This window comes from Morganella sp. BCCO 40_0007 (genome assembly GCF_032989665.1).
Taxonomy (GTDB): Bacteria; Pseudomonadota; Gammaproteobacteria; order Enterobacterales; family Enterobacteriaceae; genus Morganella; species Morganella sibonii.
The window spans coordinates 1-57,671 of record NZ_JAVBIN010000015.1; the positions used below are offsets into that span (position 1 = coordinate 1).

The following is a 57,671-nucleotide window of genomic DNA, read 5'->3' on the forward strand; positions in this document are numbered from 1 at the left end:
TCCATAGCTCAGTTGGTTAGAGCACCACCTTGACATGGTGGGGGTCGGTGGTTCGAGTCCACTTGGACGCACCATTTCTCAGCAGTTCCGTTTTATCTCCCTCTTCAGTTCATTTAATTTTAATCCGTTACCCTCCTCTGTTTTTACTGTACTTCTGCGTATCAATACGGCTGATTTCTTGCGTTAACGCAAAAATGTTAATTTATTTCTGATTTTATGATTCAAATCACACTAATAACCCTCTATAATGCCTGCATGGTTGTTGAATGGATTCAGCTTACTGATTTACAAGCGCTGAAACAGAGAGACGCAATAAAAAACACGCTATACTGAATCTGTTTTTTTACAAAAACGACTAATTTTAATAACCGGGGATACCGACAATTGCCTATTCTTACCGTATGGTGTGAAATCAGGCGATTGTTCACTATTTACTCTCAATAACTGTAGATGGGCTGTCATGAAAAAGACGAAAATTGTTTGTACTATCGGACCTAAAACCGAATCAGAAGAGAAACTCGAAGCACTGTTAGACGCAGGCATGAACGTTATGCGTCTGAACTTCTCCCACGGCGATTACGAAGAACATGGTCAGCGCATCAAAAATCTGCGTGCTGTCTGTGCACGTACCGGCAAGAAAGCAGCCATTTTACTGGATACCAAAGGTCCGGAAATCCGTACCATCAAACTGGAAGGCGGCAATGATGCTCCGCTGGTTGCGGGTCAGACCTTTACTTTCACCACAGATAAATCTGTCATCGGTAACACTGAGCGTGTTGCTGTCACCTACGCAGGTTTCGCGCAGGATCTGAAACCGGGCAATATCGTTCTGGTCGATGACGGCCTGATCGGCATGCGTGTGAAAGAAACCACCGCAACAGAAGTTATCTGTGAAGTTCTGAACAACGGTGACCTCGGTGAAAACAAAGGGGTTAACCTGCCGAATGTGTCTATCGGCCTGCCGGCACTGGCAGAAAAAGATAAACAGGATCTGATTTTCGGTTGTCAGCAGAATGTTGATTTCGTTGCGGCTTCCTTTATCCGTAAACGTTCCGATGTTGACGAAATCCGTGCTCACCTGAAAGCCAACGGCGGCGAACATATCCAGATCATCTCCAAGATTGAAAACCAGGAAGGGATGAACAACTTCGATGAAATCCTCGAAGCTTCCGACGGTATCATGGTTGCCCGTGGTGACCTGGGTGTTGAAATCCCGGTTGAAGAAGTGATTTTCGCACAGAAACTGATGATCGAAAAATGTAATACCGCCCGCAAAGTGGTCATTACCGCAACACAGATGCTCGATTCCATGATCAAAAACCCGCGCCCTACCCGTGCGGAAGCCGGTGACGTTGCCAACGCCATCCTCGACGGTACCGATGCGGTCATGCTGTCCGGTGAAAGTGCGAAAGGAAAATATCCGGTTGAAGCCGTCACTATCATGGCTACCATCTGTGAGCGTACTGATCGTGTGATGCACAGCCGTCTCGGCGATTTACCGGCCGGTAAAAAGCTGCGTGTTACTGAAGCAGTTTGCCGCGGCGCGGTGGAAATGTCAGAAAACCTGGATGCTCCGTTGATTGTTGTGGCAACCGCAGGCGGTAAATCCGCGAAGTCTGTCCGCAAATACTTCCCGAAAGCCCCTATTCTGGCACTGACCACCAACGAAACCACTGCCCGCCAGTTACTGCTGGTAAAAGGCGTGACCACCAAACTGGTCAGCGAAATCTTATCAACCGATGATTTCTACCGTATCGGCCGTGAAGCCGCGCTGGAAAGCGGTCTGGCCACCAACGGCGAGATTGTGGTAATGGTATCCGGCGCATTGGTTCCGAGCGGCACCACCAATACCTCATCGGTACAATTACTGTAATATTTTTCAGCATTATCTGAATTAATAAGAGCACCCGCTGCACGGGTGCTTTTTTTATTCTAAACTGTAAGAGAACATGAAATGAAGCAACCGGCCGCAGAATAATTGCCGCTTTCTGAATACGGGATGATACCGCGCTGTCTTATCAGGCCCTGTATCAGATTATTTGGTTGAGAATTACGCAATTGCCGTTTTTTTTTGATTTATTTTGCGGTTTCAGGAAAATTATCTTTGTAAACGCTGAATTTCTATTCTCTTTCCCTATTGAAATGTGTAATATCATTACTGCTACTTGGTGATTAACTTTAATCTAGAGGGTATTAAAATGGGTCGTTCTAAGATTGTATTAGGTGCTGTAGTTTTAGCTTCTGCATTATTAGCAGGTTGTTCTTCTAACGCTAAATTTGACCAACTGGACAACGACGTTAAGACGCTGAATGCCAAAGTTGATCAACTGAGCAACGATGTTAACGCCATCCGTGCTGATGTTCAGCAGGCTAAAGATGAAGCAGCACGCGCTAACCAGCGCTTAGACAACCAGGTTCGTTCTTACAAAAAATAATTTGTAATCACTGCCTGAAGAACAGATGGCGTAGCATAAATTATGCTACGCCATTTTTTATGTCTGTCATTTATGCTCATATACAAATGGCAGACATAAAAAAACCGCCTCACAAACGGAAGCGGTTTTGTCTGTCACAGAGATATCACGGGTGATTACTCCGCACTTGTTTCCTCACGGACAATCGGACCCGGCTGGGTTAACTGACCCGGCGCAAAATCAGCCGGTTTCAGACCCAGCGCTTTCACTTCCGCTTCTTCGTCCATTTCCACCGGTGCAAAGTTGGTTTTCTCTGCCGGTACCGCTTCCTGCTTATACTGCGCATCACGGCTGACATTGACCGGCATACCGGAACGACGCGCAATCGCCTGCTCAGCAATGGCACTGTTGGTGTCCGGAGACTGAATAAAGCTGGTCAGTCCGGCTGAACGGGTAATCGGCATGGTCTGCGGATCGTCGTTCTTATTACGGGACAGCGGCTGATGCACTTCCACATAACGCTGACCATCCGGCTCAACAGTATATTTCACCGGCTCATTAACGATCTGAACCCGGGTCCCTTTCGGAATGGTTTTAAACAGCGCTTCAATATCATCCGGACGCAGGCGGATACAGCCGGAGCTGACACGCATACCGATACCAAAGTCCGCGTTAGTACCGTGGATCAGGTATTCACCGCGGCCGTGTGCCAGACGCAGTGCAAACAGCCCCATCGGGTTTTCCGGTCCGGCCGGAACAACTGCCGGTAAGGTGATCCCCTGTGCGGCATAAGCTTTGCGGATATTTGTGGTCGGTGTCCAGGTCGGATCTTTGATCAGCTGGGAAACTGAGGTGGTCATGATCGGTGTGTCACGCCCCAGCTGGCCGATACCAATCGGATAGACCCGCACGGTGTTAGTGCCTTTCGGATAATAGAACAGGCGCAGTTCCGCCAGGTTAATCACAATGCCCTGATGCGGCGTATCCGGCAGGATCAGCTGTGACGGGATAATCAGTTCACTGCCCGGCTTAGGCAGATACGGATCTGTCCCCGGGTTGGCTTCCAGCATCGCCAGCAGGCCGATACCGTATTCTGCCGCAATCGCTTCCAGCGAGCGTCCGTCATCCGGAACAACATAGGTGATGTTTTCACCGATGACCCGGCTCTTATCCGCAGGGAGTTGATATTCAGTTGCCCGGGCTGTCAGCACAGTTACCGCTAACAACAGCCCGCCCAGCAACGGGAGAATTCGTTTCATTCCAGATCCTCAGCTGATGGTATAAAAAAATACGTGGCCGTCTGCCGGCCACGCCAGGTAATATATTATTAGCAGAGTAAGTAAAAGGGAACGATGTTTTATCTCATTTGCTGCGTGTTTTGTATGATTGTTCTGACCATGGCGTTCAGTCCCTGAGTACGGGAGGGGGTCAGATGGACAGAAAGTGCCAGCTCCGAGAAGATGTGTGCGATATCCAGTTCACGGATTTCTGCCGGCAATTTTCCCTGATACAGCGCGATAACCAGTGCCACCAGGCCTTTAACGATAGCAGCGTCGCTGTCACCGGCGAACCAGACGCGCCCTTCCTCATCCTGCTGCATGATGATCCAGACCTGACTCTGACAGCCCGATATTTTATACTGCGGTTGCCGTTGTGCTTCTGTCAGTGCCGGTAACTTTTCTCCCAGCTCAATCAGATACAGATAACGTTCTTCCCAGTCATGGCAACGGGAGAAGTTGCGCAGTAATTTTGCCTGATCCGGCAACGAAATTTTCATCAGAATCCTTAACCCAGCAGTTTTGCGGTACGTTTCAGTGCGTCCGTCAGTATATCAATGTCTGCTTCCGTGGTGTAGAGCGCCAGTGAGGCACGGCACATGGCACTGACACCATAGTGTGCCAGCAGCGGTTGTGCGCAGTGATGCCCTGTGCGGACAGCCACACCGTAACGATCCAGAAATGCACCGGTATCAAAGGCATGATGCTTACCGAGGTTAAAGGCGATCACCCCTTCCCGCTGTGCATTGCCGTACAGAATAATACCGGGAACCTCTGCCAGACGGGTCAGTGCATACTGCATGAGTGTGTGCTCATACGCGGCTATCTCCGCCATACCGGCAGCATTCAGATAATCCAGCGCGGCCCCCAGGCCGATAATCCCCTGAATATTCGGCGTACCCGCTTCGAAACGCCACGGGACATCCGCATATGTAATGCCGTCTGTCAGGCTGACATCCGCGATCATCGCACCGCCGCCTTCGCGCGGCGGCATCATATCCAGCAGGGATTTACGTCCCCACAAAATACCAATGCCGGTCGGTCCGTACAGTTTATGGCCGGAGAAGGCATAAAAATCGCAATCCAGCGCCTGCACATCCACCGGCTGATGCATCGCGCCCTGGGCGCCGTCCACCAGCACCGCCAGTTCCCCCCCGGCGGCACGGCTCAGTTCACGCGCCTGCGCAATAATCGCCTTCACCGGATTCACCGTACCAAGGACATTAGAGAGATGCGTAAAACTCAGCAGCCGGGTGCGGTTATCGATCAGTTCCGGCAGTTTGCTCAGGATCAGAGTACCGTCATCCGCCATCGGCAGCACACGGATCTCAATCCCCGCACTCTCCGCCAGCATATACCAGGGCACAATATTGGCGTGATGCTCCATCTCCGTAATAATGATGTTGTCACCATCATTACAGAATGCACGGCCAAAGCTGTCCGCCACCAGATTGACAGCTTCTGTGGTACCTTTGACAAAGATAATTTCTTCCGTCTGCGGCGCGTTGATAAACGCCGCCGCTTTCTGACGCACCGCTTCCGTGGCGGCCGTTGCCTCTGCACTTAAGGTGTGAATGCCGCGGTGAACCGCGGCATAATGGTGAGCGGTAAAATCACTCACCGCATCAATCACCTGTTGTGGTTTCTGGGCACTGGCAGCGCTGTCAAGATAGACCAGCGGTTTGCCGTTCACCTCCCCGGCCAGCACCGGGAAATCGGCCCGTAATTGCTGCACAGGATAACTCATGGCTGTTTGTCCCCCTGATCCAGCGACTGACGGATACGCGCCATCACCACATTATTAAGAGACTCATCACTGACCGCATCGGTCAGTTCTGCCGCAAATGCGAGGATGATCATCTGCTTCGCAGCTTTTTCGGCGATCCCGCGGGTACGCAGATAAAACAGCTGCTCCTCATCAATACGACCGACTGTCGCACCGTGGCTGCATTTCACATCATCCGCATAGATTTCCAGCTGCGGTTTGGTATCGATTTCCGCTTTCCGGCCCAGCAGCAGGTTATTGTTGGTCATCTGACCGTCGGTTTTCAGCGCATGCGGTGCCACTTTAATCATGCCGTTAAACACCGCCCGGCTGTTGTCCATCACAATCGTTTTATGGCGCTGGCGGCTTTCGCAATATCCTTTGTTATGCTCCAGATACGTACGGGTATCAGCGATTTCGCCATGTTTCGGCAGCACCAGACTGTTCATGGCCAGCACAATACCTTCGCCGTTAAGCTGCGTGCTGGTGTGATGCCGTGTCAGTTTGCCGCCGAGCAGAAAACTGGTGCTTTCGACACGGGCATGTGCGGCGATGACCAAATCATTATGGGCGAAATGGTACGCCTGCGGATTTTCAAACCCCAGTTTCAGATGACGGAAATCACTGTTTTCACCAATAGCGGCAGTCATCCGTGCGCCGGTGAAATGCGCTGATTGCTCATCCGGGCTGATAAAGTGCTCAATCACAGATACTGACGCATTCGCACCGATATCCAGGTGATAACGGCTGTGATTCATATTCAGCGCATCATTATGTGCCGTTGAGATATTGACGATATATAGGGGTTTTTCCGCCTGAGCCCCCGCTTTTACGCGGATCATCAGCGGCGACTGCGCCAGGCTTTCGGTCAGATGCAGGAAAATCTCCCCGTTAACCGGCTCAGGAAATTCACTGCGATTATCTGCCACCGTCAATTCAAACACACCTGTATCCGTATCACTCCACTGCGGCGCAAAAACGCCGTCCGCCAGCACGATACGGTATGCATTCAGTGAAGTCAGCACCGCATCCGGTAACGCATTCAGTGTGCCGGTCTGCTGCTGATAATCAGCCGCCAGAAGTGCATCCAGAGAGGTATAGTGCCAGTCTTCCTGATGAAATGCCGGGAAGCCGGTTTTTTGTGCCTGCTGCCAGTGCTGTGCCGCATGTCCGGACAGCGGGCGCTGTGCGACAAGCTGACCGATCCGGCCCATCGCGGCCAGATTGCGCTCACTGACCTCACGGCGTTTCAGCGCACGTTCACTGTTGGTCAATAAGCCAGCCATATCCCTGCTCCTCCAGTTTTTTCGCCAGTGAGAAATCACCGGATTTAATAATTTTGCCCTGATACAGCACGTGAACAAAATCCGGCTTTACATAATCCAGGATGCGCTGGTAGTGGGTAACAATAATAAAAGCGCGATCCGGGCTGCGTAACTGGTTTACCCCGTTCGCCACGGTTTTCAGGGCATCGATATCCAGCCCGGAATCCGTTTCATCCAGAATGCAGAGTGACGGCTCAAGAGCGGCCATTTGCAGGATATCGTTACGTTTTTTCTCACCGCCGGAGAACCCGACGTTCACGGCACGCGTCAGCAGATCCTGCGGCATATTCAGCAGTTCAATTTTATCTTCGATAAAATCGGCGAAATCAAAGCGATCCAGCGCCCCTTCACCGCGGTATTCGCGCACCGCATTCACTGCGGTTTGCAGGAAAAACTGGTTACTCACACCCGGAATTTCCACCGGATACTGAAAAGCAAGGAAAATCCCTTCACCGGCACGGTCTTCCGGTGCCAGATCCAGCAGGTCTTTACCTTTAAATGTGACTGATCCGCTGTCAATTTCATACTCTTCCCGACCGGCCAGTGTGGCAGACAGGGTACTTTTACCGGAACCGTTCGGCCCCATAATGGCGTGGATTTCCCCCGGTTTCACATCCAGTGATAACCCTTTGAGGATTTCGTTACCTTCCACGCTGACATGCAAATCTTTTACGCTTAACATAATGTACTACTCCGTCCTGCCGGTTATCCCGCAGGCGCTGATTCTGATGTATTAACCCACACTGTGTTCCAGGCTTATCGCCAGCAGTTTTTGCGCTTCAACGGCAAATTCCAGCGGCAATTCAGAGAACACATCTTTACAAAAACCATTAACAATCATTGAGATGGCATCATCTTCGCTGATCCCGCGCTGCAAGCAGTAAAACAGCTGATCTTCGCCGATACGCGAGGTGGTAGCCTCATGTTCCAGCTGCGCGCTGTTATTCATCACTTCCACATACGGGAACGTGTGTGCGCCGCACTCTGTGCCGATAAGCATCGAGTCACACTGGGTAAAGTTACGGGCGTTTTCCGCTCCCGGCAGTACCTTCACCAGCCCGCGGTAGCTGTTCTGACTTTTCCCGGCGGAAATCCCTTTCGAAATAATAGTGGATTTGGTATTACGGCCGATGTGGATCATCTTGGTGCCGGTGTCCGCCTGCTGTGTGCCGTTGGTCAGGGCAACAGAGAAAAATTCGCCGACTGAATTATCCCCTTTGAGGATCACACTCGGGTATTTCCAGGTAATCGCCGAGCCGGTTTCAGACTGCGTCCACGACATTTTGGAATTTTCGCCCTCACACAGTGCCCGCTTAGTGACGAAGTTGAGTATCCCGCCTTCGGTATCACCACCGGAGAACCAGTTTTGAACGGTGGAATATTTGACTTCCGCATCTTTATGGATAATTACTTCCACAACAGCGGCATGCAGCTGATAGGTATCACGCACCGGTGCGGAGCAGCCTTCGATATAACTGACGTAGCTGCCTTCATCGGCGATCAGAATCGTGCGTTCAAACTGGCCGGTTTTGGCGGCGTTGATACGGAAATAGGTGGATAATTCCATCGGGCACCGAACCCCTTTCGGGATATAGACAAATGTGCCGTCAGAAGCCACCGCCGCATTGAGTGCCGCAAAAAAGTTATCGTGGCTTGAAACCACGGTACCAAGGTATTTCTGCACCAGTTCAGGATAATCATGAATCGCTTCCCCGAACGAGCAGAAAATCACGCCGTGTTTCTTCAGTTCATCACGGTAAGTCGTGGAAACGGAAACGGAGTCAAAAATCGCATCCACCGCCACCGCCTGCCCTTCACGAACCGGCACACCGAGTTTTTCAAATGCTTCTTCCACTTCACTGGTCAGGAAGCTGTCTGCCGGGCTTTGTACCGCTCCCGGCTGTGAGCCGCAGGTATCGTCACACGCACCGCATGACGGCGCGGAATAATAGCTGTAATCCTGATAATCCAGATGCGGATACTTCGCTTTCAGCCAGTGTGGTTCTTCCATACCGAGCCAGTGCTGAAAAGCCTCCAGCCGGAAATTGAGCATCCACTCCGGTTCATTTCGTTTGGCGGAAATGGCGCGGATCACATTTTCATTGATCCCTTTTGCCAGTTCATCCGTGGCGACGTTAGTGAAGAAGCCCTCTTTATAGCGCCCGTCATTCAGCCAGGTCTGAACGTCTTCACCAATCTCTGCATTGCTCTGAGACATAATATGGCTTCGCTCTTAAACCCCGAAGCTTTCACCACACCCGCAGGCATGCTGAGCTTTCGGATTATTGAATTTAAATATCTGATTCAGCCCTTCGCGGACAAAATCCACTTCCGTACCGTCAATAAACGGCATGGCTTTGCGCGGAACATACAGCCGGGCGCCATCGCGCTCAAACAGCATGTCGTCTGCATCCGCCTGATTAATCATTTCGAAAACATAACCAAACCCGGCACAACCGGACTGTTTGACACTCAGGCAAAGCCCGATACTGTCCGGGGTGTTATTCGTCAGTGTCACAATCTGTTTTGCAGCGGCCGCTGTCAGCGTGATCCCTGTCCAGTCATTATCATTCAGTGAAAAAGTTTCCACCGGGTTTGTGCTGTGTGTTGTCATTATTGACCTCATAAAATTCGACGGGAGCTCTCCGTAAACACCATGTTAATGATAATATTTCTCACTTCAACCACTTGCTTTGAAAGGACATTCCGATTATTGATTAAATAATAGACAAGCATATCAGACAAGCGTTATCATTTTTGAGCGGAAAGTGAATTAATTCATTGTTTGTAAAAGAGATTGTTTATCAATGATAAATGCTTATTACCGTACTGTTCAGTACATTGCTGATGGCACAAAAGGAATATTATAAATGCGACTTTTACAGAGAGAAGCCGGCGCAACGTGATTCCGGATGAAATTCACACTGCACCGACTAAAATGTTACTTAAATGTTAATTTCCGGTTCCGCGCAGAATGGCGGTGGTCAGCCGGGAGATACAGCACAAACGCTGCTGCTCATCAAAAATCTCTATCGACCAGACCTGCTGATTACGCCCGAGATGTACCGCCTTACAGTAACCGGTGACCACACCACTGCGCACCGCACGGACATGATTAGCATTAATCTCAACACCGACCACCGTTTCATCCCCTTCACTGCACAGATAACCGGCTACCGAGCCGAGACTTTCCGCCAGCACCACTGATGCTCCGCCGTGCAGCAGGCCATGCGGCTGTTTGGTCCGCTCATCAACCGGCATCACGGCGATCAGCTGTTCCGGCTCCACCGCTGTAAAGACAATGCCCAGATGACTGAGCATGTTCCCTTCCGAGATGCGATTCAGTTCTGCCGGTGTTGCAGGTCGTTTCCATATCATTGATAAGCTCTCCGCGTCGTGTTTTTATCCTGCTGTCAGGATACCAGTGTCAGCAGCGCCTGCAACGGGTGCAGCATGACTTTACCTTCCATCCGTTTCACCTGGCTGCGGCAGGAGTATCCGGTGGTCAGGCAGCGTTCTGACGGCAGTGACTGATACGGCTGAGCCCAGGAGAGCTGATAGATCCCCTTTGAGCGCGCCAGATTCGGCATTTCATGGCCGTAGGTTCCCGCCATTCCGCAACAGCCGGTGCTGACGGATTGCAGTGACGCACCGAAACGGCTGAACAGATTCTGCCAGGTTTTCACGCTGTCCGGCAGCGCGGTGGACTCGGTACAGTGGCTGAACAGATACCAGGGGGGAGTATTCACACTGATATCATTCACCGGCAGAGAATCCGCATATTCCGCCAGAAATTCATGAACTAACATCACGCGGAACTGCTGTTTTTCCGGCGGCAGCACCGTTTTGTATTCATCGCGGTAGCAGAGCACCAGTGCCGGATCGACACCCGCCATCGGGCAGCCGAGCCGGGCGACCCGGTTGAGAAAATCGGCGGTTTTGTTTGCTGTCCGGGCAAACCGGGCGAGAAAACCTTTAATATGCTGCGCTTTTCCGTTCGGACTGAACGGCAGCAGCACCGGCTGAAAACCCAGTTTTTCCGTCAGCGCGGCAAAGTCAGCCACCACTTTTGCATCAAAGTAGCTGGTGAACGGGTCCTGAACAATAAAGAGATAGCGCCCGGCACGCCGCTGCTCCTCACTCATGCTTTCCAGCATTTCCAGTGTGACGGAAACTGCTTTACTGCCCGCAAGCTGTTGTTTCAGTGACGGTGACGACAGCAGCGGCAAATCCGTCATACCCACTGTTTTCTCACTGAGTTTCTGTACCCACGGTTGTTTCAGGAAAAAGTTAAAAACCTGCGGTGCTTTCGCCATCAGCGGTGCACCGGACTCCACATTCGCCACCAGATGGTCACGCAGCGGGCGCAGATAGCGTCCGTGATACAACGCCAGAAAACGGGCACGAAATTCCGGCACATCAATTTTGATCGGGCATTGTGTTGAACAGGCTTTACAGGCCAGGCAGCCGGACATCGACTCCTTCACTTCATGGGAAAAATCATATTCTCCGCGTGATGCCCGCCGTGTATTGCCGATTTTCTCAATCAAGCCACGCAGAGAGATCCGGCTCTGCGGTACTGCCTGTGATAATAATGCCGGATCCGTACCCTGCTCCGCCAGCAGCCGAAGCCATTCACGCACCAGTCCGGCACGGCCTTTCGGTGAGTGAAAGCGCGATTGTGTCACTTTCATTGACGGGCACATCGGGCTTTTGACATCAAAGTTAAAACACAGTCCGTTACCGTTGCAATTCATCGCGCCGGAAAAAGTATTTCTGACCTCAACGGGGATCGTTCTGTCATACGTACCGCGCTTGACGGCATCCACCTGCATCATCGGTGCATCACTGGTTAAAGGCGCACAGATTTTGCCGGGATTGAGCCGGTTTTCCGGGTCAAATGCCCCTTTGATACGACGCAGTTCGCGGTACAGCGTGTCACCGAAAAAATCCTCACTGTACTGTGCCCGGAACCCTTTACCGTGCTCTCCCCACAGTAAACCGCCGTATTTGGCAGTCAGCGCGACGATATCATCGGAAATCTGCTTCATCAGTATTTCCTGTTCCGGTGAGCACATATCCAGTGCCGGGCGCACATGCAATACGCCCGCATCCACATGACCAAACATGCCGTATTCCAGATGATGACTGTCCAGCAGCGCGCGAAATTCGGTGATGTAATCCGCCAGATGTTCCGGCGGCACACAGGTATCTTCGACAAACGGGATCGGTTTTGCCGCCCCTTTACTGTTACCGAGCAAACCCACCGCTTTTTTGCGCATTGCATAAATACGCTCAATACCACTCAGTTCACGGCAGACCTGATACCCAATCACACCCGCTTCATTATTTGCCATTAATAAATCGAGGCGTTCACACAGTGACGTAACCTGTCCGTCAATAAGCGCTTCATCATCACCGCAGAATTCAACGATATTCAGCCCCGACAGGGTTTTATCCGGCACATCCGTAATCAGCTCACTGACGGAATGCCAGACGATATCCTCCCGCGCCAGATTCAGTACTTTTGAATCCACAGTTTCCACTGACAGCGCCTGAGCGGCCACCATAAACGGCGCATTGCGCAGCGCGGAATCAAATGCATCATATTTGACATTCACCAGACGGCGCACTTTCGGGATCGGCGTGATATTGAGTTTTGCCTCAGTGATCACCGCCAGTGTGCCTTCCGAGCCGGTCAGGATGCGGGTCAGATCAAAGGTCTGCATATCATCACTGAAGACATGGCGCAGGTCATAACCGGTCAGAAAGCGGTTGAGCTTCGGAAAGCTGTCCAGAATGGTCTGCCGGTGGGTTTCGCAGCTTTCCAGTGTGGTGCGGTAAAGTTCCCCGGCCGCACTCTCCTCCTGCGCACAGCGCCGCGCCTCACTGACCGGCAGCGGTGCGGTATCCAGCAGGTCACCGTTGAGCAGTACCGAACGCAGCCCCAGCACATGATCAGAGGTTTTGCCGTACACCAGTGAGCCCTGGCCGGAAGCATCGGTGTTAATCATTCCGCCGAGGGTGGCCCGGTTGGAGGTGGATAACTCCGGCGCGAAAAAATAGCCGTAAGGTTTCAGATACGCATTGAGCTGATCTTTAATCACGCCCGCTTCCGCCCGTACCCAGCCCTGTTCCGGATTAATTTCCAGAATGCGGTTCATATAGCGGGATAAATCGATAACCACCCCGTTATTCAGCGACTGACCATTGGTGCCCGTACCGCCGCCGCGCGGGGTAAAAGTAACCGACCGGTATTCATCCTGTGCGGCAAGACGCATCACCAGAATCACATCAGCAGTTGAACGCGGGAAAACGATTGCCTGAGGCAGAAGCTGATAAATACTGTTATCGGTAGCGAGTGTCAGGCGATCACCGTAGCGGGTGGTGGTATCACCGGTAAATCCGCTTTCATTGAGGGCGTGAATATAACGTTCAACCGCCGGGCTTACCTGAGGGGAGTGCGTTAATCGTGGGATCATTATCTGCGGCTCTTTTATCATAAATGGTCACATTGCAAATCTGACAATATAATTATGTGGTTAACTCTTCATTCTGATGCATGATTCATGAGAGAATATTCACCTTAACACACAATGTATTCATTTTGCGCCTGCAATAAAATAACGCAATATTTGCGCTCCTTTATCGGGAACAACCAGTTAATTCATTTACAAAGGGAAACTTATCCGTGGAAAAATCGCAACCGGGTTATGATTTACCTAAACTAATATTCGCCGTTGCAGCGATATCCATTCTCATTGCCGTTAGTTTCTGGGTATTAAGTCCGTTCCTTCCCGGCTTCATCTGGGCAGGTATGATAGTCATTGCCACCTGGCCGGTTTATACCGCTATCCGCCGCCGTGTCCGTAACAGCCGCTGGATCGCAGCATCCGTTATGGTCATACTGATTATTCTGCTGTTTGTTTTTCCGCTGGCACTGCTGATTAACAGTATTGTCGAGAACAGTGAACCACTGATGCGCTGGGTGAAATCCCCCGGACAACTGACACTGCCGGAGCTCTACTGGCTGGATTCCGTCCCGGTTATCGGGCCGAAACTGTTTGCCAGCTGGACAAGTCTGGTCGCCAGCGGCGGCAATGCCATGATGGCGAAAATCCAGCCCTATCTCGGACAGGGCGCTGCCTGGTTCCTGACTCAGCTGCTGAGTGCAGGTAAGTTCCTGTTCCACCTCGCGATTATGCTGCTGTTCAGCGGCCTGCTCTACCTTCAGGGAGAAGAGGCTATGCGCGGCTTCCGCCATTTTGCCCTCCGTCTGGCCGGTATGCGCGGTGATGCCGCCGTACTGCTGGCTGCGATGTCTGTGCGTGCCGTCGCTCTGGGCGTCGTGGTAACCGCATTAACCCAGGCTATTATCGGCGGACTGGGACTGGGGCTGGCCGGGGTGCCGTTTGCCGCCATCCTGACAGTCCTTATCTTTATCTGCTGTGTGGCGCAGCTCGGTCCGCTGCTGATTATGATCCCGTCTGTCATTTATCTGTTCTGGACAGGTGATACCACCTGGGCGGTGGTGATGATTGTCTGGTCGGGCATTGTTGCCACCATGGATGGCGTACTTCGCCCTTATCTCATTAAAATGGGGGCCGATTTGCCTATGATACTGATTCTGACCGGGGTTATCGGGGGGATGTTATCACTCGGCATGATCGGGCTCTTTATCGGCCCTGTCGTACTGGCCGTTTCCTATACCCTGTTGAAAGCGTGGATGAATGATGTACCTAAGCCGTCGGACGATTTGACGGAAGTTCGCGCTTATATGGAAGAACAACTCTCGGAAAAAGAATAAGTTTTTAATCAAAGGTGCAGAAATGCACCTTTGATATATTTAATTAATTATTCAATTACTCTTCATAAATAACATTAATAATTTGAAATATTAATATACTTCAGTATGTCGTCACCCGACTTATTCCGCCTGCGGACAGAGGTTCTGAATATATTTCACTTATCTAACAAACAGTAAATATATATATTGAGACAATTCTTAATGCAGGCATATCTTAATTATTTTAATATATCAGCCATAAAGTAACGAATTAAAAGGTATTGTTATTCATTACAATGATACCTTCCGAATATAAATATTGCTGTGTGTAGTCTTTGCCTGTCAGCCCATGATAGGCTTTTTTTTTGCCTGTAATTCAGGATAGCTCATTTGGTTTTGTTTTGATTTGCCTTAAATGCGCTCAGACATTCTAACATTGAATGATAAAAAAAAAGCCCGAAACAATCCGGGCTTTTAATCATTTAAAATGATTGAATCAGCAATTTTCTGCTAATGAAATCCAGGTTTTCACTACAGTATCCGGATTAAGAGAAACACTGTCGATCCCCTGCTCCATCAGCCAGGCAGCAAAATCCTGATGGTCGGATGGTCCCTGACCACAGATTCCCACATATTTATTACGTGCTTTCGCCGCTTTGATAGCCATCGACAGCAGGGCTTTCACCGCGTCATTACGCTCATCAAACAGTGTGGACACCACACCGGAGTCACGGTCCAGACCCAGTGTCAGCTGAGTCATATCATTGGAACCGATAGAGAAGCCGTCGAAATACTCAAGGAACTGATCTGCCAGCAGGGCATTGGACGGAATTTCACACATCATAATCAGACGCAGACCGTTTTCGCCGCGTTTCAGACCATGAACCGCCAGTTCATTCACCACGGCTTCTGCCTGTGCCACCGTACGGACAAACGGAATCATCACTTCGACATTCGTCAGATCCATGTCATTACGCACACGCTTCACCGCTTCACATTCCAGCGCGAAACAGTCACGGAAATCATCATGCACATAACGACCGGCACCACGGAAGCCCAGCATCGGGTTTTCTTCATCCGGCTCGTAAATATCCCCGCCGACCAGGTTGGCATATTCGTTTGATTTAAAGTCAGACAGACGAACAATGACTTTCTTCGGATAGAAAGCCGCCGCAATCGTGGCAATCCCTTCAACCAGACGACCGATGTAAAACTCGACCGGATCATCATAGCCCTGCATCATGCTGCGGATTTCAGCCTGCAATTCCGGAGTCTGCTGATCAAATTCCAGCAGTGCACGCGGGTGCACACCAATCATACGGTTGATGATAAATTCCAGACGCGCCAGACCGACACCCTCATGCGGCAGACAGGCAAAGTCAAATGCGCGATCAGGGTTACCGACGTTCATCATGATTTTGGTGCCGACTTCCGGCATTGTGTCGATTTCGGAAGAGTGGATATCAAAATCCAGTTTGCCGCCATACACATAACCGGTATCCCCTTCAGAACAGGAAACTGTCACTTCCTGGCCTTCTTTCAGAAGCTCGGTGGCATCACCACAGCCGACAACTGCCGGAATACCCAGCTCACGGGCAATAATTGCCGCGTGGCAGGTACGGCCGCCGCGGTTGGTCACAATCGCCGCCGCTTTTTTCATGATCGGTTCCCAGTCCGGGTCAGTCATATCAGTGACTAACACATCACCCGGCTGAATACGATCCATCTGGCTCAGATCATGAATAACTTTTACCGCACCGGCACCGATACGGTGACCGATTGCACGACCTTCGACCAGCACATTGCTCTGGCCGTTCAGCTGATAACGTTCCATCACCTGCTGATTAGAACGGACAGTCTCCGGACGCGCCTGTACGATATACAGCTTGCCGTTATTACCGTCTTTTGCCCACTCGATATCCATCGGACGACCGTAGTGTTTTTCAATGGTCACAGCCTGTTTTGCCAGTTCTTCCACTTCGCTGTCGGTCAGTGAGAAACGTTTGCATTTCTCCGCATCCACATCTTCAATGCGAACCTGTTTGCCGTGGCTGGTGTCATCCGCATAAACCATCTGGATTTTCTTGGAACCCATAGTACGGCGGACAATGGCCGGACGGCCTTTTTCCAGGGTTGGTTTGTGAACATAAAACTCATCCGGGTTTACCGCACCCTGCACCACCATTTCACCCAGCCCGTAAGCGGATGTGATAAAGACAACCTGGTCAAAACCGGATTCGGTATCGATGGTGAACATCACACCGGACGATGCAAGGTCAGAACGCACCATGCGCTGAATACCGGCAGACAGTGCAACGCCGCGGTGGTCATAACCCTGATGCACACGATAGGAAATCGCGCGGTCATTAAATAATGAAGCAAATACGTGCTTGATAGCGACCATGATCGCATCAATGCCCTGCACGTTTAAGAAGGTTTCCTGCTGTCCCGCGAAGGAGGCATCCGGCATATCTTCAGCCGTTGCGGAAGAACGCACAGCAAAAGATGCACCTTTCTCGCCTTCGGACAGCTGTTCATATGCCAGGCGGATATCCTGTTCAAATTCAGCGGAGAACGGGGTATCGATTACCCATGCGCGGATCTGCGCACCAGCTTTCGCCAGCTGGTTGACATCGTCAATATCCGTTTTATCCAGCAGCTCATAAATGCGCTGGTTGACGCCACTTTGCTCAAGAAAGTCATTGAAGGCCTGTGCCGTGGTGGCAAAACCATTGGGAACAGACACGCCTAATCCGGAAAGATTGGTTATCATTTCGCCTAAAGACGCATTTTTACCACCGACACGGGGTACGTCATTCATACCTAATTGGTTATACCAAAGTACATTACACGGGGTTTGACCATTGTTGGACATTGCAAGCAATCCTTTTAACATTCAAAAGAAGGTAAAATCGGAAATACGGGCTCTGCTGAGCATCAGAAACAGATTATCACAATGTTTGTAAGAATATAGACAGGTGAATCGATCAACCCGATTACAATATTTTTTTATCCTTTATAATCATGTTTTAATTTATTTGTGCCGTTGCTCCGGATTATCGATTCAGCAAAAAACATAGGAAAATAAATAACATGTCTATCACAACCGGCTCATCTTCTGATACACAGAATAAAGAAACACGGAGTGTCTTCTTTATTTCTGACGGTACGGCAATTACGGCGGAAGTATTAGGTCATGCCGTATTGTCACAGTTCCCTATTGATATTATCGCTTACACCCTGCCTTTTGTGGCAACCGTGGAGCGTGCGCTGGAAATCAGACAAAAAATCGATACCATTTTTGAAACCACCGGGTTACGTCCGCTGGTGTTCTACTCCATTATCTGTCAGGACGTGCGTGAGGCTATCACCGGCAGTCAGGGCTGCTGCCAGGATATTGTGCAGACTCTGGTCGCCCCGATTCAGAAAGAGATTCAGATGGAGCCGCAGCCGATATTCAACCGGACCCACGGTTTATCCAAGCGCAATCTGAGCCAGTATGATGCCCGTATCGCCGCGATTGATTTCGCACTGGCGCATGATGACGGCGTTTCCCTGCGCAATATGGATCAGGCTCAGGTGATTCTGCTCGGCGTTTCCCGCTGCGGTAAAACCCCGACCAGTCTGTATCTGGCGATGCAGTTCGGTATCCAGGCCGCCAACTATCCGTTTACGGCGGATGATATGGATAATCTTCAGCTGCCCGCAGCCCTGAAACCGTATAATAAAAAGTTATTCGGTCTGACCATTGATCCCGAGCGCCTGGCCGCTATCCGGGAAGAGCGCCGGGAGAACAGCCGCTACGCCTCAATCCGTCAGTGCCGGATGGAGCTGGCAGAGGTCGAGGCACTCTACCGCAAACACAAAATCAGTTACCTCAATACCACTAACTATTCTGTCGAAGAGATATCGACAAAAATTATCGATTCTCTCGGATTAAACCGCCGCATGTTCTGACAGGCGGAAACGGTTAAGTGGATCATCTCACCCGGTGATCCGCTTTCTGCAATTGCATCTTGTAATCATCACGTTTTCGTTTATTGTGATCGGTATCACTGTGGTTTCACACAGCAACTGAACAAATTCAGAGACAGCATTAATCTATGGAAAAAACGGATGAACTGCGCACGCGGGCAATAGACAAACTGATTACCCCGTCTGCGCTGGCCGGTGAGTTTCCGGCCACAGAAGCAATAAATAAAAATGTGACAACGTCACGTAACCGCATTGAACGCATTTTAACCGGCGATGACCCGCGCCTGCTGGTGATTGTCGGCCCCTGCTCTGTGCATGACCCAATCGCCGCGCTGGATTACGCGCAGCGTCTGAGCGAACTGCTGCCTGCATACAGCTCACGCCTTGAAATCGTGATGCGCACCTATTTTGAAAAACCGCGTACGGTTGTCGGCTGGAAAGGCCTGATTTCAGATCCGCGTCTGGATAATTCCTGCCAGGTTAATGAAGGTATCCGCCTTGCCCGGAAACTGCTGATCGACGTTAACGCACTGAATGTCCCGACAGCCACTGAGTTTCTCGATATGGTCACCGGGCAGTATATTGCGGATCTGATCAGCTGGGGGGCTATCGGCGCCCGTACCACGGAAAGCCAGATCCACCGCGAAATGGCCTCGGCGCTCTCCTGCCCGGTCGGCTTCAAAAACGGGACGGACGGCAATATCAAAATTGCCATTGATGCCATTCGTGCCGCACAGGCCGGTCATATGTTCCTGTCTCCGGATAAAGACGGACAAATGACGATTTACCAGACCAGAGGTAACCCGTTCGGGCATATTATTATGCGCGGCGGTAAAACACCGAATTATTCTGCCGGTGATATTGCACATGCCTGTGATCAATTGCGCCAGTTTGATCTGCCGGAACATCTGATCATTGATTTCAGCCACGGCAACTGTCAGAAAATCCATCGCCGTCAGCTGGATGTTGCCCGTGATGTCGCACAGCAGATTAAAGACGGCTCCCGTGCTATCGCCGGTGTGATGGCCGAAAGCTTTATCCAGGAAGGTACTCAGAAACTGGTGAACCATAAAGCACCGGTTTACGGACAGTCGATTACTGATCCGTGCCTGAGCTGGTCTGACACCGTCACCATGCTGGATATTCTGGCTGATGCGGCAGATGCCCGCTTCTGTTAATCCGCTTCCTTTATTGTAAAACAGGATGCTCCCGCATCCTGTTTTATCCATCACCTGAAGTTATCATTCCTGCCCCATATAGTTGAGATACAGCTCACCTTTTCCGTGTAAATTCCCCCGCCGGATAAAAATCACTTGAACAGGTTCCGCCACCTGCTGATAATAATTCGCGAATGAGAATTGATATCAAATAAAATCATATGACTAAAAATAATAAACATTTTCCCTTACCCTCACTTGCCGGGTATAACAACACAGCAACAGATAAAATCACGGTGATCAGCAGTGAGGCACTCCTGGGACCGCAACAGCGCATTATCATCCGTCATCAGAATGAGGAATATCATCTGCGCCGCACAAAAAACGGAAAACTCATCCTGACCAAATAACATACAGGCCAGCCACCTGCATCCTTAAGGCAGCCAGCTTACTTTTTGACATTGATTATCCGGTCTGCGCCCGCCCGGTGCCGATCACGAAAAAGTAAGGATCTGCCATGCACAACGAAACACTTTCCCGCTATCTCGCCCTGAAAGAACAGGGACATCTTATTCATGCCCGTGATATTGCCGCAGCCATGGCAATATCCGAGGCGGAACTGGCACACTGCCGGACCGGTTATGATGCCTGCCGTCTCACACCGGATATTCCCGCTATTTTTCGTGTACTGGCCACCGCAGGGGAGCTCAGAGGTATTACCCGTAATGACCATGCTGTTCATGAACATTCCGGTACCTATGATAATGCTGAATTCGGGGAACACGCCTGCCTGCTGCTGAACCCGTACGGGCTGGATTTACGCTTCTTCCTGTCGCAGTGGCAGACGGTATTTGCATTTGCGGAAAATACCCCGCGCGGCCTGCGGCACAGTCTTCAGTTTTTTGATCGCCACGGTGATGCTGTCCACAAGATTTATACTACCGGCAATACCGATATGGGTGTCTGGCACTACCTGACAGCACAGTTTGCCGCATATGATAACCCGCCGGTTATCCCGGAACCGGCTGTCATTCCCGCGCAAGCATCACTGACACCGGAACAACAGGCCGAATTTACCCGCCACTGGCAGAAAATGACCGATGTTCACCAGTTTTTTGTCCTGCTTAAAAAGTTTAATATCAGCCGCTTACAGGCGTTTCGCTGTGTAGATAACACACTGGCACAGCGGGTGGATAACAGTGCGTTATCACGACTGCTGGCACAGTGCACCGAAAAGCAGAATGATATTATGATCTTTGTCGCCAACCGCGGATGTGTGCAGATTTTTACAGGTGCCGTTGCACGGTCGGAGCCGTATATCAGCCCCCGCGACGGACAGCACTGGATCAATATCTTCAATCCGTCGTTCACCCTCCATCTGATCGAATCCGCCATTACGGAATCCTGGATAACCCGTAAACCCACCAAAGACGGTGTTGTTACCAGCCTGGAATTATTTGACAAGAACGGTCAGGCCATCGCGCAATTGTTCGGACAACGCACTGAAGGCCGGCCGGAGCAAACCGTCTGGCTCACTCAGGTTAACGCGTTACTGACAGACGGCAGCGGTGAGGCAGCCGCATGAAAAAATATGCACTGATCCTGTTATTCTGCCTTTGTCCCTCTGCGCTCAGTGCACAGGGCGGCATTATCACTCTCGGCGGTGATGTGACAGAGATTGTCTTTGCACTCGGTGCCGGTGACCGGGTGATTGCCCGCGATACCACCAGCGAACATCCTCCGGCAGCTCAGCAATTACCGGATGTCGGCTATTTGCGTCTGCTGAATGCGGAGGGATTACTGTCACTTCAGCCCGCGATGATCCTCGCCAGTGAACTGGCATACCCCTCTGCTGTATTATCTCAGGTCAGTGCCGCAGGTATTCCGGTTATTAGAGTGAGCGCAGCAGCCGGGCTTCCGTCCATAGCCGCAAAGGTCACGCAGATTGCAGAGGCGCTGGCTTTACAATCCGCTGCGGCCGCACTGACTGATGAAATTAACCGCAAACTGGATGCCGTACCACAAACACCACTGGCGGTTAATGTTCTGTTTCTGCTCAGCCACACCGGAACCTCACCACTGGCAGCCGGTACAGATACCGCCGCTGACATGCTGATCCGCAGCGCAGGCGGGCAAAATGCCGCCGCCTCTTTCCGGCGTTACCGCCCGCTTTCCGCAGAAGGTATGATTGCCGCCCGACCTGACTTAGTCGTGATCACCCGCAGCGGCCTGGCCTCCATCGGCAGCACCGATATGCTGTGGCAGTTACCGGGACTGGCTCAGACACCTGCGGGAGAACATCAGCGGGTGCTTGTGGCTGATGATATGGGGTTTCTCGGCTTCGGATTACAGACCCCGGAAACGCTGTACCAGTTACGTAAAGCGATGGAGGCAGCCGCTGTATTATGAGTAATCAACCCGGTTTTTACCTGCGCCACCTGTGCCTCTGTTTTATGCTGATGGTGATGATATTTACCGCCATGAACACCGGCGGATTACCGGTTTCAGTCAGTGCATACCTGCGCGGAGAAATCACGCAGCAGCTCTGGCAAATCTGGTTAACTGTCCGTCTGCCGCGGATTGTGCTGGCAGTTCTGGCGGGCATGGCTCTGGCAACAGCAGGAGTATTATTGCAGGGGCTGTTCCGTAATCCGCTGGCAGACCCCGGCTTACTCGGGATCAGCAGCGGTGCTGCCGTTGCGGTGGCGCTGGGGATTGTCTTTATCGCACCTTATCTGAACGGTCCGGTCGCACTATACCTGCATATTTTTACCGCATTCAGCGGCGCGCTTTGCGTCAGCGGCCTGATTTTTCTGCTTAACCGCCGCCGTCAGCCACTACTGCGCCTGCTGCTGTGCGGTATTGCCGTCAATGCCATCAGCATGTCCTTTGTCGGTGTACTCAATTATCTGAGTGATGATAAAGAATTACGCCAGTTTTCACTCTGGATGATGGGTAACACCGGGCATATCAGCTGGGTGCTGTTACTGCCCGCAATCGGACTGGCTCTTCCGGTTTTTTGTGCCGCGTTCCTGCTGTCACGTCCGCTGGATATGATCCAATTGGGAGAAGAAGAAGCACATTATGCAGGGGTCAATGTCCGCCGGACACAACAATATGTGCTGCTGGTCAGTGCACTGCTCACCGGCATTGCTGTCGCGCTGTGCGGGATTATCGGTTTTATCGGCCTGGTTATTCCCCACCTGATGCGCATGATTTTCGGCTGGCATCATCGTCTTCTGCTGGTGACATCCGCTTTTGGCGGCGCGCTGCTGTTATTGCTCTCTGATACGCTCGCCCGCACACTGGCAGTACCGGCAGAAATTCCGGTCGGGCTGCTGACCGGATTACTCGGTGCACCTTATTTTCTCTGGCTGGTTTTCTCTGTAAAGGAATGATATGTCGCGTATAACCCCGAATACCCTGCCACCCGTGCTGGATGCAGAAAATATCTGTTTCTCCCGCGGTGGACAACCGGTGATCAGTGATATATCCCTGACATTGCACTGCGGAACGGTTACCGCCATCAGCGGCCCGAATGGTGCGGGGAAATCAACGCTTCTTCGCTTACTCAGCGGTTATTATCCCTGTGACAGCGGGCAGATTATGCTGCGCGGAAAACCCATCTCCTCCTGGTCTTCTGAAGCACTGGCACAGATCAGAGCGGTAATGACACAACAAAGTGTTATCTCCGCCCCTTTCCTGGTCAGGGATATTATCGCTCTCGGGGATTTATGCAGTCCGTTTACCTGCCGGGAAACCATTGATGAGGTGATACACCTGACAGCCTGTGAATCATTGCTGGAGAAGCGCTGGTATCAGCTTTCCGGAGGTGAGCAACAGCGGGTTCATCTGGTACGGGCGCTAATGCAACTGAATCCCTGTTTACCGATCCCCCGCCTGTTATTGCTGGATGAACCGACCTCCGCTCTGGATCTTCACCACCAGCAACGCCTGATGCGAATGCTGAAAAAACGGGTAAGCACAACCTCTCTGGCCGTCTGCTGTATTCTGCATGACCTGAATCTCGCCTCTTTATATGCGGATCACATCATAATGCTGGATAACGGACGCGTTATCAGCCGGGGAACACCCGCCGACGTACTGCAACAATCCGCACTGACGGAAACCTATCAGGCAAATCTGATAACGCTCCGCCATCCGCTGACCGGCAATAACTCTGTGTTACTTGCGCCTTAATGCTCTTCGCTTTTTGCCGTAATACGTTGTTTGCGGCAAAAAGTGATTGCTGAAAGCAGGCATAACGTATATCCGAGCAACTCGCAGCCTTCTTCAGCCAGATTTTTTACCAGCCGGTTAAAATCATCGCCCATCATACCGCGCCATAAAATTCCCATACCAAACAGACGGGAAAATACCAGTACCACCAGCAGACCTGTAACCATCATGCCGTACGACGGATGAGAGACAAAACGGTACAATCCGTTGATCGCAGTCCGCGGATGCAGGAATGCATAAAGGATCGCAGCCAGTGAGACCGGAACGGCAAACCAGAACCACGCTCCGTGAGAAATATAATCAAAAATCTGATCCAATTCTCTGATCAGCATGCTGGCAAAAAAACCGGCAATCAGGAAAAATCCCGCCCTGTCCTCCGGCTCCCGCAACCCTTTGCGGAAAAACAGTACAATCACTGCCAGCAACATCACCTCGGCAACAATTTCTGTCACCGAGTCTTCACCCAAATCATTCTTAAGAACCAGAATATCGATAAACAACAGACTGGTACTGGCGGCCATGATCAGCGCCAGCATAAAAAAACGTCCCATTGCCCCGAAAAGAAACCGAAATTGCTGTGACATAAGTATCCTGAATTATATTTGTAATCGGCAGATTCTATCGATTATGAATTCAGAATTGGTGACATATGGTGCTATCTGCTGGCGATAAAACAATAGGTTTCATCTATTGGTCTGATAATGATTCTCAATCATGAAAGGCACGATTTGCCTACACAAATCTTGGAAAATTCATAAAATACGGTTAATAACATATGTGATTATTAGAATTTATAGATTGTAAGCCCGATATTGGGAGGTGAACATGTCAGAAAGTGTAGTTAACGATATTATCAAATGGCTGGAAACCCAGTTACAGCGCAATGAAGGGATCAAGATTGATACGATTGCGGATAAGAGCGGTTATTCAAAATGGCATCTCCAGCGTATTTTCAAAGATATTAAGGGATGCACATTAGGTGAGTATGTCCGTAAGCGCCGCCTGCTGGAAGCAGCAAAGTCTCTGCGCGATAACGATATGTCTATTCTGGACATCGCGTTACAGTATGGTTTCAGCTCACAGGCAACATTTACCCGTATCTTTAAAAAACATTTCAACACCACACCGGCAAAATTCCGTGACCACGGCCAGCTGCCGGAACCCCGCTGTTTTATGGAATGCGGTTCACACTAAGAATCTGAAAAGTATCCCCGTCTGCCACAAACGCCGGACGGGGATATTTTTTTATTTAAGTTCTGTTACCAGCCAATCCCGCAACTGCACCAGCTCACTGTGCATATCCGGATAACCGGCAATCAGGCCGGAGAAGACAGCCTTCACCGCAGCAGCACTGTATTGCTGACCTGTCAGCAACTGTGCCAGTTGTTCCAGCGGTGCCGGATCGAGACTGTCAGTAAAAATCTGTGCCCGGCTGATAATGCCCCGCTCCACATCGAAATGCAGCTCAATACCCCCCCACTTAAAGCGGGTATCCAGCAGGTGACTGAAAGCCGGTGCATTACCAAAATTCCAGTCCCAGCTGCTTTGTCTGGCAAATGTCTCTGCAAATCCGGGTAAATCGGGAAGTGAATCCGGCGAAATCCGTTCTTCCTGTACCGTCTCGCCGTAATAATCGAAAAATGCGGCTTTAATCGATTCGCAGACCTGCTCATGGTCAATTCCCGGCACAATTTCCGCCAGATTAGTGACCCGTGAACGGACAGAAGTGATCCCTTTGGCCTGCAGTTTTTTCGGGTCCGGGTTGAGGTAATCCGCCAGACGGCTCAGGTCAGCATTAATTAACACAGTGCCGTGGTGGAAACCACGATCTTTAGTTTCACGATACGCCGAGCCGGAAATTTTCCGCTCACCGTCTTCACTGTTGACCACCAGATCATTACGGCCGGATGCCGACACCGAAATCCCGAGCCGGGATAACCCGTCAAGAATAATATTGGTCGAAACCGTTTTATCATATTCCGGTTTTCCGGCCATAAAGGTGAAATTTGTATTTCCCATATCATGAAATACTGCCCCGCCACCGCTGCTGCGCCGGGCTAATTTAATATGATCGGATTCCATTTTGCGGGTATTGCATTCCTTCCACGGGTTTTGTGCCCGTCCGATAACGACAGTGTCATTATTACGCCATAAAAATAATACGCGCTGGTCAGCGGGCATCTGACGGAAAATACACTCTTCAACGGCAAGGTTGAACCACGGATCGCAGGAATCAGAAATAAAAAGACGAAGTGACGACATAGTGTTCCCCGGAAAAAATAGGCTGCCGTTAAGATAGCATATTTATCCGGGTAATTTTAAAGCCTGCGCGCCTGCCAGAAGACTTTTTTCCAGTAAACGTTATCAAGGCTGGAACGCATCACGCCCTTACTGGTCGAGGCGTGAATAAAGGCGCGGTCAGAATCATAAATACCGACATGTAACCCGTTTTCGCCACCGCCGGTTTTAAAAAATACCAGGTCACCGGGTTGTAAATCTTCAGCATCAATCCGGGTACCGTATGTTGTCTGAGCTTTGGTGGTGCGCGGGAGTGAAATCGCAAAGCGGTCGTTAAATGTCCGGTAGACAAAACCGGAACAATCGATACCGTTTATATCCATTCCGCCATAATGATAAGGCGTACCGTACCATTGCGATAATTGTTCCCGCAATTGGGCGATAACCATAATCGGATCTGATAACTCCGTTTTGATCGGAGGTGCATGATATTTACGCGGTGTCGATGAACAACCGACAACGGCTAATACACAAATAAAAAGCAGAGAGCGGAATATCATTTTCATTGTATTATCCCCGGTACAGCTGACCTTCAACCCGCATTACTGTATTAATATCTGCGGGTGAAAGTCAATATTTGGCGTATTTCACCGGGTATTACGGCATTTTCCGGTAATAAAGCAATGTCAGATTATCGTCAGTGATAAATTCATCCGCCGGAGAAACATCATTTTCATCCACCCCGTGACGGTCACGCAGGATCAATGCAACATCACCGGTTTTACGGGCATTTTCCAGCCAGGATTCAAAATTCTCATGGCTGATAAACTTTGATTTGGCATCCGGATATAAATCACTCAGCCCGTATTTCAGCTCTCCGGGACGATCGAACATATAAATATCACTGCGCTGTAATTCCCAGGCCGCTGATGTCCCGATCCCGACACTGTTGACCAGGATATAACGCGCATCCTTCAGCAGTGCGATATTATTCTGAATAAAAATCTGCGGTAAATTCGCCCGTTCCGTTCTGGCCGGTAACAGTGAACTGACCGACAGACTGATAGCAACGGTACAAAATGCCGCCAGCAGCCAGTAGCGGCAGCCTTTTATCAGAGTAACCACCGAAACCGCAATCCAGAACAGAAAAATCGCAATAGCACCGATAAATTTACCCCGTTCAGCGGCAGAATAAACCAGGGTATTTTCCAGATTATTGATCACCAGGAGCGCAATGACCGCGCAGCAGCCGAAAATAATATTAATCACCGCATTCAGTTTAAATACTGTAACAGCCTGTTTCTTTATCAGTGTGTGAATATAAGCCGCCATCAGAATAGTCAGCGGCGCAATGACCGGCAGAATATAGGTCAGTAATTTCCCTTTGGCGATACTGAAAAATAAGAACGGCAATACGGTCCAGCACAGCAGGAAAAATAACGGTTTATTTTCCCGGCGCTGCTGCCAGCCCTGTTTCAATGCCCCGAATAAAAAACCGCTCCAGGGTAATACACCGGCAAATAAAATCGGGATGAAAAACCAGAACGGGGAGAGGTTTTGTGCCTCTTTACTCATAAAGCGCTGTAAATGCTCAACCACCACAAAATAACGCCAGAAATCCGGCTCGGCATGATACACCGTAATTGCCCACGGCAGTGTGATAAGCCCGGCCGCCGCAATCCCCGCCCAGCAATAACAGAGCATTATTTTTAAACGGCGGTAGAAAATATGTACCGGGATCAGCGCAATAACCGGTAATACCAGAGCCAGAAAACCTTTTGTCATCAGCGCCATACCACAGGCCAGCCCGAAGGCAACCCAGTACCCCAGCAACGTACCGCGCGTCTGCGCTGTTGTCAGCCCGTAACTGAGATAAATCACCAGTGTGATCCACATCGTCAGAATCGGGTCCAGCGTGCTGTATGTGCCGAGCGCCAGTACCAGTAACATACTGGCATACAGGAACGCAGCAGTGCGGGCAATCACCTTTTCGTTCCACATTTTCATTGCCAGCCGGTAAACCAGCAGTGTACTGACCATGGTTGAGAAAAGAACACCAAAACGGACAGCGAACTGAGTGTGCCCGAACAGCATCTGACTGATATTATTCACCCAGTAACCCGCCACCGGCTTTTCAAAATAGCGGATATCCAGCAGGTGAGGTACAACCCAGTTACCATCAGCCAGCATTTCCCGGCTGATTTCAGCATAGCGGGTTTCATCCGGCTGCCATAGTGCCCGGAATTCCAGAGGTAAAAAATAGGTTACTGCAATAAACAACAGGAATAATACAGTCCACATTGCAGCTGACGGATACGCCACATTAAACACGGACTTACGGCTGGTAATGTCCAATATCACCTCCGGACAAAGATACGATCTGATAACAATAAGGTAATCATCTCTGTTACCTCCATTAAGACCCGGGTATGGGAAAATAATTCACGGTGTAACAGGATATTTTGTTTATACAACAAAGAAAAAACGGAGGGATTAATACAGGCTTAATCGTTTAATGACGGCTTAATAAAACACTAAGCCGTATTATGATTATACGGCGGGTTTTTCTTTACTGTGGATCAGGCGCACACCAAACAGAATAAAAATAATACCGATACTTTTAATCAGCGAGACACCTTCATTAAACCAGGGCAGGAATGCCGCCAGCAGATAGACAAATACATAACTCAGGCTGATAAGCGGATAAGCTTTATTGAGCGGCAAATCCCGCAGTGCAAGCAGCCAGCACACCATCGACATGACATACCCGGCCAATCCGGCGAACACGATGGCAAACGGCTGCCATTGCGATAACAGCAGGCGGATATCCAGCCACTGTGAACTCAGCGCAATATCCGGTAACTGCGTCACACCCAGTTTCAGCAGCAATTGCGCTGCGGTAACAAACAGTACACTGCCGAGTACCCAGAGATATCCGCGCATCAGTGTCCGGCCCCCATCAGAATCACGCCGGTGACAATCGCAGCCACACCGCACCAGTGTTTACGGGTCACCCGCTCACCATATAAAAACTGAGCCACCAGCGTAACCACCACAAAATTGATACTCAGCATAGGATAGGCAATATTCAGCGGCATCACCTGCAATAATTTCAGCCACAGCAGCATCCCCAGGCCAAGCAGAAATACCGCCAGTGCCAGCCAGTACAGCCCTCTTCGCTTCGCATTTTCCTGCGCGGCCTGCCAGACATCCACAGCCTGCTTTTGACAGATCTGGCCGCCGCAGGTGAGAAAACTCACAATAATCAGTAAGACGATTTGCCCGAACACCATCACACCTTATGGCTGTTTATCGTAGATATAGAGCGTCATCCGGCTGTTTTCGGTACGCTTGTCTGCCGGTGGCAGTTTGGCATCGTAGGTATCATTTTTATCTGTTACCAGCAGTGCGACCTGCCCCTTTTTGCGGGTTTCCGCCAGCCATTCTGCGAAATTTGCATCTTTCAGAAGGCGGTATTCGCTGTCCGGATATTTCAGACCGTAAGTCAGCTCACCGGAATTATTCAGCAGATAAATGTCACCGCGTTTCAGTTCCCACGCCAGCCCGGCGCCGATACCGACGCTGTTACTGACAATAAACGGGCTCTTTTCCAGATCAGCCATATTCTGGCGGATAAAGAGCTGCGGCAGTTTTGAGTCCACTGAGCGATCCGGCACAGCACTGCCGAAGATCAAGCTGACCACCAGCGAGCAGGAAGCTGCCCACAGCCAGTGTTTTGCTTTCAGCAGATAACAGAGATAGCCGATGATGCCCCAGATAGTAAAGGCAACAATACCCAGCACCACTTTGGACCATTCATCCGGCTGATAAATCGGTTTTTTGACCAGATAACTGGCCACGATCAATCCGGCGACAGCGACAGCACCAAAAGCCAGATTCAGAATACCGTTCGCCTGTAACGCCCGCATCCGGTGTTTGCGGACGCAGTCAACGCCGTATTTGGCGATCATTACCGCCAGAGGCGCCATCAGCGGCAGCATATAAGTCGGCAGTTTGCCTTTGGCAATACTGAACAGCAGGAACGGGGCAACAAACCAGCAGAACAGGAAGAACATCGGCGGATTATTACGCCGCTCTTTCCAGCCTTTGGACAATGCTCCCGGCAGCAGCGCCAGCCACGGCAGACAGCCGAGCAGGATCACCGGAATGTAATACCAGACCGGCGAGGCGTGCTGGGCATCTTCACCGGAGAAACGCTGGAAATGCTCCACCACAATAAAATAGCGCCAGTAATCCGGCTCCTGCTGATGTACCGCTATCGCCCACGGCAGACTGATCAGTACAGCACAGATCACGGCCAGCGGACCGAACTTCAGTAATTCAGTAAAACGCCGCTGGTACAGCATGACCGGCAGCATCGCCACCACCGGAATAGCCAGTGCGAGAAAGCCTTTGGTCATAAACCCCATACCGCAGGACAAACCCAGCAGGCACCAGGAGGTTATCCTGGTTTTCAGATTTTCAGCTTTCAGTGCTCTGAAGCTGAAAGCCATCGAGGCCACCACCCACATAGCAAACATCGGGTCAAGCACACTGTATGTGCCGACACTGAATACCAGAAACATGGAGATAAAGACCAGCGACGCAACAAACGCGGTATGGCGGTTGCGCCACATCAGCAGAGTCATCCAGTAAACCAGCAGCGTGCTGATAAGGATACTGAATACAGAGCCGGCACGGACAGCAAAATTGGTATGACCGAAGACCAGCTGACTGATGTTATTCACCCAGTAACCGGCCACCGGTTTTTCAAAATAACGCAGATCGAGTAATTTGGGGACAACCCAGTCACCCTGTGTCACCATTTCACGGCTGATTTCCGCATACCGGGTTTCATCCGGATGCCAGAGCAGACGATCATTGATAGGGAAAAGGTAAGTTAACACGAAAAAAAGAGCCAGCAGAAAGGCTCCGATTTTACTCGCCCGGTTATTCAGCATGCAATGCTATCCCTCTTGTTGGCAGCCCAGCCACCCTTCCCGGCCGGGGAAATCCCCCCGGACCACTTTGCCTGTCGGTAATGTTGATAAATCAGACGGCAGCAGTTCACTGAGCGGACAAAAGCGGAAATCCTCATTTTTAATCCGTTCCAGTAATGCTTCAAACTGCGCGGCTTTGGACATCCCTTCCACTTCTGTGTGGATAGTATAGACCGGCACGCCCTGATCCCGTCTGATGGCATCGAGGATAAAGTCGTTAAAATCCGCATCAGCCACCTGCGGCCCAACCACTTCATCATAGGTCGGCAGTGTAACAGGAATCTGCACGGTTCCGGTAGTCCCGTCTGCAAGAAGCGGACGAAACGGATGCGTCCCCCGGCAATCGCTGTTATATGCAAAACCAAATGCCTGCTTGGCTTCAATCACCCGCTCATCCGCACGCCAGCCCGCAACCGCGGAGCACTGCACCGGCTGTCCGGTCGCCTGTGATAACGCATCTGTACCAAGGCGGATCTGTTCGGTGATCTGTTCCGGTGTCCAGCGGCCGATTTTTGCCTGCCAGCCCTGATGATCCCAGGCGTGCAAACCGACCTCATGACCGGCATCCAGTGTCTGCTTTATCAGATACCCCAGGTCACGGGCAATTTTCTTACCCGGCCATGCCGTACCGGCCAGCAGAATATCAAGGCCATACAATGAAGCCGCATTGGAGCGCAGCATTTTCCACAGAAACTTAGGACGCAAAAGGCGCCACAAGTGACGCCCCATATTATCCGGCCCGACGCTGAAGAAAAAACTGGCTTTAATATCGTGCTGCGCAAATACCTTCAGTAACTGCGGCACACCTTCCAGTGTGCCGCGGTAGGTATCCACGTCAACCCGCAGGCCGACATTTCTCATTACTCGTCATTCCTCAGCTCTTCAACCGCACCGCGCAGGAAGAAATCGAGTGTTTCTTCCACAGTCTGGCGGGTGTCGATAGTCGGTTTCCAGTCCAGTAAACGTTCCGCGTTTTTAATGCTTGGTTTACGGTGTTCCACATCCTGGTAACCTTTACCGTAATAGGTGCTGCTTTCGATTTTACGGAAGCCGGCAAACGGCGGGAAGTTGTCACGCAGCGGATGTTTTTCGAAGCAGTCGAGCAGCATTTCTGCCAGTTCACGGATACTCGCTTCGTTCACCGGGTTACCGATGTTGATAATCTGACCGTCACATTTACCGTCACGGTTTTCAATGATACGGAACAGGGCTTCGATACCGTCATGGATATCAGTGAAGCAGCGTTTCTGCTCACCACCGTCAACCAGTTTGATTGGTGACCCTTCCACCAGGTTCAGGATCAGCTGTGTGATAGCGCGGGAGCTGCCGATACGCGCAGAGTTCAGGCTGTCCAGGCGCGGTCCCATCCAGTTGAACGGACGGAACAGTGTGAATTTCAGACCTTCTTTCGCACCGTATGCCCAGATAACCCGGTCAAGCAGCTGTTTGGAAACAGAGTAAATCCAGCGCTGTTTATTGATAGGGCCGACGATCAGACGTGAATTGTCTTCGTCGAACTCTTTATCATCACACATGCCGTACACTTCAGAGGTGGACGGGAAGATGATCCGTTTGTTGTATTTCGCACAGTAACGGACGATTTTCAGGTTTTCTTCGAAGTCCAGCTCGAACACACGCAGCGGGTTACGGGTGTATTCGATTGGCGTGGCGATTGCCACCAGCGGCAGAATGACATCACATTTTTTGATGTGATACTCAATCCACTCGGTGTGGATGCTGACATCCCCTTCGATAAAGTGGAAACGCTCATCACCGATGAAACGGTCAATCGCGGAAGAGCTGATATCCATACCGTAGATATCGTAGTTGCCGTCTTCCAGCAGACGTTCGGTCAGATGGTTACCGATGAAACCGTTCACACCCAGGATCAGAACACGCTTACGGCGGGCAACCTGAGCAGTGGCTTTCGGTCCGACACGGACATCGGTCACAATTCCCATTTCCGCTGCCAGACGGGTACCCTGCACATACAGACCGGATTCGCCCTGGCCACTGATCACTTCCAGCGCGCCGTTTCCGCAGGCAATCACCAGCGGCTCGGCAGAAATAACGGTTCCCGGACGCTTGCCTTTGTTGTCGGTCAGCACGCGGCTGCGCCAGATGATCATTTTGCGCTCACCCAGGAAAGTGAATGCACCCGGATACGGTTCAGTCACTGCACGGACCAGGTTGTGGATCTGTGCCGCAGACTGGTTCCAGTCAATCAGGCCATCTTCCGCACAACGGCGGCCGAAATACGTTGCCTGAGATTCATCCTGAGCAGTGGTTTTGTAAGTACCGGCCTCAATCAGCGGTAATGTTTTATTCAGCAGGGTTTCTGCCGCTTCACGGACTTTACCGTGAACAATCAGAGAAGAGTCATCCGCACCGATAGTGACTTTTTCCTGCGCAACGATATCACCGGCATCCGCTTTGGCGACCATTTTGTGCAGAGTGACACCGGTTTCGGTTTCACCGTTGAGAACAGCCCAGTTGATTGGCGCGCGGCCGCGGTATTTCGGCAGCAGAGAACCGTGCAGGTTGAATGCGCCTTTCGGTGCCAGCGCCAGAATGTCTTCGCTCAGCATATCGCGGTAGTAGAAAGAGAAAATAACATCCGGTTTCAGCTCACGGATGCGATCCACCCACAGCGGGTGGTTAACGTTTTCAGGGGCATAAACCGGCAGTTCCATGTCCGCGCTGACGCGGGCTACCGATGAAAAGAAATGGTTTTCACCCGGGTCGTCCGTATGGGTAAAGACGGCCTGAATATCAAAGCCCGCTTGTTTCAGGGCCTTCAATCCGACACAACCAATATCATGGTAGGCAAATACGATTGCTTTCATTAGTTTTTTTCCTGATTTTCAGTTTCACTGGTCTCTTTCGCCTGAGCGCCGACCACTTTTTGAATAAAATACCGGGGACGTGCACGAACATCGTTATAAATCCGCCCGATATATTCCCCGAGCAGACCCATTGCCACGAATTGTGCGCCGATAAACATGAATAAGATAGCGAACAGGGTAAACACCCCTTCTGCCGCCCACAGCGCGCCGAAGGCCACGCGCAGGATAATCAGTAACAGCGCCAGCAGGAAACCGGACGCGGCTATGATACTGCCGACGATGCTTAACAGGCGCAGCGGTGCGGTCGTCAGGCAGGTCAGCAGGTCATACATCAGATTGATCAGTTTAAGGAAACTGTATTTTGAGTCGCCGAATTCACGCTCGGCGTGTTTAACATCAATTTCAATCGTTTTGCGGGCAAAGGTGTTCGCCAGAATCGGGATAAATGTACTGCGCTCATGGCACTGTAACATGGCATCAATGATATGACGGCGATAGGCGCGCAGCATGCAGCCGTAATCACCCATGGCACTGCCGGTTGCGGCGATGATCATTTTGTTGATCATTTTTGAGGCGGTTTTACGGAACCAGGAGTCCTGACGGTTTGCACGGCGTGTGCCGACCACGTCATAACCCTCTTCCGCTTTCTCAACCAGGCGCGGAATTTCTTCCGGCGGATTCTGTAAATCCGCATCCATGGTGATCACCAGATCACCGTCCGCCTGTCTGAATCCGGCCATAATCGCAGAGTGCTGACCGTAGTTACGGTTCAGCAGAACAGCAACCACATGGTTTTCCGGAATTTCCGCCGCCTGTGTCAGCATTTCCGCTGAACGGTCGCGGCTGCCGTCATCCACCAGTACAATTTCATAGGCTTGTTTCAGTGACTGACAGGATTTGATTGTACGTTCCAGCAACTGAGGCAGGCTTTCTTCCTCGTTGTATACCGGAATCACGACTGAGACTTTTTTAATTTCGTTAAATGACACTTATTTCTGCTCCGCAAGAATAGCTTTGATTGCGTCTGTCACACGGGTCACATCACTGTCTTTCATATCCGGGAAGAACGGCAGCGAACATAATGTCGCGGTGTTCCACTCCGAGTCCGGCAGTGATAATGACGGGTACCGTTCCCGGTAATATTTCTGGGTATGCGCTGCACGGAAATGCAGGCCCGTCCCGATATTGACCGCTTTTAACTGCTCCATAAAGGTATCGCGATCGATGCCGCAGACTGCTTTATCCACACGGATCATCAGCAGATGATTAGCATGCAGATGCGGGTAATCCGGCACGGATAACAATTTAACCGGCAGCCCGTCCAGGGCTTCGCGGTAAAGCTGTGCCAGGTGTGCACGGCGCGCATTCAGCTCGTCCATCCGGCTCAGTTGCACCACCGCAATCGCCGCATGGATATCTGACAGGTTATATTTAAACCCCGGTTCGACCACTTCAGCCTGCGGCTTGCGCCCCTGCATCTGACGATCAAACGCATCCACACCCAGCCCGTGGAATTTAAGACAGCGGATACGCTGTGCAAGTTCATCATCATCTGTGGCAATTAATCCGCCTTCCGCACAGGTGACGTTTTTAATCGCGTGGAAAGAGAAAATCGCCGTACCGTTTTCGCCGATCCATTCATCCCGGTAGCGGGTGCCGACGGCATGTGCGGCGTCTTCCAGAAGGAAAACATTATGTTCCTGTGCAATCGCACGTAAAGCAACTAAATCACAGGGGGCTCCGGCATAATGAACCGGAATGATTACTTTGGTTTTCGGTGTAATGGCGGCGCGTACAGCATCCGGCTGAATCATCAGCGTGTCGCGGTCAGCATCAATCATCACCGGCACCGCACCAAGCAGCTCAATCATATTGATAGTGGAAACCCAGGTCTGAGAAGGTGTGATCACCTCATCCCCCGGGCCGACACCCAGTGCCATCAGTGCAACATGCATACCCGCGGTTGCTGATGCCAGAGCGATGGCGTGTTTACAGCCGAAACGCTGACAGAAATCCGCTTCCAGTTGCTGATTCTGCGGGCCGGTCGTAATCCAGCCGGAACGCAGTACTTTTTCAACAGCGGCGATTTCTGACTCCCCGATAGCAGGCCGGGAAAACGGAAGAAACTCAAGCATAAATACAACCTAATAAGAATCGGAAGTGATGATTATATCCTGAATTGATTCAATTGACGCTCAACACCAGGGCTTCGTTTAAACAATTCTTAATCTTTACGTCGACGACATAACAACAAATTTATGTGACAGCATAACAAAAATCAGCGGTGATGTTGATGCCAATCTGTTATTTGCCAATGAGTTTCTTGTGCCGGTCTGATACTTTTTATTTCTGACTGAAAAAGTTCGCTCAAAATATCTTCTGTCATAATCACCCGAGTTTTACCCGCTGCAAGTAACTGACCACCTTTAAGCAGCACCACTGCATCGGCGTGCAGGTAGCTGTGGTTTAAATCATGACCGCTGGTAATAATCGTACCGCGCTGCTCACAAAACCGGGCTATCCATTTATCCAGCATCGCCTGCTGGGTAATATCCAGATGATTACGCGGCTCATCCAGCAGCAGGTATTTTCCGGACAAATCATCCGTACTCCATAATTGCAGAAATATTGCCGCTATTTTCACCCGCTGCCATTCGCCGCCGGATAATTGCGTCAGCATGCGCGGTAATAACTGCTCCAGCTGAAAATCACCGCACAGCTGATAAATAAGTTGTGTATTTTCCTGCACTGCCGGCATATAAAGTTGCAGATACTGAAAAACCGTCATGACCGGCACACCATCGGTGGTTTGCGTCAGATAAGCGCGAAACTGCGCCTGCTGCCGTTTGGGGATTGTTTTTAAATCTGTGCCGCGATAGCCGATTTGCCCGTCATAGCGCACGGCATCCGCCAGTGCCGCCAGCAGAGTACTCTTACCGGAACCGTTCGGCCCCAGCAGGTGAATCTGCTGTCCGGCGAAAAATTGCAGTGCCTCACAGGACAAACGGCGGCCGACACTGACAGCACTGACATCGAGTAAGCATTTTTCCATCAGCGGCGTCCTCCGTGGTTCCGGGTCAGCAGATAAATAAAGGCCGGTGCACCGATAGTCGCGGTCACCACACCAATCGGAATTTCTGCATTCGATAAAATCAGCCGCGAGCATAAATCTGCCAGCAGCAGGCTGACCGCGCCGAATAACGCACAGGCGGGTAATAATGTACGGTGATCAGTAATTCCCATCAGCCTCAGCATATGCGGGATAATCAGCCCGATAAAACTGATAGCCCCGGCCACTGCCACACTCAGCCCGATCAACAACCCGACGGCGATAATAAACACATTACGCCAGCGGTGCGCGGATACCCCGAGCTGCTGGGCATTCACTTCCCCCAGCGCAAGGTAATTAAGTACCGGTGCCTGCCACAGCAGCCACACAGCCACCACCGCAATGGCCGCCAGCAGCGGACTGAGCCGCCAGTCAGCCCCGGAGAAACTGCCCATCATCCAGTACATCAGCTGGCGTAAATCCAGACTGGTACTAAAATACACCATCCAGGTCATAAATGCGCCGCAAATAACCCCGAGCGCCACCCCGACCAGTAACAGCTGACTGTTACTCAGCCGCCGGAAATGGGCAAAATAAAGTAAAATCAGCGTCAGCAGCGTTGCCCCGATCACCGCCCCGCCTCCGAGCACCCACAATGGCGGCATACCCTTGAAAAACAGAACGATAAAAACAACAAACACCCCGGCGCCGTTGCTTACGCCGAGCAATCCGGGTTCTGCCAGCGGGTTTTCAAAAATAGCCTGCATCACCGCACCGGCCATTGCCAGTCCGGCACCCACCGCAATCACGGCCAGTACACGCGGAAAACGCAGATCCCAGACAAATAGCTGTGCGGTTTCAGATAACCACTGGTCCGGTAAAATCCACATCTCACCGGCACAGAGTGCAATAGTGATCATGATAAGCAACGTAACGGAAAGAAAAATGATGCGCTGTACATCCCGCTTTTTCCGCGTCTGCACCAGCTTTGTGATGGGGTTGTGAATATGCATGAGATCCCTGTCATTGTTCAAGACGGGAGGCAGTATACCTGAGTCAGAACGACGTTAATGTCTGACAAACCACAGAAAAGAAAACGACCTCATACGAGGTCGTTTCAGGTCTTACTCTTTCGGTGTCGATTTTTCGACCTTGGCTTTCAGCTTCTGCCCCGGACGGAAAGTGACAACACGACGGGCTGTGATAGGAATATCTTCACCCGTTTTCGGGTTACGGCCCGGACGCTGATTCTTGTCCCGCAGATCAAAATTTCCGAAACCGGATAATTTCACCTGCTCACCATTCTCAAGAGAACGGCGTACCTCTTCAAAAAACAGTTCAACCAGGTCCTTCGCATCGCGTTTGCTCAGGTCCAGTTTTTCCGACAGATTTTCTGACATTTCAGCTTTAGTAAGCGCCATAGGTTTAGTCCCTCAAGGATGCTTTAAATCGCTGTTGCAACGCGGCAACGCATTTGTTTACGGTTGCTGCAATTTCATCTTCTTCAAGTGTACGCTCTGTATCCTGTAAGGTCAGACTGATCGCCAGACTCTTATAACCCTCAGCAACACCTTTACCACAGTACACGTCAAATAAGTTTATGCCAACTAACTGATTTACGCCAACTTTTTTACATTCATTCAGAATGTCTTCAGCAGCGACGTTTTCCGGCACAACGATGGCGATATCCCGGCGGTTCGCAGGGAAGCGTGAAATTGCTTCAGCTTCAGGAATAATACGGTTTGTCAGTGCGTCCCAGCGGATTTCAAAGACAACCGTACGGCCGTTGAGATCCAGTTTTTTCTCCAGTTCCGGATGAACCACACCGATATAACCAATATGCTCATCTTCCAGATAAATCTCAGCACCTTGTCCCGGATGGAGGGCCGGATTCGTCGTTGCTTTAAACGATACACGATCTAATTTACCAGTCAATTCTAAAATGGCTTCCAGATCACCTTTTAAATCATAAAAATCAACGACCTGTTTTTCCGATGACCAGTGTTCCTCATGACGGTTACCGGCGATAACGCCTGCCAGCATGGTTTCCTGACGGATCCCGAGGTCTGCGGCAGCATCCGGAACAAAGCGTAAACCGGATTCAAACAGGCGGACACGGCTCTGCTGACGGTTCTGGTTGTACACGACGGTACTCAGCAGACCGGTCAGGAGTGACAGACGCATGGCTGACATATCCGCAGAAATCGGGTTCGGCAGAATAATCGCATCCTGTGCCGGATGCAGCAGAGCCTGAATCTTCGGATCGACAAAGCTGTAAGTAATTGCTTCCTGGAAACCACGGTCAACCATCAGTGTTTTCACGCGTTTAAGCGGCAGATGCGCTTCATGGCGGGAGGTCATGATCAGGTCAGCACGCAGCGGAACATCAGGGATATTGTTGTAGCCGTAAATACGGGCCACTTCTTCCACCAGATCTTCCTCGATTTCCATATCAAAACGCCATGACGGTGCAGTCACCTGCCACTGATCCTGTGCGGTTTTCACATCGCAGCCCAGACGGGTCAGGATATCTGTCACCTGTGCATCATCCACATGGTGACCAATCAGACGGTCAAGTTTGTTGCGGGTCAGCGTGATGGTTGCCGTTTTTGGTAAATCCGCTTCAGAAACAACCTCAATAATTTCGCCCGGCTCACCACCGCAGATTTCCAGAATCAGGCGTGTGGTACGTTCAGCGGCCATACGCTGTAATTTCGGGTCAACACCGCGTTCGAAACGGTGCGAAGCATCGGTATGCAGACCATACTGACGTGCACGGCCGGTGATAGACAGCGGGTTAAAGAACGCCGTTTCCAGCAGGATATTTTTGGTGGTTTCAGACACACTGGAGTGCTCACCGCCGAAAATACCGGCCATGCCCAGCGCGCCGCGGCGATCAGCAATCACCAGAATGTTGTCAGTCAGCGTGACTTCGTTGCCGTCCAGCAGCGTCAGTTTCTCGCCCTGTTCAGCCATACGGACAATCAGCTCACCCTCGAGGGTATCCAGATCGTAGGCATGCTGCGGCTGACCCAGCTCCAGCAGAACGTAGTTAGTGATATCCACGACCGGGTCGATAGAACGGATACTGCCGCGACGCAGTTTTTCCACCATCCACAGAGGTGTTTTTGCTGTCACATCAACGTTTTTAATCACACGACCGGTAAAACGCGGGCACGCCTGCGGCGCATCAACGCGGATCGGGAACGTCTCCTGATGAACAGCAGCAACCGGTGACATATCCGGTGCCTGATAATCCATTTTATTGATAACAGCCACATCACGGGCCACACCACGGATGCTCAGGCAATCCGCACGGTTTGGCGTGATGCTGATTTCAACCGCAGTATCATCCAGCTTCATGTATTCGCGCAGATCAGTACCGATTGGCGCATCTGCCGGTAATTCAATAATACCGCTGTGATCTGCACTGATCCCCAGCTCGGAGAATGAGCAGAGCATCCCTTCAGACGGCTCACCGCGCAGTTTAGCCGCTTTGATTTTGAAATCACCCGGTAAGACCGCACCAACTGTTGCAACAGCCACACGCAGGCCCTGACGGCAGTTTGGCGCGCCGCAGACGATATCAAGCAGGCGGTCACCGCCGGTATTTACTTTTGTCACGCGCAGTTTATCGGCGTTCGGGTGCTGTCCGCACTCAACCACTTCACCGATAACCACACCGTTAAACTGACCGGCAACGGCTTCTGTACCGTCCACTTCCAGGCCGGCCATGGTAATCTGATCAGATAACGCGTCGCTGCTGACAGCCGGGTTTACCCATTCGCGTAACCAGAGTTCACTGAATTTCATGAGAGTATCCCGCCTTATTTGAATTGCTTGAGGAAACGAAGGTCATTTTCGAAGAATGCGCGTAAATCGCTCACGCCGTAGCGCAGCATAGTCAGGCGCTCCATTCCCATACCAAAGGCGAAACCGGAGTAAATTTCCGGATCAATGCCGACATTGCGCAGCACATTCGGGTGAACCATCCCGCAACCCAGCACTTCCAGCCATTTGCCGTTTTTACCCATCACATCCACTTCCGCAGAAGGTTCAGTGAACGGGAAATAGGACGGACGGAAACGCACCTGCACTTCTTCTTCAAAGAAATGATTCAGGAAATCATGCAGCGTACCTTTGAGATTGGTGAAACTGATATCAGTATCCACAATCAGGCCTTCTGTCTGATGGAACATCGGGGTATGGGTCTGGTCGTAGTCATTACGGTAAACGCGGCCCGGCGCAATAATGCGGATTGGCGGCTGTTTATCTTTCATGGTACGGATCTGCACACCGGAAGTCTGCGTACGCAGCAGACGTTTGGCATCAAACCAGAACGTATCGTGGTCAGCACGCGCCGGATGGTGCGCCGGAATATTCAGTGCATCAAAGTTATGATAGTCGTCTTCAATTTCAGGGCCGGATTCAACAGAAAAGCCCAGTTCGCCGAAAAAGGTTTCGATACGCTCAATGGTACGGGTAACCGGATGCAGGCCGCCGTTTTCCATGCGGCGTCCCGGCAGCGAGACATCAATCCGCTCAGCGGACAGACGGGCATTCAGTGCCGCAGATTCCAGGGAATCTTTACGGGCATTCAGTGCTGTCTGAACCTCTTGTTTGGCTTCGTTAATCACTGCACCCGCAGCAGGACGATCTTCCGGCGGCAGATCCCGCAGCGATTGCATCTGTAAGGTTAAATGCCCTTTTTTACCCAGGTATTCAACACGTACCGATTCCAGCGCTGCAACATCCTTTGCCTCTTCGACGGCTGCTTTTGCCTGAGCAACCAGTTCAGCGAGATGTGGCATGTTTTCCTATTCCTCTGACCCTGTGGTCTTCAATTATGACGAATGACGACGGTGCTGCCGGACGTGATTGTCTCACCCGTTCCGGCAAACCCCTGAAACAAAAAAGCCTCCATACTGGAGGCTTACGGCGTTACTTTTCGTTTCTTTTTTACGCGCAAAGCCCCCTGAGTTCAGGCGCTAAAGTAAAAAAAGAAGCGGAAAGAAACGATATTATTCATTTTCTCAACTATTTGTCAGTTAACAGGATGTATTTATTCATATTACGCGAAAACCGTAAGGATATACAATGACAAATTATTCATTCTGCAGATTTTTTCTGCCGGACAGCAAAAGAGGGAGCAAGCTCCCTCTTCCGTCTGAACTATTACGCCAGAGCGCCTTTTGCTTTTTCGACCAGCGCAGTAAATGCGGCTTTATCGAATACAGCGATATCGGCTAAGATCTTACGATCGATTTCGATGGATGCCTTTTTCAGACCGTTGATGAAACGGCTGTAAGACAGACCATTCTGACGAGCTGCTGCGTTGATACGTGCAATCCACAGCTGACGGAACTGACGCTTACGCTGACGACGGTCACGGTAAGCATACTGACCAGCTTTGATTACTGCCTGGAAGGCAACACGATAAACGCGCGAACGGGCACCGTAGTAACCTTTCGCTTGTTTCAGAATTTTTTTGTGACGTGCGCGAGCAATGACACCACGTTTTACACGAGCCATACTAATCTCCTAAAGTCGTAAACTTTGCTAAAAAACTTGCTTATGCGTATGGCAGGCAAGCGACAACTAAACCCAGATCCCCTTTGGAGACCATACCTTTCGGACGTAAATGACGTTTACGCTTAGTTGATTTTTTAGTCAGGATATGACGGAGGTTAGCATGCTTACGTTTGAAACCACCTTTAGCGGTTTTTTTGAAACGCTTAGCTGCACCACGTACAGTTTTAATCTTTGGCATTTTTATTTCCACTTCGCATTGTTAAACAACGAATTAATCCGGCGAATAAAAGCCGGGGTTGCCCCCGGCATTTATTACTTGGATTGCCGGACTATTTCTTCTTAGGAGCGAGCACCATGATCATCTGGCGACCTTCGATCTTCGACGGGAAGGATTCGACGGAAGCTAATTCACTCAGATCTTCTTTGATGCGGTTAAGCACTTCAATACCAATCTGCTGGTGCGCCATTTCACGACCACGGAACCGCAGTGTGATTTTGGCTTTATCGCCATCTTCAAGAAAACGAATCAGGTTGCGTAGTTTGACCTGATAGTCGCCTTCATCTGTGCCAGGACGGAATTTAATTTCCTTAACCTGAATAACTTTTTGTTTCTTCTTCTGCTCTTTAGCCGATTTGCTTTTCTCGTAGAGGAATTTGCCGTAATCCATGATACGGCAAACGGGCGGTTCGGCATTAGGGCTGATTTCAACTAAATCAACCCCGGCTTCCTCGGCTTTCTCAAGAGCTTCTTTCAGGCTCACAACACCAAGCTGTTCACCTTCAAGACCAGTTAAACGAACTTCATTGACACGGATTTCCGCATTGATACGGTTCGGACGTGCTGTTTGAATTCTTTTTCCGCCTTTAATACCTTATTCCTCCGGTTGTTCTTCAATTCTGCGACTGCGAATTTCTTCAAGCAGTGCGTCTTTAAATTCGCTCACGTTTATGCTGCCAAGATCCTTGCCGCGACGGGTACGAACAGACACCTCGCCTGTTTCCATCTCTTTATCACCGCAGACCAGCATATACGGAACACGACGTAGCGTGTGTTCGCGAATTTTAAAGCCAATTTTCTCATTTCTCAAGTCTGCTTTTGCACGAATTCCGGCATCCTGCAGTTCTTTGACGACTTTCTGAACATAATCGGCCTGAGAATCAGTGATATTCATTACCACTACCTGGTTAGGCGCTAACCATGTCGGGAAGAAACCGGCAGTTTCTTCAGTCAGGATACCAATGAAGCGCTCCATTGAGCCTAAAATCGCGCGGTGAATCATCACCGGGGTAACGCGTTCATTGTTTTCGGCAACGTAAGTTGCACCCAGACGAGCCGGCAGAGAGAAATCGAGCTGCACTGTACCACATTGCCATGCACGATCCAAACAATCATACAAAGTAAATTCAATTTTCGGCCCGTAGAAGGCACCTTCGCCCGGCAGATATTCGAATTCAATGTTGTTTTCTTTCAGTGCGCTTGCCAGGTCAGCTTCGGCTTTATCCCACTGGACATCAGAACCGATGCGTTTTTCCGGACGGGTAGACAGTTTAACCACAATCTTTTTAAAGCCGAAAGTGGAGTACATATCATAGACCATACGGATACAGGCACTGACTTCGTCCATCACCTGCTCTTCTGTACAGAAGATATGCGCATCATCCTGAGTAAAGCCGCGGACACGCATCAGACCATGCAGTGCACCGGAAGATTCGTTACGGTGGCAACTGCCGAACTCCGCCATACGCAGCGGCAGATCACGGTAAGAACGCAGACCCTGATTGAAGATCTGGATATGACCCGGGCAGTTCATCGGCTTAATGCAATATTCACGGTTTTCAGAAGACGTTGTGAACATATGCTCTTTGTAGTTTTCCCAGTGTCCTGTTTTTTCCCACAGAACGCGGTCCATCATAAACGGACCTTTTACTTCCTGGTAATCGTACTCTTTCAGTTTCACACGGACGAACACTTCCAGTTCACGGAAAATTGTCCAGCCGTCGTTATGCCAGAACGCCATACCCGGCGCTTCTTCCTGCATATGATACAGGTCAAGCTGCTTACCGATTTTACGGTGATCGCGTTTTGCAGCTTCTTCCAGACGCTGGAGATAGGCAGCTAACTGCTTCTTATCGCCCCACGCGGTGCCGTAAATGCGTTGCAGCATTTTGTTTTCGCTGTCGCCGCGCCAGTAGGCACCGGCCACTTTCTGTAATTTGAAGCTATGGCAGAAACGCATATTCGGTACGTGCGGACCACGGCACATATCGATATATTCTTCATGGAAATACAGTGCAGGATGCTCATCCTGACCGATATTTTCGTCCAGAATTTCAACCTTGTAATCTTCACCACGGGAAACGAACGTCTCGCGGGCCTCGCCCCATGTGACGCGTTTTTTCACCACGTCATAATCTTTTTTGGCGAGTTCCGTCATCCGTTGTTCGAGTTTCTCCAGGTCTTCCTGGGTCAGAGACTCATCGAGGTCAACGTCATAATAGAAACCGTTATCGATGACCGGACCAATCGCCATGCGGGTGTTCGGCCATAATTGTTTGATAGCATGACCTAACAGGTGAGCACAGGAGTGGCGGATGATTTCCAGTCCTTCCTCGTCTTTGGCGGTGATAATGGCTAACGTGGCATCGTGTTCGATCATATCGCAGGCATCGACCAGCGTACCGTTAACACGACCGGCGATGCAGGCTTTCGCCAGACCGGCACCGATATCATTCGCAACATCAAGGACAGAAACAGGATGGTTAAACTGGCGCTGACTGCCGTCAGGAAGAGTAATTACAGGCATTTTTAAATCCTTATCTACAGTGGTGACCCATACGTAAGATCACATATAGAAATCTCATTTATTTGATTTTCAGTACGTTACCGGCAATTTCTTGCGTACATTGCAAGCCGGGTCACACCTGCGGATAATAATCTGCCGGGCGCCCTTGCCGGAACTCGAAATCCATACTAGCACAGCAAATAAGGATTAATAGGTTTATGTGACCAGGTATCTGAAAAAGTGTGCGGTGTCACAAAGAATGCAGAAATTATGAACATTTCCTTTTTAAAACAGCATCTGCGGCAGATTTTAAATCATTTTCTGTACGACAAGATGCCGTTATGAAAATCTGCCGCAGCCCGCTTTCAGGGAAGAACCGGATTATCTTCCGCTAATGAGTCAAATGACTTCAGTTCATTTTTAAAATTCACCACGTTCTTTTGTCCGGCACAATCAGTATCCCGCAGCCAGTCACAATCACTTTCCAGTTTTGGCTCCTTAATCCCCATCCACTGGCTCAGCAGCGGCAGCATAGATAATCCGCTGCGGAAATGCGTGATCCGGGTTTGTGACTGAGCATCAAACGCGGTGATAAAAAACGGTACCTGAAAATTCTGTTTCATGCTGTCGCCGTGTGTCAGATTGGTATTTTCCGTTCCCTTATCCACAAACAGCAGACCATGGTCAGAGAAGTAAGCCATCGTCCAGCGCTGCTTATCCTGCCCTGCCATTTCTGCAATATCCGACAGTAATTTATCGGTATTCTCAATACTTTTGATATAACAGGAAATATTGCGTGAACCGATAAATTTATCGAAATTTTCAGTCAGTCTTCCGCAGGGTTGCGGGTGAGAACCGATCAAATGAACCACAATCAGTTTCTTACCTTTTTTTTCTGCCAGTGCGTCACGCACAAACGGCAGCAGCATTTCATCCGGCCCGCCTTTATCCGAGCGGTTCGGGGCAAGAAAATGATAAAACCCGGCTTTTTTCCCCATAATACCGACAGGGGAATCATAAATGCCTTTCATATGCTGATTTGAAATCCAGTAAGTATGAAAACCGGCTTTATTGGCCAGTGATACCAGATTATCACTCAGGTTTGTCACATTCTTTTCACGGACAGCAAGTGCATTTGTCAGAGACAGAGTGGTGGAGCCTGATGCTGAAATATAATTATCAAAAAACAGGCCGTTCCGGCTGCTCATCCATGGTGTATTCGGATGTAATTCAAAACCGAACGCATGCATAAAGTCTTTGCGCACACTCTCACCGATGACAAGAATATAGGTATCATAACCGGTCTCTGTTACTTGCGGGTTCCAGTGGTCACTGGTTTCAATCACTTTCGCATAACGCAGGTTGTCTTTGCGGATTTCCTCATAGCTTTCATAACTGTCACGGAAAAAACGAATTTCCGGCAGACCGGAACGGAATACCGAGACAAATCCCTCAGATTTTCCCTGAATATAATCTTTTGAGGATGACCAGAATGCGGTAATAAAAAAGACGGTAAACAGTGCAATACGCTGATGACGTTTTTTCAGTGGTTTCATCAGCAACGCACAGCCTGCAAATACCAGTAATCCGGCAAGATACAGATAGGTTTTAAACGGCAGCCCTGCAATATATTCCAGCGATTCACCGTTATCCGTATACATCAGTGAACCAACCGCATTCACATCGGGATAACCGTAATTAATCCCCACAGCTCCGTAAATCAGACCCGTAAGTAAATATATCGTCAGCAGCAGAACATATAACACTCTGCTGAATGACAGGCAGAATGTAAACAGCGCCGCAGCACTGAGAACATAAATGAACTTATATTCATAACCAAAACTTAAATGAAGCACCGACAGAAACAGAAATAACCCGCCTGTCGCAATAAATATCCGTAACATACGTGTAGTCATCATACCCGGCAATTTTAATTATCAGTATCAGAGAAAGCCCGGCATTATAGCCGGACTTCCCGCCGGGTACGACTGCTTTGTAACAATCACGGCGCTCAATCACGGAGCGCAATCATTTATTTTGCGGAACAATCAGGTAAAACATTGATACAATTTATCATTGTTAATTCACCAATTGTAAAATGTTGTCCGTTATACTCCGGCCGTAGTAGAGATAAGTGAACTTTTGGTATTTTTATTGCCCTGATCCTGAATCAGGGCTTTTTTTTTTCATTTTTCCGCATAACACGCAATTTATCATTCCCTCTCATTCTTTTCTTCATTATTACCGGCGTAAATCGTATGCTTTTTAGTCACAGGGAACTGGCACGTGATACAGAAACAGCAGACCGGATTTATTGCAGGGGAAATTCAGCAGGACGATTCCGTTGCAGATTCACACTGCGGCGCAGCATCTGCAACGGAGGGGGGATTTATAAAGAGAAAGTCAGAAGATCAGTCCGCCATCGCCAGTGCGCGGTAAGCATTTTTCACTTTCCACAGATAACGCGGAGCCTGTGATGCAGGGTGTTTACTCTGTACATGCTCATAAAATTCATCGGCTGACAGCGCATTGATTTTTTCAATCGCCAGTGCACGGTTGTTATCAAACGTGCGCAGTAAAGCTCCGGCGCCGTTAACGTAGGAAACAATCGTTGCGTAATTGAGCGTTTGCGGATCGGTAATGCCGGCCAGATGCTGGTCACGGATAATCCGGATATAAGTTGTGCCGATATCGATGTTGGTTTGCGGGTCCAGTAAATCACGGGTGCTCGGTTCGCCATTGCGGCCTTTTACACGATAAGCATCGCGCCCGGCCGTAGAGGCTTTAATCTGCATCAGACCAACGGCATTGGATTTACTGATAACCTCAGGCCGGTAAGAGGATTCAACCTCAATAATGGCACGGATCAGCGTTTCATCGACCTCATAGCGGTTAGATGCCTGGCGGATAAACTGATCAAACGGGGTTGCAGGATAGACACCACTGCCCTTTACCGGATAAACGGAAGAATCAGTAATGCCGGAAGATGGCGGTGTTATCCAGCCGCCGGAGCCGTAATTGGTGCGGTTTTGTTCGCTGCTTCCTGAGCAGCCCGCCAACAATAATGCTAAAGCAATCACACTAACGGTTTTTTTCACTCTGTTACCCTTTATCCGGCATTCTGACGAAGCTAAGGATACTGAAAACACACATAAACCAAAAGGAGTTTACTTAACTTTTACATTTTATGTGATTCATAGCATAGTGTGAATCGATCGTACTGAATGTTATAAAGATATTACGGAAGTGCTTGACAAGCGCAAATGATATTGATAATCATTATCATAAACAATATCCTTAGTGATTGTCACACTTTAACCAGGCAGGCTGATAAAATGAACAAAAAACAAAATACGTTTTCCTTTCCGTCCCTGACACAGATCTTCCGGCATGTTGTGCTGCTGCTGACACTGTGTGCTGTCAGCGGGTACTCCGCTGCGGCAGAGAAAAAATTCAAAGTCGTTACCACTTTCACCATCATTCAGGATATGGCGCAAAACGTGGCCGGTGATGCTGCTGTTGTGGAATCAATCACCAAGCCCGGCGCGGAGATCCATGATTACCAGCCAACCCCGAAAGACATCATGCGCGCACAGGATGCTGACCTGATCCTGTGGAACGGTCTGAATCTGGAGCGCTGGTTTGAACGCTTCTTTGAAAATTTACAGGATGTCCCGGCGGTTGTCATTACTGAGGGAATTACACCAAATTCTATCCGCGGCGGTGCGTATAACGGTAACCCGAACCCGCATGCCTGGATGTCCCCGACCAACGCCCTGATGTACATCGAAAATATTCGTGCCGCACTGGTAAAACATGACCCGGCCAATGCGGAAACCTATAATAAAAACGCGGCAGCGTATGCGGCAAAAATAAAAGCGCTTGATGCCCCGCTGCGTGCCCGTCTGGCAAATATCCCTGAAAACCAGCGCTGGCTGGCAACCAGTGAGGGTGCGTTCAGTTATCTGGCCAATGATTACGGTTTTCAGGAAGTCTATCTGTGGCCGATTAACGCAGAAGAGCAAGGCACCCCACAGCAGGTGCGTCATATGATTGATACCGTACGTAAATATAAAATCCCGGTTGTATTCAGCGAAAGTACTATCTCTGACAAACCGGCGAAACAGGTTGCCAAAGAAACCGGCGCAGAATACGGCGGTGTACTGTATGTGGATTCTCTGTCCGCCGCTGACGGCCCGGTTCCGACCTATATTGATCTGCTCAATACTACTGTAAATACTATCGCCAAAGGATTTCATCAATGAGTGATCAGTTCAGCAAGCCACAGCTGGTTGTCGATAACGCCACTGTCACCTATAACAATGGTCATACCGCCATTTTTGATGCCAGTTTCAGCATAGAAGGCGGTTCTATCTGTGCGCTCGTCGGTATTAACGGCAGCGGTAAGTCCACCCTGTTCAAAACCATTATGGGGCTGGTTACGCCGACACAGGGGCGGGTGACACTGAATGATGAACCGGTACGTGCCGCGCTGAAAAAAAATGTGATTGCCTATGTTCCACAGACAGAAGAAGTGGACTGGAACTTCCCGGTTCTGGTCTCTGATGTCGTGATGATGGGCCGTTACGGCAAAATGGGTTTTCTGCGAATTCCCGGCAAAGAGGATAAAAAAGCTGTCGCCGACGCTCTGGAACGCGTCGGCCTTACCGGTCTGGGCCACCGCCAGATAGGCGAACTCTCCGGCGGACAGAAAAAACGTGTGTTTCTGGCACGCGCCCTCGCGCAAAACGGAAAAGTCCTGCTGCTGGATGAGCCGTTTACCGGTGTGGATGTCAAAACAGAGAATGCCATTATTGATTTACTGCGTTCACTGCGTGAAGAGGGACATCTGGTGCTGGTATCCACCCACAACCTCGGCAGTGTCCCTGAATTCTGTGATCATGTGATCCTGATAAACCGTACGGTGCTCGACAGCGGCCCGACCGCCACCACGTTCACGCAGAAAAACCTGGAAAAAACATTCGGCGGTGTGCTGCGCCATATCAATCTGTCCGGTCCGGATTTGCATGACGACGACGATCCGCGTTCACTGACGGTGATTACCGACGACGAACGCGCCGCTGTCTTCTACGGCCATCAGGATAATCTGACGGTAAAAACCGGCAGTAAGGACGAGCAGCCATGACAGAGCTGTTACTCCAGCCGTTTGAATATAACTATATGGTAAAAGCCATCTGGGTCAGCGGTATCGTGGGAGCAGTGTGTGCCTTTCTGTCTGCTTACCTGATGCTGAAAGGCTGGTCACTGATGGGGGATGCCCTCTCCCACTCCGTGGTTCCCGGTGTCGCGGGGGCTTACGCCCTCGGCTTTCCTTACTCTGTCGGCGCGTTTTTCACCGGTATGCTGGCCGCTCTTTCCATGACGTTTGTCCGCCATCTGACCCGGTTGCGGGAGGATGCGGTGATCGGGTTTATATTTTCCACTTTCTTTGCCGCCGGTTTGCTGATCGTTTCCCTGAACCCGACCTCTGTGAATGTACAGACCATCATCATGGGAAATATTCTCGGGATTGCGGATGAAGACATGTTACAGGTGGAAATTATTATTGCTGTTTCTTTCCTCGTGCTGATGTTTATCTGGAAAGATCTGCTGGTGGTCTTTTTCGATGAAACGCATGCCCGCTCTATCGGTCTGAATCCGCTGGCACTGAAAATTATCTTCTTTACCCTGCTCAGCGCATGTACTGTCGCGGCACTTCAGACTGTCGGGGCGATTCTGGTCATTGCGATGGTCATCACCCCCGGAGCCACCGCCTATCTGTTAACGGATCAATTTAAAAAACTGCTGATCATCGCTGTTATTTTAGGGGCAGTTACCAGCAGTGCCGGCGCCTATATCAGTTATTTTCTGAACGGAGCCACCGGCGGCATGATTGTGACCCTGCAGACAATTATTTTCCTGATCGCTTTCTTCTTTGCGCCAAAACACGGCATGTTGTCCGCCCGCCGCCGTGCCCGCCGGGAATCAGCAAAACTGCGTCAGGAGGCAAACTCATGAGTGATTTTCTGACCTCATTGTTTATCGACCCGTTTGCTTTCCCGTTTATGCAGCGGGCCATGCTGGCCGCTATTCTGACCGGTGCGGTCTGTGCTGTTCTCTCCTGTTTTCTGGTGCTCAAAGGCTGGTCACTGATGGGGGATGCTATTTCTCATGCCGTTCTGCCGGGCATTGTAATGGCATTTGTGATGGGCATTCCGCTGATTATCGGCGCATTTATTTCCGGGCTTTTCTGCGCCTTTGCCACCGGTTATCTGAAAGAACACAGCAGAATCAAAGAAGATACCGTCATGGGTATTGTCTTCTCCGGTATGTTTGCGCTTGGCCTGGTACTGTTTACCCGCATTGATACCGAACAGCACCTGACACATATTCTGTTCGGTAATATCCTCGGGATCACCCAGGCTGAACTGCGCCAGACCCTGATTATCGCCGGGCTGACGATGGTTGTACTGATGGTGAAATATAAAGATTTCATGCTGTACTGCTTTGACCCCAACCAGGCACGGGTTATCGGCCTGCCGGTTCGTCTGCTGCATTACGGGCTGCTGTCACTGCTGGCCCTGACTATCGTTGCCTCTCTGCAGGCCGTCGGGATCATTCTGGTCATTGCCATGCTCATCTCGCCGGGTATCATCGCCTTTCTGCTGTGCCGCAGTTTCGGCAAAATGATTCTGGTGGCAATTCTGGTTTCTGTCAGTTCGAGTTATATCGGTACGGTTGTCAGCTTCCATATCGACGGAGCTACCGGCGCCTGTATTGTACTGGTACAGGCACTCTATTTTGTGCTGGCACTGATTTACAACCAGTTACGGTTATCCGCGCTGAAACGCCGCAGACAGGTTGCCTGACCCTCTGCATAACGGGGGATATTCTGTTACCGGAATATCTCCCGCATCCGGACTCTTCCGAAACACCCCTCTGTTTTTGTCCTTTTCTGTATTTCCCTGCAGTTACTGTGTAATTTGTGTGAGATGTCCGCTTTTTTCTTTTATTTTCCGGCGGTAAGATAGACTGACTGATAGACGGCTTAGTGAGGTGGCTCATGTGGCAGGCAGCAGGACGTATACTCAGTGAACATTTCGGCGAACACTCGTTCTCTGACAAGAAACAGCTCAATGGCGGTGAAATTCACTTTTCCCGGAGTGCCCGTTACGGCGATCACCCGGTTTTCATCAAATATAACCGGCGTGACATGTTGCAGGTATTCAAAACTGAGGCCGAGCAGCTTGATGCCCTCAGCCGCAGCAACACACTGACAACTCCCGCTGTATATGGCGTCGGGTCGGCAAAAGACTTCAGCTTTCTGATTATGGAATATCTGCCGCTGAAACCTTTTGATTCCCATTCCGCGTATATGTTCGGGCAGCAGCTGGCGCGGCTTCATCAGTGGCATGAACAGCCCCGCTATGGTTTCGATGAAGATAACCTGCTGGGTACTAATCCGCAGCCGAATGCCTGGGATAAAAAATGGGCCTCTTTCTTTGCCGAAAAACGGATTGGCTGGCAATTGCAGCTGGCGAAAGAAAAAGGCATTATCTTCGGCGATATTGACAACATTATTCAGCGTGTGCAGCAAAAACTGGCAAACCACCAGCCACAACCTTCTCTGCTCCACGGTGATTTGTGGCCGTCAAACTGTGCGGCTGTCGCTGACGGAAGAACTGTCGCATTTGACCCCGCCTGTTACTGGGGTGATCGCGAGTGTGATCTGGCAATGCTCTCGTTTTTCCCTGAACTGCCGATGCAGATCCTCGACGGCTATCAGCAGGTCTGGCCGCTGGAGAGTGGTTTCCTGGAGCGCCAGCCGTTGTATCAGCTCTATTACCAGCTTCATCGCAGTCACTTATTCGGTGACCGCTATTATCAGAGCGCTCAGGCTATTATTGACGATATTCTTGCGGGATAACCCCGTTTTCCGGATAAAAAAATACCCCGTCAGCAATCCTGCGGGGTATTTTTTCAGATAACTCTGTTTACCAGTTCAGAAATTTAATTAAGAACCACGCAATGGCGCCGATAAATACCGGCAGCACATACAGCACAAAAATTTGCCGGAAAATGGTGTGATTCGGGATGCGGATTTTGGCGATTAAATCCGCAGGTGTCTTTCCGCTCTCTCTGGCATTCTCAATAATCGCCTGATCTTCGATATTCTCACGAATAAACCGGACTTGTCTGGACATCCGGATACCGGAAGCACTCAGCGCCAGTCCGACAAATATCAGGATATAAATCAGTAAAAAGCTGAGATTATGCCCCTCAAAGCCGAGTAATTTGTCCGGTACGGGGGAGTTGTTCCAGAATGTGTTCAGAAAAGGCGTATTTACACGGATCATTTCCGTCACCACATTAATAAAATCCCCGATAACCGCATTAATTTTATCACTGCCGGTACTCTGCTGATGAGCCAGTTTCAGTAAAGAAACGATAGTTGAGATCAGTGCCGGAATAAAAACCACCCAGCCTGCCACCCGTTTAAATACAGCAACCCAGCGGGCTTGTTGCAGCGTCATGCGCTTTCCTCATTTGATATTTTCACCGTAATCATAGCGCAGAAGTCAGGAGAAGATCATTATCATTATTCCGGACTTTTTTACCCCGTAAATTATTAAGTCACTTAATGAACTCTCTGCCACGGCTTGTTACAATCAGAGGATGTTTTAATTCATTACAGGATATCAGGAGCATACACTATGTCCCACACCTTACCGGTACAGGCCGCTATTTTTGATATGGATGGTTTACTGATTGATTCTGAGCCGTTCTGGCTTCAGAGTGAAAATCAGGTTTTCAGCGACATCGGCCTGGATATGTCACTGCGGGATAAACTGCCCGATATGCTGGGTCTGCGTATCGATCAGGTCGTGGAGTTGTGGTATCACGTCTCACCGTGGCAGACACCGTCAAAACAGGATGTCACTCAGCGGATTATTGATTCCACTATCGCGATGGTGGAAAAAGAGCGTCCGCTTCTGCCCGGAGTGGAACATGCGCTCTCTCTGTGTCAGTCACAGGGCCTGAAAATCGCTCTGGCGTCCGCATCACCGCTCTACATGCTGGAATCCGTACTGGAAATGTTTAACATCCGCCATTATTTTGATGCTGTGGTTTCTGCTGGTGATCTGCCATACAGCAAGCCGCACCCGCAGGTTTATCTGAACGCAGCTGAGGCACTGGGTGTTCCGCCGGTGCAGTGTGTTGCGCTGGAGGATTCCGTTAACGGCATGATCGCCTGTAAGGCTGCCCGGATGCGCTCCATTGTGGTACCTGCTGCTGAAATGGCGGCAGATCCGCGCTGGTCACTGGCGGATTACCGGTTGTCATCACTCAATGAACTGACGGCTGCGATGGTTCGCTGATAATCGTTTGCTGATGGCATTTTTCTGATAACAGTGTGGCGGGAAATTGCCCGCCCTGCTCCGTTAGTGAAATATTCCATAGTTATCCATTAATAAATAAGCCTTTTTCTTTCTTACCCTCTGGCCGGGCGACATAAAAAACTTTATACTGTAACACTGTATAAATAAACACCTGAGTATTTACCCGGTATCATGACGGCTGAGGGTCACCTGCTTTTCTCTGTCGCTTCTGTAGTGATGGTTCATCAGCTTCAGATTTCGCCTGATATCAGTCAGGGGGACTGGCTGCACCTGATCCCCGGCGCCCTGGCCGGGGCACTGCTGCCGGATATCGATCACCCGAAGTCCATGCTGGGTCAGTGGGTTCGTTTTATTTCTGTACCGGTTTCCCGCCTGTGCGGTCACCGGGGATTCACGCACAGCCTGCTGGCTATTCTGACCGGTGTTATTTTATTCCGCACACAACTGCCGGTCAGCTGGTCTGTTCCGGCCGATTTTTACCAGGCAGTCATTGTCGGGTATCTGAGCCATCTGGCGGGCGACATGCTGACAACAGCCGGTATTCCGCTGTTATGGCCGGTGCGCTGGCGTTTTTGTATTCCGTTGCTGGGCAGCAGCGGCAATAAACGGGCAGAGCGCAGTGTGGCGCTGATTGTACTGCTGGCCTCATTTTATTTGCCCGCACACTGGGAAACCTGGTGGGCTCATGTGCGGGAGCTGGTGCTGGCGCAGATAAACGCTGTGCTATAAGAAACTGATTTTATATAACCCATCGCTATAGAAAATAGTCTGTTTAGTGACTATTCATGTCAAATCATTCCCTGTGATCTACAATATAGCTATAAATAATTCAGATTCGTTATAAGTGATGCGGAAAACTCCTGTTAATCTATAACGAATCTTTTACAGTTCCTGCATTTGCACAACTGTATGCGATGTAATCAACACACTATAACAACATACCAACAGGTATCGGAGACCGGGATGAACTTTCCATTAATCAGCAATCTCGCCATATTCGTTATTCTGCTGCTGATGCTGATGAAGCTCTGCAGCAATAAAAACTGGAGCCTTTCCAAAAAGGTACTCACCGGTCTGGTGATCGGTGTTCTGTTCGGCCTCGGGCTGAATGCATTCTACGGGACAGAACATGATGCCGTAAAACAGGCACTGCCATGGTTTGATATCGTCGGTAACGGCTACGTGAAGCTGTTGCAGATGGTCATCATGCCGCTGGTTTTCGCCTCTATCCTCAGCGCGGTTGCCCGCCTGCATCAGGCATCATCACTGGGTAAAATCAGCGTACTGACTATCGGCACCCTGCTGATCACCACGGCGATTGCCGCATTGATCGGTATTCTGGTCACACTCGCTTTCGGTCTGACCGCAGACGGACTGGTTCAGGGTGTGAAAGAAACAGCGCGCCTGACCCAGCTGGAATCGCAGTATGCCGGCAAAGTCTCTGATCTGACCGTGCCGCAGCTTATTCTGTCCTTTATTCCGAAAAACCCGTTTGCTGACCTGACCGGTGCTAATCCGACCTCGATTATCAGCGTGGTGATTTTTGCCGCCTTTATGGGTGTTGCCGCACTTCAGCTGATCAAAGACAACGAAGAGCGCGGAGCCAAAGTGCTCGGGGCAATTGATATCCTCCAGGCATGGGTGATGAAACTGGTTCGTCTGGTCATGCGCTTTACCCCGTACGGTGTATTTGCACTGATGACCAAAGTCGTTGCCGGTTCAAATATTCAGGACATCATTAAATTAGGCACGTTTGTGGTTGCCTCTTATATCGCTATCCTGCTGATGTTTGTGGTTCACGGCCTGATTGTCGGTATTGCCGGTATCAATCCGCTGCGTTTCTTCCGTAAAATTGCGCCGGTACTGACTTTCGCCTTTACCAGCCGTTCAAGTGCGGCCAGTATTCCGCTGAGTGTGGAAGCGCAAACCCGCCGTATCGGTATTCCTGACTCCATCGCCGGATTCGCCGCCTCCTTTGGTACCACCATCGGTCAGAACGGCTGTGCGGGGATTTACCCGGCTATGCTGGCTGTTATGGTTGCACCTATCGCCGGTATCAACCCGTTTGACCCGCTGTGGATTGCCACACTGGTCGGTATTGTGACAGTCAGCTCTGCCGGTGTTGCCGGTGTCGGCGGCGGTGCTACCTTCGCCGCGCTGATCGTCCTGCCTGCGATGGGTCTGCCGGTCACCCTGGTCGCCCTGCTGATCTCTGTCGAACCGCTGATTGATATGGGCCGTACCGCGCTGAACGTCAGTGGTTCCATGACCGCAGGTACAGTTACCAGCCAAATCCTGGGGCAGACAGATAAAACACTGTTCGATAATGATAACGACGAAGATTTACAGCAGGGATAATATTCCTGCCGCTGATTATCGTCAGATAACAGAAAATCCCGTATTCAGCCAATGTATGCGGGATTTTTTTATGTACATCGCAGGTGTTATGCAAGCAGGTATAAAAAAGGCTGTAACGCAAAGCGTTACAGCCTTTTTATTATCCGGAACTGATTAATTCAGGAACTGACCGCTGCGCAGTGCTTCAATGCGCTTATCCAGCGGCGGGTGAGATAAAAACAGCTCGCTGAATGATTTATTACGGCCGTTGATGCAAAATGCCATCATACTGCCCTCTTCCTGCGGTTCGTAACTGGTTTTCAGGCGTTGCAGTGCAGCGATCATCTTCTCGCGCCCGACCAGGTTTGCCGAACCCGCATCCGCATAAAATTCACGGCGGCGGGAGAACCACATGGTGATAATGCTGGCCAGAATACCGAAGACAATTTCCAGTACCATAGATACCGCAAAATAAATCATCGGGTTGCCCTGGCTGCCGGAGTTCTCGTCATTGTTGTTTGACATAAAACCGGCCGCCAGTTGTGCC

General features: G+C 50.4%; 53 protein-coding genes and 1 other annotated feature (1 of these 54 running past the window's edge). Of the genes, 19 read left to right on the top strand and 34 right to left on the bottom strand.

The features are described from left to right. Positions 1-460: 460 nt before the first annotated feature. Together pykF and R5268_RS17325 are read left to right on the top strand one after the other, a co-directional pair. On the top strand, positions 461-1,873 hold the full coding sequence (gene pykF, locus R5268_RS17320; RefSeq protein WP_046893541.1) for a pyruvate kinase PykF: 1,413 nt from the start codon (positions 461-463) through the stop codon (positions 1,871-1,873). A gap of 325 nt (positions 1,874-2,198) precedes the next feature. Beyond that, positions 2,199-2,435 carry a major outer membrane lipoprotein gene (locus tag R5268_RS17325; RefSeq protein ID WP_004239093.1) on the top strand — a complete coding sequence of 79 codons (237 nt, stop codon included), beginning with the start codon at positions 2,199-2,201 and terminating at the stop codon, positions 2,433-2,435. Positions 2,436-2,590: 155 nt separating this feature from the next. On the opposite strand, the gene R5268_RS17330 is transcribed toward R5268_RS17325, so the two are convergent. The 9 genes from R5268_RS17330 to R5268_RS17370 form a co-directional block, all read right to left on the bottom strand. After that, the gene (locus tag R5268_RS17330; protein ID WP_317420146.1) at positions 2,591-3,673 is read right to left on the bottom strand and encodes a L,D-transpeptidase family protein; all 1,083 of its coding nucleotides are present in this window, start codon (positions 3,671-3,673) and stop codon (positions 2,591-2,593) included. Positions 3,674-3,771: 98 nt separating this feature from the next. Continuing rightward, complete coding sequence (gene sufE / locus R5268_RS17335) at positions 3,772-4,191, bottom strand: cysteine desulfuration protein SufE (RefSeq protein WP_046893543.1); 420 nt, start codon at positions 4,189-4,191, stop codon at positions 3,772-3,774. Between the two features lie 8 nt (positions 4,192-4,199). Beyond that, positions 4,200-5,438, bottom strand: a complete 1,239-nt coding sequence (gene sufS / locus R5268_RS17340) for a cysteine desulfurase SufS (protein ID WP_107679741.1) — start codon at positions 5,436-5,438, stop codon at positions 4,200-4,202. Next, complete coding sequence (sufD, locus tag R5268_RS17345) at positions 5,435-6,742, bottom strand: Fe-S cluster assembly protein SufD (RefSeq protein ID WP_317420145.1); 1,308 nt, start codon at positions 6,740-6,742, stop codon at positions 5,435-5,437. Before sufD ends, sufS begins: the two co-directional genes overlap by 4 nt. Further along, entirely contained in the window at positions 6,717-7,463 is a 747-nt protein-coding gene (sufC, locus tag R5268_RS17350) for a Fe-S cluster assembly ATPase SufC (protein WP_317420144.1), read from the bottom strand. The genes sufD and sufC overlap by 26 nt, the downstream gene beginning before the upstream one ends. Positions 7,464-7,514: 51 nt before the next feature. Then, entirely contained in the window at positions 7,515-8,999 is a 1,485-nt protein-coding gene (sufB, locus tag R5268_RS17355; protein ID WP_166708011.1) for a Fe-S cluster assembly protein SufB, read from the bottom strand. Positions 9,000-9,014: 15 nt separating this feature from the next. Further along, positions 9,015-9,395: a Fe-S cluster assembly scaffold SufA gene (gene sufA, locus R5268_RS17360; RefSeq protein ID WP_046893548.1), complete on the bottom strand. Its 381-nt coding sequence runs from the start codon at positions 9,393-9,395 to the stop codon at positions 9,015-9,017. 338 nt (positions 9,396-9,733) lie between these two features. Continuing rightward, on the bottom strand, positions 9,734-10,159 hold the full coding sequence (locus tag R5268_RS17365; RefSeq protein ID WP_218454156.1) for a hotdog fold thioesterase: 426 nt from the start codon (positions 10,157-10,159) through the stop codon (positions 9,734-9,736). Between the two features lie 35 nt (positions 10,160-10,194). Then, positions 10,195-13,263, bottom strand: coding sequence for an FAD-binding and (Fe-S)-binding domain-containing protein (locus tag R5268_RS17370; protein WP_317420142.1), 3,069 nt, complete (start codon positions 13,261-13,263; stop codon positions 10,195-10,197). Between the two features lie 209 nt (positions 13,264-13,472). Between R5268_RS17370 and ydiK the strand changes: the two genes are divergently transcribed. Further along, positions 13,473-14,588 (top strand): AI-2E family transporter YdiK, encoded by a 1,116-nt coding sequence (gene ydiK, locus R5268_RS17375; RefSeq protein ID WP_182106899.1) that lies wholly within the window; start codon positions 13,473-13,475, stop codon positions 14,586-14,588. A 475-nt stretch (positions 14,589-15,063) separates the two neighbouring features. Here ydiK and ppsA read toward each other — a convergent pair whose 3' ends face one another. Then, the gene (ppsA, locus tag R5268_RS17380) at positions 15,064-17,442 is read right to left on the bottom strand and encodes a phosphoenolpyruvate synthase (RefSeq protein WP_046893551.1); all 2,379 of its coding nucleotides are present in this window, start codon (positions 17,440-17,442) and stop codon (positions 15,064-15,066) included. 218 nt (positions 17,443-17,660) lie between these two features. On the opposite strand from ppsA, the gene R5268_RS17385 reads away from it, so the two are divergent. From R5268_RS17385 to R5268_RS17415, 7 genes are all read left to right on the top strand, one after another. Next, entirely contained in the window at positions 17,661-18,524 is an 864-nt protein-coding gene (locus R5268_RS17385) for a pyruvate, water dikinase regulatory protein (RefSeq protein WP_046893552.1), read from the top strand. A 146-nt stretch (positions 18,525-18,670) separates the two neighbouring features. Next, the gene (locus R5268_RS17390; protein WP_046893553.1) at positions 18,671-19,720 is read left to right on the top strand and encodes a 3-deoxy-7-phosphoheptulonate synthase; all 1,050 of its coding nucleotides are present in this window, start codon (positions 18,671-18,673) and stop codon (positions 19,718-19,720) included. Positions 19,721-19,920: 200 nt separating this feature from the next. Further along, entirely contained in the window at positions 19,921-20,109 is a 189-nt protein-coding gene (gene hemP / locus R5268_RS17395; protein WP_317420140.1) for a hemin uptake protein HemP, read from the top strand. Positions 20,110-20,216: 107 nt separating this feature from the next. Further along, complete coding sequence (locus tag R5268_RS17400; RefSeq protein WP_317420138.1) at positions 20,217-21,284, top strand: hemin-degrading factor; 1,068 nt, start codon at positions 20,217-20,219, stop codon at positions 21,282-21,284. Beyond that, entirely contained in the window at positions 21,281-22,108 is an 828-nt protein-coding gene (locus R5268_RS17405; protein WP_317420136.1) for a hemin ABC transporter substrate-binding protein, read from the top strand. Before R5268_RS17400 ends, R5268_RS17405 begins: the two co-directional genes overlap by 4 nt. Beyond that, positions 22,105-23,097: an iron ABC transporter permease gene (locus tag R5268_RS17410; protein ID WP_317420134.1), complete on the top strand. Its 993-nt coding sequence runs from the start codon at positions 22,105-22,107 to the stop codon at positions 23,095-23,097. The genes R5268_RS17405 and R5268_RS17410 overlap by 4 nt, the downstream gene beginning before the upstream one ends. A 1-nt stretch (position 23,098) precedes the next feature. Continuing rightward, positions 23,099-23,899 carry a heme ABC transporter ATP-binding protein gene (locus tag R5268_RS17415; protein ID WP_317420133.1) on the top strand — a complete coding sequence of 267 codons (801 nt, stop codon included), beginning with the start codon at positions 23,099-23,101 and terminating at the stop codon, positions 23,897-23,899. On the opposite strand, the gene R5268_RS17420 is transcribed toward R5268_RS17415, so the two are convergent. Then, complete coding sequence (locus R5268_RS17420; RefSeq protein WP_247716626.1) at positions 23,896-24,522, bottom strand: hypothetical protein; 627 nt, start codon at positions 24,520-24,522, stop codon at positions 23,896-23,898. The genes R5268_RS17415 and R5268_RS17420 overlap by 4 nt on opposite strands. A 241-nt stretch (positions 24,523-24,763) precedes the next feature. Here R5268_RS17420 and R5268_RS17425 point away from each other — a divergent pair, with 241 nt between their 5' ends. Continuing rightward, positions 24,764-25,132, top strand: coding sequence for a helix-turn-helix domain-containing protein (locus R5268_RS17425; protein ID WP_004235398.1), 369 nt, complete (start codon positions 24,764-24,766; stop codon positions 25,130-25,132). 51 nt (positions 25,133-25,183) lie between these two features. Here the strand turns inward: R5268_RS17425 and R5268_RS17430 are convergent, their stop codons facing one another. The 21 genes from R5268_RS17430 to R5268_RS17530 form a co-directional block, all read right to left on the bottom strand. Next, positions 25,184-26,200: a lipoate--protein ligase A gene (locus tag R5268_RS17430; RefSeq protein ID WP_046893559.1), complete on the bottom strand. Its 1,017-nt coding sequence runs from the start codon at positions 26,198-26,200 to the stop codon at positions 25,184-25,186. A 56-nt stretch (positions 26,201-26,256) separates the two neighbouring features. Then, positions 26,257-26,742 (bottom strand): C40 family peptidase, encoded by a 486-nt coding sequence (locus R5268_RS17435; RefSeq protein WP_052926832.1) that lies wholly within the window; start codon positions 26,740-26,742, stop codon positions 26,257-26,259. 91 nt (positions 26,743-26,833) lie between these two features. Next, on the bottom strand, positions 26,834-28,531 hold the full coding sequence (gene arnT, locus R5268_RS17440; protein ID WP_317423116.1) for a lipid IV(A) 4-amino-4-deoxy-L-arabinosyltransferase: 1,698 nt from the start codon (positions 28,529-28,531) through the stop codon (positions 26,834-26,836). Between the two features lie 195 nt (positions 28,532-28,726). Continuing rightward, complete coding sequence (arnF, locus tag R5268_RS17445; RefSeq protein WP_181257630.1) at positions 28,727-29,122, bottom strand: 4-amino-4-deoxy-L-arabinose-phosphoundecaprenol flippase subunit ArnF; 396 nt, start codon at positions 29,120-29,122, stop codon at positions 28,727-28,729. Continuing rightward, entirely contained in the window at positions 29,119-29,469 is a 351-nt protein-coding gene (gene arnE / locus R5268_RS17450) for a 4-amino-4-deoxy-L-arabinose-phosphoundecaprenol flippase subunit ArnE (protein ID WP_046893562.1), read from the bottom strand. Before arnE ends, arnF begins: the two co-directional genes overlap by 4 nt. 6 nt (positions 29,470-29,475) lie before the next feature. After that, a complete protein-coding gene (gene arnT / locus R5268_RS17455; protein WP_107679754.1) occupies positions 29,476-31,137 on the bottom strand; it encodes a lipid IV(A) 4-amino-4-deoxy-L-arabinosyltransferase in 1,662 nt (553 codons plus the stop codon). A 6-nt stretch (positions 31,138-31,143) separates the two neighbouring features. Then, positions 31,144-32,037 carry a 4-deoxy-4-formamido-L-arabinose-phosphoundecaprenol deformylase gene (gene arnD / locus R5268_RS17460; RefSeq protein WP_317420129.1) on the bottom strand — a complete coding sequence of 298 codons (894 nt, stop codon included), beginning with the start codon at positions 32,035-32,037 and terminating at the stop codon, positions 31,144-31,146. Continuing rightward, positions 32,037-34,022: a bifunctional UDP-4-amino-4-deoxy-L-arabinose formyltransferase/UDP-glucuronic acid oxidase ArnA gene (gene arnA, locus R5268_RS17465; RefSeq protein ID WP_317420128.1), complete on the bottom strand. Its 1,986-nt coding sequence runs from the start codon at positions 34,020-34,022 to the stop codon at positions 32,037-32,039. The genes arnD and arnA overlap by 1 nt, the downstream gene beginning before the upstream one ends. After that, on the bottom strand, positions 34,022-35,011 hold the full coding sequence (gene arnC / locus R5268_RS17470; RefSeq protein WP_046893566.1) for an undecaprenyl-phosphate 4-deoxy-4-formamido-L-arabinose transferase: 990 nt from the start codon (positions 35,009-35,011) through the stop codon (positions 34,022-34,024). Before arnC ends, arnA begins: the two co-directional genes overlap by 1 nt. Further along, positions 35,012-36,157 (bottom strand): UDP-4-amino-4-deoxy-L-arabinose aminotransferase, encoded by a 1,146-nt coding sequence (gene arnB, locus R5268_RS17475; protein ID WP_181257628.1) that lies wholly within the window; start codon positions 36,155-36,157, stop codon positions 35,012-35,014. A 143-nt stretch (positions 36,158-36,300) separates the two neighbouring features. Further along, positions 36,301-37,074 carry an ATP-binding cassette domain-containing protein gene (locus R5268_RS17480; protein ID WP_317420125.1) on the bottom strand — a complete coding sequence of 258 codons (774 nt, stop codon included), beginning with the start codon at positions 37,072-37,074 and terminating at the stop codon, positions 36,301-36,303. Next, complete coding sequence (gene btuC / locus R5268_RS17485) at positions 37,074-38,084, bottom strand: vitamin B12 ABC transporter permease BtuC (RefSeq protein WP_317420123.1); 1,011 nt, start codon at positions 38,082-38,084, stop codon at positions 37,074-37,076. The genes R5268_RS17480 and btuC overlap by 1 nt, the downstream gene beginning before the upstream one ends. A gap of 111 nt (positions 38,085-38,195) precedes the next feature. Beyond that, entirely contained in the window at positions 38,196-38,492 is a 297-nt protein-coding gene (gene ihfA / locus R5268_RS17490; RefSeq protein ID WP_004235369.1) for an integration host factor subunit alpha, read from the bottom strand. A gap of 4 nt (positions 38,493-38,496) precedes the next feature. Continuing rightward, on the bottom strand, positions 38,497-40,884 hold the full coding sequence (gene pheT / locus R5268_RS17495; protein ID WP_317420121.1) for a phenylalanine--tRNA ligase subunit beta: 2,388 nt from the start codon (positions 40,882-40,884) through the stop codon (positions 38,497-38,499). Between the two features lie 14 nt (positions 40,885-40,898). After that, positions 40,899-41,882, bottom strand: a complete 984-nt coding sequence (pheS, locus tag R5268_RS17500) for a phenylalanine--tRNA ligase subunit alpha (protein WP_052926825.1) — start codon at positions 41,880-41,882, stop codon at positions 40,899-40,901. A gap of 96 nt (positions 41,883-41,978) precedes the next feature. Continuing rightward, positions 41,979-42,101, bottom strand: a sequence feature (Phe leader region). Positions 42,102-42,246: 145 nt separating this feature from the next. Then, the gene (gene rplT, locus R5268_RS17505) at positions 42,247-42,603 is read right to left on the bottom strand and encodes a 50S ribosomal protein L20 (protein ID WP_004235362.1); all 357 of its coding nucleotides are present in this window, start codon (positions 42,601-42,603) and stop codon (positions 42,247-42,249) included. A gap of 40 nt (positions 42,604-42,643) precedes the next feature. Next, positions 42,644-42,841: a 50S ribosomal protein L35 gene (rpmI, locus tag R5268_RS17510; RefSeq protein WP_004235358.1), complete on the bottom strand. Its 198-nt coding sequence runs from the start codon at positions 42,839-42,841 to the stop codon at positions 42,644-42,646. Positions 42,842-42,932: 91 nt separating this feature from the next. Next, positions 42,933-43,472, bottom strand: coding sequence for a translation initiation factor IF-3 (infC, locus tag R5268_RS17515; protein WP_072056868.1), 540 nt, complete (start codon positions 43,470-43,472; stop codon positions 42,933-42,935). A 3-nt stretch (positions 43,473-43,475) separates the two neighbouring features. Then, positions 43,476-45,407: a threonine--tRNA ligase gene (gene thrS / locus R5268_RS17520; RefSeq protein ID WP_218454168.1), complete on the bottom strand. Its 1,932-nt coding sequence runs from the start codon at positions 45,405-45,407 to the stop codon at positions 43,476-43,478. A gap of 344 nt (positions 45,408-45,751) precedes the next feature. Next, positions 45,752-47,095, bottom strand: coding sequence for a phosphoethanolamine transferase (locus R5268_RS17525; RefSeq protein ID WP_247719085.1), 1,344 nt, complete (start codon positions 47,093-47,095; stop codon positions 45,752-45,754). Positions 47,096-47,797: 702 nt separating this feature from the next. Beyond that, entirely contained in the window at positions 47,798-48,484 is a 687-nt protein-coding gene (locus tag R5268_RS17530) for a transglycosylase SLT domain-containing protein (RefSeq protein WP_052926823.1), read from the bottom strand. 237 nt (positions 48,485-48,721) lie between these two features. On the opposite strand from R5268_RS17530, the gene R5268_RS17535 reads away from it, so the two are divergent. The 5 genes from R5268_RS17535 to R5268_RS17555 all read left to right on the top strand — a co-directional run bounded on the left by R5268_RS17535 (position 48,722) and on the right by R5268_RS17555 (position 53,313). Next, positions 48,722-49,651, top strand: a complete 930-nt coding sequence (locus R5268_RS17535) for a metal ABC transporter substrate-binding protein (protein ID WP_317420118.1) — start codon at positions 48,722-48,724, stop codon at positions 49,649-49,651. After that, positions 49,648-50,532: a manganese/iron ABC transporter ATP-binding protein gene (locus R5268_RS17540; protein WP_046893575.1), complete on the top strand. Its 885-nt coding sequence runs from the start codon at positions 49,648-49,650 to the stop codon at positions 50,530-50,532. The genes R5268_RS17535 and R5268_RS17540 overlap by 4 nt, the downstream gene beginning before the upstream one ends. Beyond that, complete coding sequence (locus R5268_RS17545; RefSeq protein ID WP_046893576.1) at positions 50,529-51,404, top strand: metal ABC transporter permease; 876 nt, start codon at positions 50,529-50,531, stop codon at positions 51,402-51,404. The genes R5268_RS17540 and R5268_RS17545 overlap by 4 nt, the downstream gene beginning before the upstream one ends. Then, positions 51,401-52,255, top strand: a complete 855-nt coding sequence (locus tag R5268_RS17550; RefSeq protein WP_052926821.1) for a metal ABC transporter permease — start codon at positions 51,401-51,403, stop codon at positions 52,253-52,255. The genes R5268_RS17545 and R5268_RS17550 overlap by 4 nt, the downstream gene beginning before the upstream one ends. A 194-nt stretch (positions 52,256-52,449) precedes the next feature. Continuing rightward, positions 52,450-53,313: a fructosamine kinase family protein gene (locus R5268_RS17555; RefSeq protein ID WP_317420116.1), complete on the top strand. Its 864-nt coding sequence runs from the start codon at positions 52,450-52,452 to the stop codon at positions 53,311-53,313. Positions 53,314-53,380: 67 nt separating this feature from the next. Here R5268_RS17555 and R5268_RS17560 read toward each other — a convergent pair whose 3' ends face one another. Then, positions 53,381-53,920: a YniB family protein gene (locus R5268_RS17560; RefSeq protein ID WP_046893579.1), complete on the bottom strand. Its 540-nt coding sequence runs from the start codon at positions 53,918-53,920 to the stop codon at positions 53,381-53,383. Between the two features lie 180 nt (positions 53,921-54,100). Between R5268_RS17560 and hxpB the strand changes: the two genes are divergently transcribed. The 3 genes from hxpB (at position 54,101) to R5268_RS17575 (ending at position 57,145) form a co-directional block, all read left to right on the top strand. After that, positions 54,101-54,766, top strand: coding sequence for a hexitol phosphatase HxpB (gene hxpB / locus R5268_RS17565; RefSeq protein WP_218454170.1), 666 nt, complete (start codon positions 54,101-54,103; stop codon positions 54,764-54,766). A gap of 192 nt (positions 54,767-54,958) precedes the next feature. After that, positions 54,959-55,516, top strand: coding sequence for a metal-dependent hydrolase (locus tag R5268_RS17570; protein WP_046893581.1), 558 nt, complete (start codon positions 54,959-54,961; stop codon positions 55,514-55,516). 234 nt (positions 55,517-55,750) lie between these two features. Further along, on the top strand, positions 55,751-57,145 hold the full coding sequence (locus R5268_RS17575; protein ID WP_046893582.1) for an L-cystine transporter: 1,395 nt from the start codon (positions 55,751-55,753) through the stop codon (positions 57,143-57,145). Positions 57,146-57,298: 153 nt separating this feature from the next. On the opposite strand, the gene htpX is transcribed toward R5268_RS17575, so the two are convergent. Then, positions 57,299-57,671, bottom strand: partial view of a protease HtpX gene (gene htpX / locus R5268_RS17580; RefSeq protein WP_317420111.1) — the end only. The gene runs 509 nt beyond the window's last position; 373 of the gene's 882 nt are visible here — the last part of the coding sequence; the start codon falls outside the window, past its right edge — the gene reads right to left on this strand; its stop codon occupies positions 57,299-57,301.

What these genes read in the sequence shown, in the direction of transcription:
- R5268_RS17550 (WP_052926821.1), top strand. Translation starts at nt 51,401, where the DNA reads ATGAGTGATTTTCTGACCTCATTGTTTATCGACCCGTTTGCTTTCCCG.
- rplT (WP_004235362.1), bottom strand. Translation starts at nt 42,603, where the DNA reads ATGGCTCGTGTAAAACGTGGTGTCATTGCTCGCGCACGTCACAAAAAA.
- arnT (WP_107679754.1), bottom strand. Translation starts at nt 31,137, where the DNA reads ATGCTGAATAACCGGGCGAGTAAAATCGGAGCCTTTCTGCTGGCTCTT.
- rpmI (WP_004235358.1), bottom strand. Translation starts at nt 42,841, where the DNA reads ATGCCAAAGATTAAAACTGTACGTGGTGCAGCTAAGCGTTTCAAAAAA.
- R5268_RS17560 (WP_046893579.1), bottom strand. Translation starts at nt 53,920, where the DNA reads ATGACGCTGCAACAAGCCCGCTGGGTTGCTGTATTTAAACGGGTGGCA.
- R5268_RS17575 (WP_046893582.1), top strand. Translation starts at nt 55,751, where the DNA reads ATGAACTTTCCATTAATCAGCAATCTCGCCATATTCGTTATTCTGCTG.
- sufA (WP_046893548.1), bottom strand. Translation starts at nt 9,395, where the DNA reads ATGACAACACACAGCACAAACCCGGTGGAAACTTTTTCACTGAATGAT.
- sufE (WP_046893543.1), bottom strand. Translation starts at nt 4,191, where the DNA reads ATGAAAATTTCGTTGCCGGATCAGGCAAAATTACTGCGCAACTTCTCC.
- R5268_RS17370 (WP_317420142.1), bottom strand. Translation starts at nt 13,263, where the DNA reads ATGATCCCACGATTAACGCACTCCCCTCAGGTAAGCCCGGCGGTTGAA.
- hemP (WP_317420140.1), top strand. Translation starts at nt 19,921, where the DNA reads ATGACTAAAAATAATAAACATTTTCCCTTACCCTCACTTGCCGGGTAT.
- pheT (WP_317420121.1), bottom strand. Translation starts at nt 40,884, where the DNA reads ATGAAATTCAGTGAACTCTGGTTACGCGAATGGGTAAACCCGGCTGTC.
- R5268_RS17330 (WP_317420146.1), bottom strand. Translation starts at nt 3,673, where the DNA reads ATGAAACGAATTCTCCCGTTGCTGGGCGGGCTGTTGTTAGCGGTAACT.
- ppsA (WP_046893551.1), bottom strand. Translation starts at nt 17,442, where the DNA reads ATGTCCAACAATGGTCAAACCCCGTGTAATGTACTTTGGTATAACCAA.
- arnE (WP_046893562.1), bottom strand. Translation starts at nt 29,469, where the DNA reads ATGGTGTTCGGGCAAATCGTCTTACTGATTATTGTGAGTTTTCTCACC.
- R5268_RS17570 (WP_046893581.1), top strand. Translation starts at nt 54,959, where the DNA reads ATGACGGCTGAGGGTCACCTGCTTTTCTCTGTCGCTTCTGTAGTGATG.
- btuC (WP_317420123.1), bottom strand. Translation starts at nt 38,084, where the DNA reads ATGCATATTCACAACCCCATCACAAAGCTGGTGCAGACGCGGAAAAAG.
- R5268_RS17430 (WP_046893559.1), bottom strand. Translation starts at nt 26,200, where the DNA reads ATGTCGTCACTTCGTCTTTTTATTTCTGATTCCTGCGATCCGTGGTTC.
- R5268_RS17400 (WP_317420138.1), top strand. Translation starts at nt 20,217, where the DNA reads ATGCACAACGAAACACTTTCCCGCTATCTCGCCCTGAAAGAACAGGGA.
- R5268_RS17535 (WP_317420118.1), top strand. Translation starts at nt 48,722, where the DNA reads ATGAACAAAAAACAAAATACGTTTTCCTTTCCGTCCCTGACACAGATC.
- R5268_RS17540 (WP_046893575.1), top strand. Translation starts at nt 49,648, where the DNA reads ATGAGTGATCAGTTCAGCAAGCCACAGCTGGTTGTCGATAACGCCACT.
- R5268_RS17555 (WP_317420116.1), top strand. Translation starts at nt 52,450, where the DNA reads ATGTGGCAGGCAGCAGGACGTATACTCAGTGAACATTTCGGCGAACAC.
- R5268_RS17435 (WP_052926832.1), bottom strand. Translation starts at nt 26,742, where the DNA reads ATGAAAATGATATTCCGCTCTCTGCTTTTTATTTGTGTATTAGCCGTT.
- hxpB (WP_218454170.1), top strand. Translation starts at nt 54,101, where the DNA reads ATGTCCCACACCTTACCGGTACAGGCCGCTATTTTTGATATGGATGGT.
- R5268_RS17390 (WP_046893553.1), top strand. Translation starts at nt 18,671, where the DNA reads ATGGAAAAAACGGATGAACTGCGCACGCGGGCAATAGACAAACTGATT.
- R5268_RS17325 (WP_004239093.1), top strand. Translation starts at nt 2,199, where the DNA reads ATGGGTCGTTCTAAGATTGTATTAGGTGCTGTAGTTTTAGCTTCTGCA.
- R5268_RS17420 (WP_247716626.1), bottom strand. Translation starts at nt 24,522, where the DNA reads ATGTCACAGCAATTTCGGTTTCTTTTCGGGGCAATGGGACGTTTTTTT.
- arnA (WP_317420128.1), bottom strand. Translation starts at nt 34,022, where the DNA reads ATGAAAGCAATCGTATTTGCCTACCATGATATTGGTTGTGTCGGATTG.
- R5268_RS17425 (WP_004235398.1), top strand. Translation starts at nt 24,764, where the DNA reads ATGTCAGAAAGTGTAGTTAACGATATTATCAAATGGCTGGAAACCCAG.
- sufS (WP_107679741.1), bottom strand. Translation starts at nt 5,438, where the DNA reads ATGAGTTATCCTGTGCAGCAATTACGGGCCGATTTCCCGGTGCTGGCC.
- R5268_RS17480 (WP_317420125.1), bottom strand. Translation starts at nt 37,074, where the DNA reads ATGGAAAAATGCTTACTCGATGTCAGTGCTGTCAGTGTCGGCCGCCGT.
- arnD (WP_317420129.1), bottom strand. Translation starts at nt 32,037, where the DNA reads ATGAGAAATGTCGGCCTGCGGGTTGACGTGGATACCTACCGCGGCACA.
- sufB (WP_166708011.1), bottom strand. Translation starts at nt 8,999, where the DNA reads ATGTCTCAGAGCAATGCAGAGATTGGTGAAGACGTTCAGACCTGGCTG.
- R5268_RS17415 (WP_317420133.1), top strand. Translation starts at nt 23,099, where the DNA reads ATGTCGCGTATAACCCCGAATACCCTGCCACCCGTGCTGGATGCAGAA.
- pheS (WP_052926825.1), bottom strand. Translation starts at nt 41,882, where the DNA reads ATGCCACATCTCGCTGAACTGGTTGCTCAGGCAAAAGCAGCCGTCGAA.
- arnB (WP_181257628.1), bottom strand. Translation starts at nt 36,157, where the DNA reads ATGCTTGAGTTTCTTCCGTTTTCCCGGCCTGCTATCGGGGAGTCAGAA.
- R5268_RS17545 (WP_046893576.1), top strand. Translation starts at nt 50,529, where the DNA reads ATGACAGAGCTGTTACTCCAGCCGTTTGAATATAACTATATGGTAAAA.
- sufC (WP_317420144.1), bottom strand. Translation starts at nt 7,463, where the DNA reads ATGTTAAGCGTAAAAGATTTGCATGTCAGCGTGGAAGGTAACGAAATC.
- sufD (WP_317420145.1), bottom strand. Translation starts at nt 6,742, where the DNA reads ATGGCTGGCTTATTGACCAACAGTGAACGTGCGCTGAAACGCCGTGAG.
- pykF (WP_046893541.1), top strand. Translation starts at nt 461, where the DNA reads ATGAAAAAGACGAAAATTGTTTGTACTATCGGACCTAAAACCGAATCA.
- R5268_RS17405 (WP_317420136.1), top strand. Translation starts at nt 21,281, where the DNA reads ATGAAAAAATATGCACTGATCCTGTTATTCTGCCTTTGTCCCTCTGCG.
- thrS (WP_218454168.1), bottom strand. Translation starts at nt 45,407, where the DNA reads ATGCCTGTAATTACTCTTCCTGACGGCAGTCAGCGCCAGTTTAACCAT.
- R5268_RS17365 (WP_218454156.1), bottom strand. Translation starts at nt 10,159, where the DNA reads ATGATATGGAAACGACCTGCAACACCGGCAGAACTGAATCGCATCTCG.
- R5268_RS17385 (WP_046893552.1), top strand. Translation starts at nt 17,661, where the DNA reads ATGTCTATCACAACCGGCTCATCTTCTGATACACAGAATAAAGAAACA.
- ihfA (WP_004235369.1), bottom strand. Translation starts at nt 38,492, where the DNA reads ATGGCGCTTACTAAAGCTGAAATGTCAGAAAATCTGTCGGAAAAACTG.
- R5268_RS17410 (WP_317420134.1), top strand. Translation starts at nt 22,105, where the DNA reads ATGAGTAATCAACCCGGTTTTTACCTGCGCCACCTGTGCCTCTGTTTT.